This is a genomic window from Phenylobacterium sp. (genome assembly GCF_019636135.1).
Lineage (GTDB): Bacteria > Pseudomonadota > Alphaproteobacteria > Caulobacterales > Caulobacteraceae > Phenylobacterium.
This window is the reverse complement of sequence record NZ_JAHBYD010000018.1, coordinates 1-55,058: the sequence shown is the minus strand read 5'-3', so window position 1 is coordinate 55,058 and position 55,058 is coordinate 1. Positions and strand designations below refer to the sequence as shown.

Sequence of the window (55,058 nt, the reverse complement as noted above, 5' to 3'; positions counted from 1 at the left end):
GCCCGTGGAGGATCATCTCCGCGGCGAAGTCGGCCGCCGCGGCCGTGTCGATCGGCCGGCGCATGAGCATCCGGTCGCAGACCTCGCGGGCGACGCCGATGGCGGCGGCGGCCATGTAATCGCTGTCCGAGACCGGCCCGCGGCCTTCGATGATCGCGTGCTCGATGGCGTCCTTCACCTCGGCGAACACGGCCGCCATCTCGGGGGTCTCGCCATGCACATGGGGCTGCATCTCGCCGGCCGGGCGGCGCGCCAGCCAGCTCACATGCTCGTCGGCCATGAACTCGAAGTAGGCGAGGATCGCCTCGCGCACGAACGGCTCGATCGGGCCGCCCTTGCCGCGCAGGTTCTTCAGGATCGGGGCGAAGCGGCGCGCGCCGTCGTCGGCGAGGGCGGCGAACACCTCCTCCTTCGAGCGGTAGTAGTTGTAGAAGGTCCCGGCCGCGAGGCCCGTGCGGCGGATGATGTCGCGCACGGTCGCCGCCTCGTAGCCCAGCTCGCCGAACACCTCGCGCGCGGCGTCCAGGATGGCCTGGCGGTTCTGGACCTTCGTCTGTTCCCGCTTGCCCGCCGGAAGATAAGCCACCTGCGACATGAACTCTCGACCCGCCCCCAAACCTGACGGGCGTCATATTAGGATGCGCCGTACGAGGCCGCCAGCGGCTTTACGCATGCGTCACCCTGAAAAGCCCAGGGCCATCGCATATGGATGCGGGCGGCCGAAAGGCCGTCAGTCAAAACCGCAGAGATCGCGGAGATACGCGGAGGATTCCCGTGGATCCGCGAGCTTCTCTGCGCATCTCCGCGGTTCATGAATCGGGCGGACAAGCCGCCCACAAGCCATATGCGATTGCCCTGCTGAAAAGCCGGGCGCGGAGCGTCAGACCGTGCGTTGCGCCCGGTCCTTCTCGTTGCTGGCCTTGATGGAGTTGCGGGCCGCTTCCCATTCGGCGTCGCCCCACTCGGAGAGGCGGGCGAAGCCGCCGCCGCCGCGCAGATGGCCGCCGCCGTCGATGGCGATGGTCTGGCCGTTCACATAGGCCGAGCCGGGGTCCAGCAGGTAGACGGCCAGGTTCGCGAGCTCCCGCATCTCGCCGTTGCGGCCCAGCGGGATCGTCGGGTCGGCCGTCTTCCGCTCGCCGCTGGTCGCCTCGGTCGAGCCGGGGTTCAGCCGCGCCCACGCGCCTTCGGTCGGGAAGGGGCCGGGGGCGATGGCGTTGAAGCGGATGCCGCGGTTGCCCCACTCGACGGCCAGCGACTGGGTCATGACGTTCAGGCCGGCCTTCGACATGGCGCTGGGCACCGTGAACGGCCCGCCGTGCCAGACCCAGGTGGTCAGGATCGAGACCACCGAGGCGTGCCTGCCCTCGGCCAGCCAGCGCTTGCCGGCGTCGAGCGTCACGTTGAACGAGCCGCGGAAGACGATGTTGGCGATGGCGTCGAAGCCGCGGGGCGACAGGTCCTCGGTGCGGCTGATGAAGTTGCCGGCCGCATTGTTGACCAAGCCCGTCGGCGCGCCGCCGGCCCAGACCTCGTCCATGGCGTCGTGGATCGCCTCGGGCACGCGGATGTCGGTGGCCATGCCGGCGCAGCGGCCGCCCGAGGCGGCGGCGTGGGCCTCGTTGATCTCGTCGGCGGTGGCGGCCACCACCTCGCCGCGGCGGCCCCAGATCACCACGTCGGCGCCCAGCAGGACGCAGGCCTCGGCCATCACCTTGCCCAGGCCCGTGCCGCCGCCCGTGATCAGGATCCGCTGGCCCTTCATCAGGCCGGGCTTGAACATCAGGTCGTCGAGGGTGAATTCGGTCATGGGGGCCTCCCGCATCTGTCGCTGCCTGCGAACAGGCCGCCCTGACGTCGGGTCGGTCAAGCGCATCGCGCACGAACCTCCCCTGCGGAGCCAGGGGAATCGCATATCGATGCGGGCGGCCGAAAGGCCGTCGGTCAAACCGCAGAGATCGCCCTGCCCGCGGAGCGGGGGAGGTTCGCTGGCGGCCTGCAACCAAACGGCGGGACGCAAGCGCAAAGGTTGTGGCATGGTGCTGCGTGGGGGGCCGCTCCGAGGGATTCGAATGGCGGCCACAAGGCGCGATCGGACTCAGCCCGCCGGGCTCGCGGTGGAGCTGGGCAAGGCGCTTCTGGATATCGCGGGCGCGGACGGCCTCTTCGCCGCCGACGCCGGCGGCCGCCTGACGTACTGCAACCCGGCCGCCGCGCGGTTCCTGCAGACGTTCCGCACCTCGACCATCGGCAAGCCGCTGCGGCCCGTCCTCGCGCGGCTGGGCGGAGAGGCGATGGAGCTGCGGTTCCTGACCGCCATCCGCGACCTGGCGCCGGTGGAGTTCGTGACGCCCCGCCCGGGCGCCGACGACGAATGGGTCGAGGTGCGCGGCCTGCCGGTCGAGGGCGGCATCGCCTTCTTCCTGCGCGACGTCACCGACCGCGAACGCGGCGAGCGCACCCTGCGGCGCAACGAGCGACGCCTGCGCGCGATGACCGAGAGCCTGCGCCTCGCCCACCAGGCCGCCCGAGCCGCCACCTGGGAGTGGCGCGCCGGCGGCGCGCTGCGCTGGCTGGACCCGGCCGCCGCCCGCGCGCTCGTCGGCCTTTCGGCGTCGTCGCGCGACGAGGAGGCGATCGCCGACTGGCGCACCTTCGTGTTCGATGACGACAAGCCCGCGGTGGCCGAGGCGCTCGGCAAGCTGCGCGAGGCCGACGAGGCCACCTTCGAGTACCGCGTGTCGGCGGCCGACGGCGGCCATCGCTGGCTCCGCTCCAGCGCCGCGGTCGTCGAGCGCCGCCCGGACGGCGCCGCCGTCCGCGTGAGCGGCGTCACCGTCGACGTCACCGCCAACAAGCTCTACGAGGCGCGGCTCGAACGCGAGGTCGCCGAGCGCGCCCGCGCCGAGCGCCGCCAGCAGCTCCTGATCCACGAGCTGAACCACCGGGTGAAGAACATGCTGGCCACCGTCCAGTCGGTGGCGCGGCAGAGCCTGGGCCGGGCGAAGGACGGCGGGCCGCTGGCCGACTTCGAGGACCGGCTGATGGCGCTGGCCTGGACGCACGACATCCTGACCCGCGAGCGCTGGGCGGGCGCCTCGCTGCGCGCGGTCCTCCAGCGCACCATGGCGCCGCACGCCGGCGGCGAGCGCGTGACCCTCGCGGGTCCGGACCTGCGCATCTCGCCGAAGATGGCCCTGGCCCTGGCGATGGGCGGCCACGAGCTGGCGACCAACGCGGTGAAGTACGGGGCGCTCTCCAACGAGAAGGGCCGCGTCTCGGTCCGCTGGCGGCTGGATCCCGAGACCGATCCGGCGCGCCTGATCGTCGACTGGCAGGAACTGGGCGGCCCGCGGGTGGAGCCGCCGAAGGCGCGCGGCTTCGGCTCGCGCCTGCTGGAGCGCGGCCTGGCCCACGAACTCGGCGGGGAGGTGAAGATCGCCTTCGAGCGGCCGGGCGTCCGCTGCCGCATCAGCGCGCCGTTCCAGCCCGAGCCCGGTCCCGCGCCCGACGACGCCCTCGACGATCCGGTGTTCGGCCCCCACACCGGACCGGAGAACCTCAGTCCCCGGCCGGCCTGAAGTCGGGATCCACCCGCTTGATGAATTCCTGCGCGGCGGCCGGCGCGCGCACCTTCCCCTCGTGGATCACGAAGGCGTAGACGTCGCGCGGCCCCTCGGGCGGACCGGTGCGGTCCACCGGCGTGAAGTCGCCCGGCACATGGCCTTCGGCGTAGGTCCTGAAGCGTCCGGCCCAGAGGTCGAGGTCCCTGGCCTCGTAGCCGGTGGGGATCCCGTCGTCGGCCGAAAGCAGGCGCAGGTAGACGAAGTCGGCGGTGATATCCGGGATGAACGGGTATTTCTCATTGTCGGAGTTGCAGATCGCGATGCCGCGGTCGCGGCACAGGCCGATGAACTTCGGGTCGTTGAAGGTGGCGTTCCTCACCTCGAACACGTGCTTGGCGGGCAGGTCGCCCACCTTGTCCGGCATCAGGTCCATGAAGCCCGCGAAGTCGTCGTAGTCGAACCTCTTGGTGGGCATGAACTGCCACAGGATCGGCCCCAGCCGGTCGCCGAGCTCGGTCAGGCCCTGGTTCAGGAAGACGCCCACGCTCTGCCTGCCGTCGGCGAGAACCTTGCGGTTGGTGCAGAAGCGGCTGGCCTTCACCGCGAACCTGAACCCCTCGGGCGTCGCCGCGCGCCACTTGGCCCAGCTCTCGGGCTTGAAGGACGAGTAGTAGGTGCCGTTGATCTCGATCGCGGTGAGGCGGCGGCTGGCGTACTCCAGCTCCTTCGCCTGGGGCCACTTCGGCGGGTAGAACACGCCGCGCCAGGGCTCGAACGTCCAGCCCCCGATCCCACACCGGACCCTGCCCGCCTGAGCCATCGCCGTCCTCCGAGGTCGCCGCGGACTCGTAGCCGCTCGTCGCCAGGTTCTCAAGATGTTCCGACGCTCGCGGACCACCGTTCACCATTAATCCGCATGTAACCGCCCTCGTTCAGGCTTGGAGGCTCAGGTGGGGCCGGAATGACCTCGTAACCGGCGCGAAGGCGCGACGACGATGTGGCGGCAAGTCGAGGTTTCGGTCGGATCGCAGACCCACCGTGGCCGGTTCCGGCTGGACGGCCGCCGGCTGATCCTGGAATGGCGCGGCGGGCGCAGCTTCGCCTGGTGCGGCCACGTGCGGCCCGAGGTGGTCGCCGCGAGCTGCCTGCGCCGGCTGGCGACCAACCCGCTCGCGGCCTAGGCGGCGGCGACGCAGCTTTCGAAGCCGGCGCGCAGGGCGTCCTCGTTCAGGTTGCGGCCGATGAAGACCAGGCGGGAGTAGCGCGGGTCGCCGTCCTTCCACTCGCCCTGGAAGTCGCCCTCCAGGATCATGTGGACGGCCTGGAACACCAGGCGGCGGGCCTCGCCCCTGATGTCGAGGATGCCCTTGGCGCGCAGGATGTCCTGCCCTTGCGTCTGCAGCACGTTGTTGAGCCAGGCGGTGACGCGGTTGGCGTCGATCGGCTTGTCCGACCTCAGCGAGACCGAGCGGATGCCGCTCTCCGCGACATGGTCGTGGATATGAGCGTGGCCGTGCCCATGGTCATGATCGTGGTCATGGCCATGATGATCGTGATGATGGTGGTCGTCGTGCTCGTGGTGGTCGCAGGTCTCGTCGTGGACGTGGCCCGCCTCGCCGTGCGCCGGGTTCAGGAAGTCGGGCTGCAGCTCGGTGACGCGCGCCAGGTCGAAGGCGTGGCGGCCCAGGATCGCGTCCAGCGGCACGTTCGAGCGCTCGGCGCGGCGGATCGGCGCCATCGGGTTCAGCGTGCGGATCGCCTTCTCCACCTCGGCCAGCTCGGCCGGGGTGACGAGGTCGGTCTTGTTGAGGATGATCTGGTCGGCGAAGGCGATCTGCTCGGCGGCCTCTCTGGAGTCCTTCAGGCGCAGCGGCAGGTGCTTGGCGTCGACCACCGTCGTCACGCTGTCGAGCTCGGTCCTGGCGCGGACGTCGTCGTCCACGAAGAAGGTCTGGGCCACCGGGGCGGGGTCCGCGAGGCCCGTGGTCTCGACGATGATCCCGTCGAACTTCCGCCCCCCTTTTCCCATCTGGCGCTTCATCAGCCCCGAGAGGACGCGGATCAGGTCGCCGCGCACCGTGCAGCAGACGCAGCCGTTGTTCATCTCGAAGACCTCTTCGTCGGCGCCGACGATCAGGTCGTTGTCGATGCCGATCTCGCCGAACTCGTTGACGATCACGGCGTAGGTCTTGCCGTGGCTCTCGGTCAGGATCCGGTTCAGCAGGGTCGTCTTGCCCGCGCCGAGATAGCCGGTGAGGACGGTGACGGGGGTCTTGGCGGCGGTCGCGGCTTCGCTCATGGCGGTCATGTAGTCGCCGCGGCGGCGGCGGCCAAGCCCATGCGTCAGCCCGTCATGCCGTGGGCCACGCGGGGCGGGACGCCGTCGCGCCGGATCCGCACCAGCGGATTGGGCGTGGGCTCGCCCACCTTGCCGAGCGTGTTGCGGTCGCGGTGGCGGAACGGCTCGGCCCGGCCGCGCACGGCCAGCATGGTGTCGGAGACGTAGCTCCAGCGGCCGTCGTCGTGGAAGGTGACCTCCAGCTCGAAGGACTCGGTGCGGAACGCCCACTCCAGGAAGTCGGTCGAGCCGATGCCATAGCTGGGCGAGCCCCGCTCGGCGCGCACGCGCAGGACCTTGTCGCCCGGCTTCGCGTGGCCGCCGGCCAGCGCCACCTGGCCGCGCGGGATCGCCAGGGTCTGCATGATCAGCCCGGTCTTCGGCTCCCATAACCAGTAGCCCACCTGGTCGTGGAAGGTGGTGTCCTCCTCGTCGGTGGCGATGTGGACGTGGTAGCGCAGGCCGTAGAACAGTTGCGGGCCGTTGGGCTGCGGGTCGATCGGCTGCATCTCGATGCGCTCGAGGTAGACGCGCCGCTCGGGCCCCTCGGCCTTGGGGTTCACGTCGACGCCCTTGTGGCCTTCCCAGACGCCCGCGAGGCGGGTCAGCGGGCCGAGGTTCGCCAGGGTGTCGGGATCGACGTCCTCAGGCTCGGTGAAGATGTCGTCCGGAAAGTCCGTCTGTCCTGGCGTCACCGTCTGCGTCCCCTCTGCCCAGCGTCACGCCGGACCATATAATCGAGCCGCCTGCGGGTGGCGAGCGGCCCCGGCGGGCGAGGACGCGACGTCCGGGACGCCCACGCCTTGACGCCCGTCATGTGTTATAAGATAACGCTTCACCCTTGAGCGCGCCAGGATCGCCCGTGAGTTCGACGACCGCACCGGAACGGCCGGACCCGCCCGAAGCGCTGGACGCGTTCCGGGCGGACCGGGTCTACCTCGGCGCCGACCACCTGCGGAACGAGCGCCGCACCTGGATCGTCGCCGCCATCTGCACGGCGACGCTGGCGGCGCTGGTCGTCGGCGGGGCCGCGACGCGGTCCATGGCCCTGATGGCGAGCGGCCTGCACATGGGCGCCCACGTCGTGGCCCTGCTGGTCGCGGCGGCCGCCTATGCGCTGGCGCGGCGCCACGCGGGCAACCCGGCCTTCAGCTTCGGCACCGGCAAGCTGGGCTACCTCGCGGGCTTCGCGAACGGGGTGGTGCTGGCGGTGACCGCGGTGCTGATGGGCGTCGAGAGCGCGAGCCGCCTGTTGGCCCCTCAGGCGGTGGACTACCACGACGCCCTGCCGATCGCCGCCGCAGGCCTAGCCGTGAACCTGGTCTGCATCTGGCTGCTCAGGCCCACCGGGGCGCAGGCGTCGCGCGGCGACCGACAGGGCGACCTCAACCTCTCGGCCGCCCACCTGCACCTGACGGCCGACGCCGCGGTTTCGGTCCTGGCGCTGCTGGCCGTGCTGGCCGGGCGCTGGCTGCACTGGGCGTTCGCCGACCCGCTGGCGGGCCTCCTGGCCGCGGTCCTCGTGGCGCAGTTCGCCGGGACGCTGATGCGCCGCGCCGGCGCGTCCCTGCTGGACATCAATCCCTCGCCCGAACTGACGGCGGAGGTGCGCCGCCGGCTCTCCGACGAGGGCGAGCGGGTGATCGACCTGCACCTCTGGCGCCTGGGCCCCGGCCATCACGCCGTGATCGCCGTCATCGCGGCGGCGCATCCCAAGCCCGTGGCGACCTACCGCGCCCGCCTGGCCGGACTGGCCGGCGTCAGCCATGTGACCGTGGAGGTGCGAGGGGCGACGGAACCGCACGACCATCACCATGGCCATGGACACGGTTGAGCTGGCGGAAGCGTTCATGCCCGGGTGGAGGCGGCATTTCCGAGGGGGACGTGGCCTAGCCCTCTGCGCCGTCGTGGCCGCCGCCGCCCGCAGCGAGGACTGAGGGCCGAACGCCCGGAACCTTGCGGTTCCGGGCGTCGTACAGCCTGTCTGTTCCGCGAGACGTCCCGGCTCAGGCCGCAACCGCCTGACGACGCCGCAGGACCGCGCCCACCCCGCCGAAGCCGAGGATCATCAGCGCCCAGGCGCCGGGTTCGGGCACGCCCGACTCGAAGTTGGCGCTCACGCCGCCCGAGCCCGTGCCGAAGTCGACGAGCACATGGTCGACCGCGCCGTTGAACGCACCGCCCCAGCCCGAGCCGACGCCGACCTCGACGCTCAGGATGCGCGTGGCGGCGCTCAGGCTGAAGGTCCCGCCCGGCGTGGTGTAGCCCTGGCCGCCGGCCCATTCGGACAGCGAGACGCCGTAGTTCTCCACCGTGAACCCGGGCGAGAAGCTGCGGAGCCAGAAGTTGCCCCCGAGGATGTCGTTCGACACCCAGGTGTCGTTGGGCACCGACGTCCCGACGGCCCCGCCGTTGTAGACGTCCTCCCAGATCAGGTAGCCTGTCTTGCCGCTGGCCTCGTCGAGGAAGCCCAGGCGCAGCGCCGGAGCCAGGTACTCGGGCACGGTGCTGCTGGAGTCGACGAAGTAGTCGAAGCTGAGGGCGCCGCCGTTGATCAGGTCCCCGAGCGTGCCGTTCAGCGCGTGGACGTAGTCCGCCTTGTCGGTGGTGTCGGCCGCAGACCCGGTATTGGTGGTGAACTGCAGCGAGCCGGTTTCGCCGGCGGGCTTGTAGGCGCCGGTGATCTCCACCGCGCCGTTGGCGCGGACGTTGGCCGGAGCCCAGCCCTGGAGGTCGGCCGGCGTGACCACGTCGGCCTGGGCCGCGGTGGCGACCAGGGCGAGCGCCGCCCCGGCGAGAATATGCTTCATCATCTGAGTGTTTCCCCGTTCCCGTAGGTCCGCCGCCCCCTGCGGCGAACGGTCGCGGACGCTAAGAGAGATCAGGGTTAACGCAAGCTTGGCCATGGAAAACGGGCCAAATGAGTTGCGTCGTCAGGTTGCGCCGTTCGCGTCTCGCCAGAATTTCAGCGATTCCGTCAGAAATATCCGCGACGGCGGATTCCGCCCTCCTATGTATCTCGTTCGCCGAACGTCGTGCTCCTCACGGTCGCTCGATGCCGCGCACGACGGTCAGCCTGATCGGCTCGCCGTACATGTCCTGCGAGGTCCAGACGACGCCCGGGCGGCCGTTGGCCGGGAACTCGGTGCAGTACTTGAAGGGCGCCGGGAACGGCCGGGACTGCTTGAGGCAGACCTTGTTCTCGTCCTTCAGCGACCACTTGCCCGACGACCACTTGCCGCGCTTGCCCACGGCCTCCCAGCTTCCGTCGGGCCTGAACCAGATGCGCTGGGCCTTGCCGTCGGCATAGAGCGCCTTGACCGTGTTGCCGAACGCCATGGCGAGGCTCGCCTGGGCGGGCGGGGGCGCCGCGTGTACGGCGGAGGCCGCCAGGACGGCGGGCAGGAGCGGGAACAGGAGGCGACGCATGGGCTCGGACTACGCTCGGTGATCGGGAACGGATGACGGCCCCTACCTGGGCCGCCGCCACCTGAACCCAAGCTGACCCGGTTTGTCAGCCCCGGCGGCCGCACGATTTCGCCGCTACATCCAGTAGGGGCCCACGCCGTAGGCGCCGTAGTACTTGAAGATGGCGTCGCGGGTGGCCTCGTCGGTCCAGCCCGACAGCTCCGTCTCGTCGATCATCGGCGCCGTCTCCAGGTCGGCCTTCTCCATCGGGACGACGTAGGCGCGCCTGTCGGCGTCGTACTTCAGCAGCTTCCACGGCACCGGATGGTACTTCGCGCCGAGGCCGAGCAGGCCGCCGAACGACAGGATCGCGTAGGCGACCTCGCCCGAGACCTTCTCGATGGCCACGTCCTCGATCTTGCCCAGCTTGTCGCCGGCCTTGTTCACGACATCCGTCCCGTTGACGCGGTCGGCGGGGATCAGCGGGTGCGCGGGCTTGCGGGCGGTCATGTTCGAACCTCCTCGATTGGGTCGCAGGCTAAACGGCGAAGTCCCGCCCGGGGTTCAGCGGCTGGCGACGACGGGCTTGGCCCCGATGTTGGTGCGGCCCACGCCGTCCACCTCGTAGAGCGCCTCCAGCGGGCCGGGCTTCAGGGCCGAGAGCGACTTGCGGTCGGTGGCGATCTCGGCGGTCTGCATGACGCCGATGTCGCGGTTCCCGGCCACGATGACGAAGCGGTTGCCCGCCGGGCCGGTGAAGGCGGCGAGGTAGCCGTAGTCGCGGTTGGGCCTGTCGCCCGGCGCCGCGCCCGCGCCGGAGGTGTAGGTGTGGCCGGTCCTGCGGTCGACGAGTTCGTCGTAGGTGGCGCCGATCGAGAAGCGCGAGCGGTCGAACACCGGCCCCTGCAGCGCGCGGAGCGCCGACAGGTAGCCGACGTAGACGATGTCGGAGCTCTTCAGCATGTCGGGCGTCAGGCGCGAGGCGGTGATCACGCGCACGCGGTCGGGCCCGCCCGCCGCCTCGCGCACCAGCGGCATGATCTCGCGCAGCGCCAGCGTGGCGCCGACGGGCGTGTAGTAGGTGTCGAGGTCGATGTAGCGGCCCTGGAGCTCGGGGTTGTCCATCAGCCAGGCGTCGAGATCGGCCGGCGAGTTGATCTCGAAGGCGCGGATCATCCGCTTGGGCTCGCGGCCGTACTCGGTGTCGCCGAAGATGTAGTAGTCGCCCACCACCACCACGACCGGCCGGTCGCGCCCGAGGCCGGCCCAGAGCGGGGCCGCGGCGACCCGCTCCAGCTCGCGGTAGGGCGCGATCGCGCGGGCCACGAACCACCAGGCGCCGAGGTTGAGGGCGACCAGCAGCGCAGCCGCGATCGCGGCGGGGATGAGCCAGCGCGGGCGCGCCTGCGGAACGGCCGGCGCCTCGACGGCCTCGGGGGCCGCGACCACGTCCAGCCGGTACTCCCCCACCGGGATCACCAGGCGGTGCTGCTCGGCCGCGCCGGGGCCGGCGTAGAACTCGTCCAGCTTCTTGCGCAGGCGGTGGACGTAGACGCGCACCGAGGCGTCGCCGGTGAGGTCGAGCCCGCGGCCGAACACGTCCATCGCCACGTCGGCCTCGCGCAGGGTGCGGCCGCCGCGGGCCGGGTCTGCGAGGTAGTCGAACAGGCGCGCGAGGCCCTGGCTGCGGCCCAGCACCCCGGCCGCGCGGACGCGCGCCACCTGCTGCGCCAGCGCTTCGGAGACCCCGTCGCTCATACCGTTCCTTCGACCCGGAGGCCCCTGCTGTAACCCCCTGTAACGGGCCTGGAAACCGTAAAGTACGCGCCCCGCGCGGGGGAGGCGTCCTATCGCCGCGTCATCCGGACGGCGGACCCACCGCCGCGCGAGGGGACAGTGATGAACGGTTTGAGGCGCGCGCTGCTGGCCGGCGCGGCGATGACGGCGATGGCGCCGGGCCTGGCCCACGCGGCCGCGGCGGAAGTGGACGAGCTGGTGGTGACCGGCGCCCGTCTCGAGGAGACGCTGCCGCAGGAACTGTCGCGCTACGGCAGCGACCTGGAGGTGGTGACCCCGGCGGTCCTGCGCGACAACATCTACGTCGACGTGGGCCAGGCGCTGCAGATGCAGACGCCGGGCCTGTTCCTGGCGCCGCGCAACGGGCCGTTCTCGTACGCCGACATCTCGCTGCAGGGCTCGCGCACCGGCGACGTCCTCTGGCTGGTCGACGGCGTGCGGATCAACAACCGGCTCTACACCTCGACCAGCCCCGCCGACACGCTGCCGGCCAGCATGGTCGAGCGCATCGAGGTGCTGAAGGGCGGCCAGAGCCTGTTCTACGGCACCCAGGCGGCCGCCGGCGTGATCAACGTGGTCACCCGGCCCTATGCCGACGCGCTCGGCGGGACGTTCACGATCGGCGGGCACACCAACGACGGCGTCCATGCCGACCTGATGGTCCGCGGCCCGGCCGGGCCGGCGAAGTTCGTGGCCTGGGTCTCGAAGGACGAGGCCGACGGCTACCGCGTCTTCGACGTCTACCAGCCCAGCGCGACGCTCCGGAAGCGCGGCTACGACGTGGTGAGCTTCGGCGGCAAGCTGGGGATCGATCTCTCCGAGCGACTGGCGCTGAACCTCTACTACCAGCACACCGACGCGCACCTGGACTATCCGAACCCGCGGCTCACGCGCCTGTCGTTCAACGACCGGGACGAGGAGATCGGCAGCGTCAGCCTCGACTGGAACGCCAGCGAGCGGGTGCAGCTCTCGGTGAAGGGCTACTATCACGACTGGGACAGCGTCTATTCGACGGTCAACAACGTGCCCGGTAACCCGGCCGCGCCGGGCGTGATCATCGACGACCTGACCTACTGGGGCTACGAGGACTACGGCGTCTCCGTCCTGGCCAAGCTGAACCTGCACCGCGGGTTCGAGTACCAGCTCGGCTACGACTACCAGAACTTCAACGGCCGCGACGACGTGCTGCTGATCGCCCAGCAGACCGAGAAGGTGCAGGCCTTCGTGGCCCAGGTGCGGACCACCGACGACCTGATCGCGAACGCCTACCTCGCCGCCGGCGTGCGCTTCAACAGGACCGACGAGACCGACAAGGCGGTCTGGAACGTGTCGGGTCATTGGGACGTGACGCCCGCGATCTACCTGGAGGGCATGGTCGGCACGTCGTTCATCCTGCCCAGCGCCGAACAGCTCTTCGGGATCGACCCCTGCTGCGCGGTCGGCAATCCGGACCTGAAGCCGGAGCAGAGCCTGAACGGCAACCTCGCCGTCGGCGGCGAGGTCGATCGCTTCACCTGGCGGGTCACCGGCTTCGCGCGGAAGATCGACGACCTGATCGTCGACGACTACGACCAGCCGGGCTTCCCGGACGGGATCTACGTCAACACCGCCGGCAAGGTCCGCTCGCGCGGCGTCGAAGCCCAGGCGACGGCCCGGATCGCCGACGGCTGGAGCACCCGCGGCTCCTTCGCCTACACCCGCACGCGGGCGGCCGGCGCTGGGCGGCAGTTCGACCGCATCCCGAAGGCCCAGGCGAAGGGGTCCATCGTCTACGAACCGGCCGATCGTCCTTTCGGCGCCTCGGCCAGCGTGCTCTGGACCGGCGACGTCCGTCAGCAGGTCACGGGCTTCGGCCGGGTGAACTATGGAAACTACGTCGTGGTGGACCTGGCGGCGCACGTCTACGTCGACCCGGCGACGCGCAGGCATCGGCTCACGGCCCGGCTTGAGAACGCCTTCGACGAGGACTACGCCACGCGGGTGAACTCGGCCGTGATCGACCTTTCGACCCAGCGGTTCCTCTACCGCTTTCGCGGCGTGCCGCGGACGCTGAACCTGAGCTACGCCTATTCCTTCTGAGGCGCCCCCTCGTCCCATGCCCGCGAAGCCGGGCCGCAAGCCCTGGGCGCCCAGGTGGCTGGTGGTGACGCACCGCTACGTGGGCGTGGCGATGGGCCTGCTGATGCTGCTCTGGTTCCTGAGCGGGATCGCGATGCTGTTCGCCCACTGGCCCGAGGTGCGCGACGAGGACCGGGCGGCGGGGCTGCGGCCCATCGCCTGGGGCCAGTGCTGCGCCTTCGGCGACGTGCAGGACGTGCAGCAGGTGATGGCGGCGCGGGTCGAGGACCTGGCCGGCCGCCCCGTGCTGCGCTTCGACGGCCAGGTGCTGGACCTGACCACCGGCCAGCCGGCGCATCACGTCACCTCGGGCGAGGCCGCGGCGGTCGCGACGGCCTATGCGGAGGGCCACGGGATCGCCGGCAGGCCCGGCATGGCGCGCGCGGTCGAGCGCGACCAGTGGACGGTCACCGGCTATTTCAACAAGGCGCGGCCCTTCTACGTCTTCGCCTTCGACGACCCGGCGCGGACCGACGTCTACGTCTCCGCGAAGACCGGGCAGGTGGCGCAGGCGGTCGACCGGGCCGGCAAGATCGGCGCGTGGCTGGGGCCGATCCCGCACTGGCTCTATCCGGAGATCCTGCGCGCGGACACGAAGCTCTGGGCGCAAGTGGTGATCTGGACGTCGGTGATCGGGACCTTCCTGACCGTGACCGGCCTCTACCTCGGCGTCGTGAGCTGGCGGCCCTGGCGCGACGCGCGGCTGACGCCGTTCCGGGGCTGGATGGCGTGGCACCACCTGTCGGGGCTGGCGGCCGGCATCCTCACGCTGACCTGGGTGGCGAGCGGGCTGCTGTCGATGAACCCCTGGGGCCTGCTGGAGAGCGACGGCGACCCGCGGGTCGAGCAGGTGGCGGGCGCGGTCTCGTTCGGCGACCTGCGCGAGGCGCTGCTGGCGGCCCGGGCGGCGGGCGTCGCCGCGCGCCGGATCGAGGCGGCGCCGCTGGGCGGGCAGATCTTCCTGATGGCCGACGGCAAGCGGCTGGACGCCGCCGGCCGGCCGGCGCCGCTGGCGGCCGGCGACCTCGCTGCGGCGGCGAGGCGCCTGGGCGCGGCGCGCTCGGCGGAGCTGCTCACGACCGAGGACCAGTACTACCGCGGCCACCACGAGCCGGTGCGCCTGCCGGTCTATCGCGTGATCCTGACCGACGGCCTGCGCGTCTATCTCGACCCGGCCTCGGGGCGGGTGCGGGGCGCCCTGGACGGGACGGCGGTCAGCTATCGCTGGTGGTTCGAGGGCATGCACCGCCTCGACTTCATCGACGGCTTCGACCGCGGCGCGGGCTGGGCGGCGGCGATGGTCCTGCTGCTGCTGGCCGCGGCCCTCGGCGTCGCGACCGGCGTCTGGCTGGGCTTCCGGCGCGCCCGGGACGACCTCGCCCGGGTCGGACGAAAAGCCCCGAAGCTCGGCTGAGCCGCGGGGCTTCCCACTCTCCCGGACCTGGAGACGGGTCAGTCCTTCTTGCCGGCCGCCTTTTCGATGGCGTCGCCCTTGGCGTCGGCGGCCTCGCGAGTCGCGTCGGCCTGGTCCTTCATGGCGTCGACCGTGGCGTCCGGGGCGCCGGCTTCCTTGGCGGCGTCGGCCTGGGTCTCCAGTTGGGTGGCGGCCACGTTCGCGTCGGCCTTCACGGCGTCAGCCTGGGCCTCGGCGTTCTTGTCGGCCTTGCTCTCGCAGGCGGCCAGGCTCAGGGCGCCCAGGGCGGCGACCGCGACAATCATCATGCGCATGTGGGTTCTCTCCTTCGCAGTGGAGGTAGAGCGCACGAACGCGTGATCGGTTCACCGGGCGGGCGGAAAAACCCTCACCACGCCGGCCGCGGCCCGGGCTTCAGCTTCATCGCGGGCCGCTCGACCAGGAACCAGCTCGCCACCGCGAAGGGCACGACGCTCAGGACGGCCGTGACGAGGTTCAGCCGCCCCTCGACAGCGAGCCATTGCTGGATCGGGAAGGCGTAGATGTAGATCCCGTAGCTGAGGTCGGCGGGCAGCTTGCCGGGCCGCGCCAGGCCGAGGACCGCGGTCGGCAGGGCCAGCGGCCCGATCAGCGGGAAGGCCACGACCGAGACCCCGCCCAGCCACAGCGGCGGCCGCCAGCGGACGAACTGGAACGCCGCGCCGGCGAAGAACAGGAGCCCGTTGCGGGCGCCGAGGTAGGCGATGCGGGTGAGCTGCTCTCCGGCCCAGCCGGGCGTCGCGAGCGTCATCGCGAGCCAGACGACGCCACAGCCCGCGGCCAGGGCGTAGACCAGCGCGGGGCGGGCGCGGATCAGCATCAGGACGACGTAGAATGTGAACTCGAGCCTGAGCGTCCAGAGCACCCCGTTGACCACGCCCGCCAGCGGCGCGGCCGCGAACACGCCGGGCAGCTCGTAGGTGGCGGGATAAAGCAGCGCGTTGCGGACCACGTACATCGCCGCGGCGGGCCAGTACTCGGCGGCGGGCGCCGTCGTGACGAAGGCCAGCAGGACGACGGTGACCACCAGCGAGGCGATCAGCCCGGGCTCGATCCGCAGGATGCGCTTCACGAGATAGCTCTTCGGGTCGCGCAGGTAGCTCGCGGTGACGAGGTAGCCCGAGATCACGAAGAAGATCGACACGCCCAGCGCGCCCAGGTCCTCGACGCCCCGGATGCGCAGCGGCTCGGCCCCCGACAGCGGAAAGGTGTGGCTCACGACGACGAGCATCGCCGCCGCCAGCCGCATCAGGTCGAAGTTCATGCCCGCTGGGTAGCACCTTCCCTGCCTCGATGGGGAGGGCGATCACATACGGATTCGGGCGGCCGAAAGGCCGTCGGTCAAACCGCAGAGATCGCGGAGATACGCAGAGGATTCCGGTGGATCCGCGAGCTCTCTGCGTGTCTCTGCGGTTCATGAATCGGGCGGACAAGCTCGCCCACAAACCATATGCGATCGCCCTGCGCTGATGGGGAGGGACAGACCGCGAAGCGGTCAGGGTGGAGCAGTGTGGTGCGAAGTCCGAGAAGTTGGGGTCGGCCCAGGCTTCCCAACCTGCCCGGCCGGCGCCGTGCAGGCGCCGCATTGCGCGACGCCGCAGCCGTATGTCGCGCCGGTCAGCCCCGGTTCATCTCCGGGCGCACATAGGAGCGGCGTGTCCGGCGGCGACGTGACGTTCGAAGCCATGCCGTTCACATCGACCGTCGTCGGCATGGACCCTCGGAGACTGGCTGATTTGTGGGAGACCCTGACGCTGCCCGGACACCGGCGTAAATCGAACCTTGGTGTCGGCCGGGGTCGAAGGGTATTCCGTACCGCGCCGACGAACGCGACGTTGACCTTGGGAGCTTTCATGTACCGCGCCGCCGCTCTTGCTGCTCTTCTCTCGCTTTCCGCCGCGCCCGCGCTGGCGGCCGACGGGGCGCAGCTCTTCAACATGCAGTGCAAGATGTGCCACGGCGGGTCGGTGATGGGGCCGACGCTGAACGGCGTGGCCGGCGGAGACATCGCGTCCAAGCCGGGGTTCGCCTACTCGCCGGGCCTGAAGGCCAAGGGCGGGACCTGGACCGACGCCAACCTCGACGCCTTCCTGAAGGCGCCGGCGCAGTTCGCGCCGGGGACCAAGATGCTGATCGGGGTGCCCGCGGAGGAGAACCGCGCGGCGATCATCGACTACCTCAAGGCCCTGAAATAGCCCTACCCTGGGCGGCATGGACGCCTTTCCCGCCTTCTTCCCGCTGAGCGGCCGGTCGGTCGCGATCGCGGGCGAGGGGGAGGCCGCGGACGCCAAGGCGCGCCTGTTCGAGGGCTCGCCCGCCAGCGTCGTGCGCCTGAGCCCCGCCGAGGCGCTGGACAGCCGCGCCTACGCCGGGATGACGCTGGCCTTCGTCGCCGGCGCCGACGACGCCTGGGCCCGCCAGGCCGCCGAGGCGGCCCGCGCCGCGGGCGTGCCGGTGAACGTGGTCGACCGCCCGGCGCTGTGCGACTTCACCACCCCCGCCGTGATCGACCGCGGCGAGGTGGTGGCGGCCATCGGGACCGGCGGCGCCTCGCCCATGCTGGCGACCATGCTGCGCCACGACGTCGAGGCGCGGCTGCCCGAAGGCACGGGGCGCGTGGCCGCCCTCTTCCGCCTGATGCAGGACGAGATCCGCGGCGCGCTGCCCGAGGCGCACGCCCGGCGGCGCTTCCTGCGCGGCGCGCTCTCCGGCCCTGCCGCGGAGGCCGCGATGGCCGGCGACATGGAGGGCGCCAAGGAGCGGCTGCGCGCCGCCCTCTTCGACAGCCCGCAGATCTCGGGCGTCGTGCAGTACATCGACGCGCGCGGCCCCGCCGACCTGCTCACGCTGCGCGCCGCCCGCGCGCTCGCCGCCGCCGACGTGCTGGTCTGCGACGACGCCGCCCACACCGACGTCCTGGCGCTCGCTCGCCGCGACGCCGAGCGCCTGGCGCCGCAGAGCCCCGCGCAACTCGCCGACCTCGCCGCCGAAGGCCTCACCGTCGCGCGCCTCATCACCGGGTCGGCATGGCGCACGGAACAGGCGGCGCTGACCGCCGCCGGCGTCACGACCCAGGTCCTGCCCATCGCCTCCTGACCCCGAACGTCATCCCGCGGCTTGTCCGCGGGACCCATGAACGCCGCGGTTCGGTGGGCCCGCAGCGGTGACGCCGCAGGTCAGCTTGCTTCTCACGCGTGCATGGGTCCCGCGGACAAGCCGCGGGATGACGTTCGAGAGGGTGGTGGCTTGGTGGCGCCTGCGCGCGCGCTCTAGGGTGGCGGTTCAACCTGGGGATTCCGCATGCGCCTTTTGCTCGCCGCCGCTTCCGTGTTCGTGCTGGCTACCACGGCTCAGGCCCAGGCGGTCGATCCGAAGATCGCCGCGCGGGTGGAGAAGGTGCTCAAGGGCACGCCGCTGATCGACGGGCACAACGACGTGCCCTGGGGCCTGCGCCAGCGGTTCGGCGTCCACCCCGAGAAGCTCGATTTCGAGCACGACACCAGCGGCCTCGTGGAGCCCGGCGGACCCGGCATGATGACCGACATCCCGCGCCTGAAGGCCGGCCGCGTCGGGGGCCAGTTCTGGAGCGTCTACATTCCGTCCACCTTCGACGGGCCGGTCGCCGTGCAGATGACCCTGGAGCAGATCGACATCGTGAAGGGCCTGGCCGCGCGCTATCCGGCGACCTTCGAGATGGCCTACACCGCCGACGACGTGGTGCGCATCCACAAGGCCGGGAAGATCGCCTCGCTGGTCGGCATCGAGGGCGGCCACCAGATCGGCGACAGCCTGCCCGCCCTGCGCCAGCTCTACGCCGCCGGCGCCCGCTACATGACCCTGACCCATGCGCTCAACACCCGCTGGGCCGACAGCGCGACGGCCAACCCGCAGCACGACGGCCTGACGCCCTTCGGCGAGGCGGTGGTGCGGGAGATGAACCGCACCGGCATGCTGGTCGACCTCAGCCACGTCTCCGAGGGGACGATGAAGGACGCGCTGCGCGTCACCCAGGCGCCGGTGATCTTCTCCCACTCCGGCGCGGACGGCGTCGCCGACCACGCGCGCAACGTCTCGGACGAGGTGCTGGCGCTGGTGAAGGCCAACCGCGGCGTGGTGATGGTCAACTTCCTGCCGAACTACGTGAACCGCGCCCGCATGGAGTGGGCGGCCGACCGCTCGGCCGAACAGGCGCGCTACAACGCTCCGCCCTTCGGCGGCCTCTACATCGGCCAGCCCGAGAAGGCCGCCGCGGCCCTGGCGGCCTGGGACAAGGCGCACCCGAAGCCGCCGGTGACGCTGGCCATGGTCGCCGACCACGTGGACTACATCGCCAGGGTCTGCGGCGTGGACTGCGTGGGCATCGGCTCCGACTTCGACGGCATCGGCGACACGCCCGACGGCCTGGACGGCGTCGACAAGTTCCCCGCCCTGCTGGCCGAGCTCGCGCGGCGCGGCTGGTCGGACGAGGACCTGGGCAAGGTGGCGGGCGGCAACGTCCTGCGCGCGCTCCGCGAAGCCGAGGCGGTGGCGAAGAAGCTGCAGGCCACGACCCCGCCCAGCTACGCCACTCTCGCGGACACGGACGGCAGGAAGTAGGCCCTAAAGCTCGATCTCGACCGCCACCTGGATGCGGTCGCCCTGGCCGATGTTCTCGGCGTGGCGGACCTCGGCCTTGAGCGGCAGGATGAAGGCGCCGGTGCGCCGGTCGGGGAAGATCGAGGTGCGCCAGGTGGTCTCGCCGATGGTGGCCGTCACGCGCAGCGACCCCCAGCCCCGCGCCTTCGGCCCGCGCAGGCCGCGGATGCCCTCGGAGTACGCCGCCGGCAGGCTCACGAAGTGCCAGACGGTCTTGGCGCCGGCGTAGAGCCAGACCTCCGCCTCGGCCTCGTAGCGCACGGCCTCAGGCGCTCAGCGGCTTGCCCTTGGTCTCGGGCAGCATGAACAGGCACACCACGACCGAGAGCGCCGTGAAGGCGAAGGGATACCAGAGGCCGGCGTAGAGATGGCCCGTGCCGGCCACGATGGCGAAGGCGGTGAAGGGCACGAAGCCGCCCACCCAGCCGGTGCCGATATGGTAGGGCAGGCTCATGGCCGTGTAGCGCACCCGCGTCGGGAACAGCTCGACCAGGCAGGCCGCGATCGGGCCGTAGAGCGCCGTCGCCGCGATGGTGAAGACCAGCAGCACGCCGAACGCGCCCCACAGGTTCATCCGCTTCGGGTCGGCCTTCTCGGGATAGCCGCCCTGGGCCAGCGCGGTCTTCAGGCGGTTCTCGACCGAGGCCTTCACCGCCTTTGCGACGTCGGGCGGGAGGCCCACGGCGCTGGTCGACGGGATGGTCTGGTCGCCGATGCGCACCAGGGCCGCGCGGCCGGGAACGCCCGGCTCGGTGGTGTAGGAGGCGCCGGCGTTGGCCAGGGTCGACTTGGCGATGTCGCACGCGCTCAGGAACTTCGCCTTGCCCACGGGGTCGAACTGCAGCGCGCAGTCGGCGGGGTCGGCGATCACCACCACCGGCGTCCTCGCCTGCGCCTCGGCCAGCGCCGGGTTCAGCGTCTGGGTCAGCATGTGGAAGCCGGGGAAGTAGGCGACGAGCATCAGCGTCATGCCGAACAGCATCACCGGCTTGCGGCCGACCCGGTCGGAAAGCCAGCCGAAGAAGACGTAGAGGGGCGCCGAGGCCGCCACCGCCGACATCATCAGGAGGTTGATGGTCTCGGGCGGCGCCTTCATGAACCGCTCCATGAAGGTCTGCACGTAGAAGAAGGCCGTGTACCAGACCGCCCCCTGGGCGAACATGATCGCCACCAGCGCGATCAGGACGAGGCGCAGGTTGGGCCACCGGCCGAAGGCTTCCTTGAAGGGCGCCTTGGTCTCGTTACCCTCGGCCTTGAGCTTGGCGAACTCGGGGCTCTCCGAGAGTTTCAGCCGCATCCAGATCGAGATCGCCAGCAGCAGGCCCGAGACCAGGAACGGGACGCGCCAGCCCCAGGCGTCGAACGCCTCGGTCCCGACCGCCAGCCGCGTCGCCAGGATCACCAGCAGCGCCGCGAAGAGGCCGAACGCCGCCGAGGTCTGGATCCAGGAGGTGGCCGCGCCGCGCCCGTTCGCCGGCGCGTGCTCGGCGACGTAGATCGCCGCCCCGCCGTACTCCCCGCCCAGCGCGAAGCCCTGGATGATGCGCATCAGGATCAGCAGCGCCGGGCCGACGATGCCCGCCTGGGTGTAGCTGGGCAGCAGGCCGATCGCGACGGTGGCGCCGCCCATCAGCAGCACCGTGGCCAGGAACGCGCCCTTGCGCCCCGCCCGGTCGCCGATGCGCCCGAACACCAGCGCCCCCAGCGGCCGGAACAGGAAGCCCGCGCCGAACAGCGCCAGCGCCGCGGCGAGGCCCGCCGTCTCGGGCAGGCCCGTGAAGAAGGTCTTGGAGATGACGCCCGTCAGGCTGCCGAAGACGAAGAAGTCGTACCACTCGAACGTGGTGCCGGCCGAACTCGCCGCGACCACCGTGCGCAGCGACGACCTCGGCAGGACCTCAGGCTCACCCTGAGCGGCGATCTCCGCCATGCGTTGCTTCTCCCCGGACTCGTCGGGTGATCTAGCATCGGTTTGGCGGCGGGAGCCAATCCCGAAGCATCATCAACCGCCTTCACGCCTGTCATCCCGGTCTTCGCCTGGGCGGCGAAACCGGGATGACAGGCGGTAGCACCCTGGGCGGCGCACTATCTCGCCCCGACGTACGCCTTCACGAGGTCGAAGAGGTAGTCGCGGCCGTCGTAGAGGGACGTCACGCGGATGCGTTCGTTCAGGCCGTGGACGCCGTTGCCGTCGGGGTCGCCGAAGAGGCCGGGGACGCCGTAGACGGGGGTCTGCACGGGGCCGAAGTAGCGGCCGTCGGTGGCGCCCGACGACATCGACGGGATCAGCGGCGCGCCGGGGAAGTGCCTGGCGGCCAGCTTCCTCATCGGATCGACCACCCTGGGGTCCAGCGGCGGGCTGGTGGCGATGGGCCGGACGGGCGGGATGACCTCCACCTTCACGCCGGGGTCGGCGATGATGCGGTCCAGCGTGGCCTTCGTGCCTTCGACGGTTTCGCCCGGGATGATGCGGCAATTGATCACCGCGGTGGCCCGCTGCGGCAGGGCGTTGTTGGCATGGCCGGCGTCGAGGCGCGTGGTGACGCAGTTGGTGTGCAGGATCGAGTTCACGTTCACGTCGGTGGCGGCCACGCGGGCGGCCTCGGCGTCGGCGGGGTCGGCCAGCAGCTTCCTGAGCGCCTCGCCGACGGCGTCGCCCTGCTGCGCGCGGAGCCCGAGGCCGACGCGGGTGGTGTCGGTGAACACGGTCGGGAAGACGTGGGCGCGCACCTTCAGCAGCGCCTCGGCCAGTTGGTAGATCGCGTTGTCGGGCCGCGGCCGCGAGGAGTGGCCGCCCGGGTTGGTGACGGTGACCAGGTAGTTCTGCGCCGCCTTCTCGCCCACCTGGATCGACAGCAGCTCGCGCACGCCGTCGGCCGAGAGCCGGCCGCCGCCGCCTTCGTTCAGCACGAAGTCGGACCTGATGAGGTCGGCCTTGTTCCTGACCAGCCAGTCGGCGCCGTTGAACGCCTCGGCGGTCTCCTCGCCGCAGGTGAGCGCCATCTTCAGCGTCTTCTTCGGCGGCGCCTTCGCCTGCTTCAGGCGGATCAGGGTGTCGACCCAGATGGCGTCGAGGCCCTTCATGTCGGCCGTGCCGCGGCCGTAGAAGTAGCCGCCTTCCTCGATCAGGGTGAAGGGATCGCGCGTCCAGTCCTCGCGCCGCGCCTCCACCACGTCGAGGTGGCCCAGCAGCAGGACCGCGCCGGCCTTGGGGTCCGAGCCCGGCAGGACGGCTACGAGCCCGCCTTCCTTCGGGTGGTCCGGTTCTGTCAGGTAGTGAAGGTCGCCGTCGGGGAAGCCCGCGGCCTTGAGGCGGGCGCCCATCTTCGCGGCGGCCTCGGTGCAACTGCCGGCGCTGAGCGAGGTGTCGGTCTCGACCAGCTCCTTGTAGATCTCGCGGAACGCCTGCTGGTCCGGGCGCAGCGCCTGCGCATGGGTGGCGCCCGCTCCCATCAGGACCAGGCCCGCGAAACCCGCCGCAACCGCACGCATGTCCGACACCCTCCAGACCGGAAGGCGCCAGTCAAGCACGCGGCGCGGCGGGCGCCCAGCGTGGGGTGCTAGGCGGCGTGGACCCTGCGGCGGCGGCTGCGCAGCATGGCGCCGGAGCCGAAGAAGCCTCCGATCATCAGCGCCCAGGCGCCCGGCTCGGGCACGGCGTCGGCCTGGAACGAGCCGGTCATGTGCGCCCGGAACGAGTTCAGCGCCGAATTGGCGTTGGCCCGGCCGAGCGGGGCCGTGATCGTCGCCAGCTTGAACGTGAACTCGTCCGAGCCCGGCGTGAACGCCGCGACGTCGTAGTAGGCCGAGTTGAAGGTCGCGCTGCCGCCGTTGGCGACGGTCACGTCCAGGCCGCCCACGCCGCCGAAGCCCTGGATCCAGGCGTTGGTGAACGTGCCGCTGAACAGGACCGAGACGTCCTTGACCAGGTTGAACCCGTTGATCGTGGTCGTGGGCCCGGCATAGACGAACTGGAACTGCCCGTTGATGCCCGTCTGGGTGTAGGTGTTCCCGTCGAACAGCGCCGCCGTGTGCGTGACCGTGCCGGTCAGCGTGAAGTTCGCGGCCAGGTCCGTGAAGCCCGAGAGCGAGGGCTCGTCCAGGAACGAGAACAGCACCGGCGCGGCGCCGGCGCTCGTCGCGGTGGCCGTGGCAGTCGTGTAGATCGTGGCCGAGTCGGCGTTTGCGCCGCTGCCGCGCACGAGGCGAAGGTTCCTCGCCGTGCTCGATCCGGTGTCGTAGGCCGCGAACATCACCGTCGCGGCCTGTGCGGTCGTCGCGCTGAGCGCCAGCGCCGCCGCGGCGCCGAGCAGCGCCTTGTTGAGAATAGCCATAACCCCAGCCGTCCCTTCTTGAGACAAAAGCCAAAACGATCGGATGGCTTCGGCAACCTCCCCGGCTGGGTGACCCCAGTAGGCGCCGGCTCCATCCGATTGAACGCTAAGTCGGCGTTTGCACTGCAACAATCCGGGCAGACGGTCAGGCGGCGCCCCTAACTTTCGATAGGGTGTCGCCCGGCCGGACGATCCGCGATACTGCCGCGGTCGGGCCTTTTCCCCCCGCCGGCGCCGACGACTTGGGAGGCAGGATTTCCTTGAACGGGGGCTATCTGTTCTCGGTGCGCAGCGCCCGGGTGGTGGCGCTGGGGCGGGCGATCCTCGCCGTCTTCATGCTGTTCTCGTTCCTGCTCGGCCCCTACAAGGAGCACCCGGGGGTCGACGTGCTGATCGCCGGCAACCTCGCCTGGTCGCTCGCGCTTCTGGCCGCGACCCAGAGCCGCCGGCTGGTCTACGCCCTGATGCGGGTCGCCGCGCCCCTCGCCGGGGCCGACTTCGCGATCTACACGGTGCTGCTGTACGCCACGAGCGGCGCCAACAGCCCCTACTTCAGCCCCTTCATCGTGCTGACCCTGGCCGCCACCATCCAGTGGGGCTCGCGCGGGGCGATGGCGCTGGGCCTGCTCACCCTGGTCGCCTTCCTGCCCGCCGGCTGGCAGGTGGGGTTCGGCGCCGACCGCGACGCCCAGGCCGCGCAGAGCTTCATCCTGCGGGTCGGCTACACCGGCATCATCACCGTGTCGCTCGCCGCCTTCGGCCGGCACATCGAGCGGGTGGTGCAGGAGCTGTCGCGCCTCTCCGATCCCCTCGCCGAGGAGCCGTCCGACGGGGCGCCGCCGGTGCGCGAATGCCTGCGCCACGCCATGAGCGTGTTCCGCGCCGAGCGCGGCATGCTGCTCTGGGAGGAGGAGGACGAGCCCTACGCGACCCTGCTCACCTTCGCCGACAAGCGCTTCCTCGAGCACCGCCTGCCGCCCGGCGGCGGCGACGACGACTGGATCCACCCCGACGTGGCGGAGTCGGTGTTCCTGTTCGACCCGCAGAGCCGCACGACCCTGGCCCGCCGCGGCCGGCGCACGGCGCGCGGCCCCGCCGCGCCGCTGGCGGCGGAGCTGGCCACGGCGCTGCCGTTCGACCGGGTGCTGGTCATCCCTGCCGGCTCGCGCGGGATCAGCGCCTGGGTGCTGGTGCTGGACCACCGCGAGCCCGCCACCGAGGACCTGGAGGTCGGCGCCATGGTGAGCGCGCAGGTCTCGGTCGCCCTGGAACGCTGGGAATCGCAGCGGGCGCGGCGGGCGTCGCTGGCGGCGGAGGACCGCATCCGCCTCGCCCGCGACCTGCACGACGGGGTGCTGCAGTTCCTGGCCGGCGCGGGCCTGCAGCTCGACAGCCTGGCGGGTGACGCGCGGCTGGCCGACGGGCTCCGTCCCCGCATCCAGCAGATGCGCCAGTCGTTCTCGGACGAGGCGCTGGAGCTGCGGAGCTTCATCACCACGCTTCGCCCCGCCCGGGGGGTCGCCGGACCCAGGCAGCCCCTGGCCGACGAACTCGGCCAGCTCGCCGAGCGGCTGGGACGGCATTGGACGATCGAGGTGCAGGCCGACGTCACGCCCATCGACCTGCGCGTGTCGCAGGAGGTCGGCTACGACCTGTCGCGCATCGTGCGCGAGGCCGTGGCCAACGCGGTCCGGCACGGAGCCGCCGGGAAGGTGACCGTCACCGCGCGCGGCGCGGACGACCGGCTGAACCTGGTGATCACCGACAACGGCCGCGGCTTCGCCTTCCAGGGAGAGGTCGGGGCGGGCGATGCCGACGCGACGGGCGCCACGCCACGGACGCTGACCGAACGGGTGCGCGCCCTCGGCGGGCGGCTGGAACTGAAGTCGAGCGCGAAAGGAGCGAGCGTGATCATCGACGTCCCGCTGGCGACGGCCTGATGCCGAGCGTCGTCGTCGCCGACGATCATCCGCTGATGCTCGAGGCCATCTCGGGCCTGCTGGGCGGCGCGGACTTCGAGGTCGTGGCCAGGGGCCAGGACGGTGCGCAGGCCTGCGCGGCGATCGTCGAGCGCAGGCCGGACCTCGCGCTGCTGGACGTCAACATGCCGGGCATGACCGGCATCGAGATCCTCCGGCAGGCCCGCGCCGAGGGCTGGCCGACGCGCATCCTGCTGCTGACCGCGGGCCTCGACCCCGAGCCGATCATGGAGGCGCTGCGCCTGCGGGTGGACGGCCTGGTGCTGAAGGGCGCCGGCGGCGAGATCATCCTGCGCGCCGCGCGGAGCGTGCTGGACGGCGTCCAGTGGATCGACCGCGCGGCGATGGACCAGGTGGCGGGCCTGATCGGCCAGGCCGCCACGGCGCCGACGCCGCTCACCCCGCGCGAGACCGACGTGGTGCGGCGGGTGGCCCAGGGCCGGCGCAACAAGGAGATCGCCCGCGACCTCGGCATCTCCGAGGGCACGGTGAAGATGCATCTGCACAACCTCTACGAGAAACTCGGCGTCTCCTCCCGCACCGAGCTCGCCATGCTCGCCCGCGACCGCGGCATCGGCTAGCCGCCGCGCGGCAGTAGCGCCCCCTCCACCCTTCGGGTCCCCCTCCCCCATGAATGGGGGAGGTACTTGGAGCGATCGACCTCGCGTACCTCCCCTGCGAAGCGGGGGAGGGGGACCACGAAGTGGTGGAGGGGGCGCTGCGGCGGCCCGGGCCTCACCGTCGCTCCAGCGCGTGCGATTCCCTCAGGCCGCCGCGGTCTCCACCGCCTCGCCGCCGGCGCGGCGGGCGGCGGCGTGGGCGATCTCGGCCAGCAGCGTGGCCGGCGCGATGGGCTTGCCGACGACGCCGTCCATGCCCGCGTCGATGTAGGCCTGCCGCTGGTGGGCGAGGACGTTGGCGGTGAGGGCCACGATCGGCGTCCCGGCCGCCGCGCCGCCGAGGGCGCGGATGCGGCGCGCGGCCTCGACGCCGTCGATACCGGGCATCTGGATGTCCATCAGGACCACGTCGAAGCCGCCGCGGGCCGCCGCCTCGACCCCCGCGTAGCCGTCGGCGGCGGTCTCGACCGCGGCGCCCAGGTTCTCCAGCAGCTTGGTGGCGATGAGGCGGTTGGTGGCGTTGTCCTCCACCACCAGCACGCGGACACCGGCCAGCACGCCGGCGGTGGTCTCGACCGCCTCGGGCTGGGCCTCGGCGGCCTCGGCGCGGACCTCGAACCAGAACGTCGAGCCCTGGCCTTCCGCGGAGGTGAAGCCCACCTGCCCCTGCATCATCTCGGCCAGGCGGCGCGTGATCGCCAGGCCCAGGCCCGAGCCGCCGAACCTGCGGGTGGTGGACGCGTCGGCCTGGTTGAAGCGCTCGAACAGGCGGTGCTGCGCGCCGGCCGCGATGCCGATGCCCGTATCCTCGACCTCGAAGCGCAGCACGCCCGCGTCGGCGCGGCGGCAGCGGACCACGACGCGGCCCGCCTCGGTGAACTTCACCGCGTTGCCGACGAGGTTGAACAGCGCCTGGCGCAGCCGCACCGGGTCGGACCGCACCCAGCCCAGCTTCGGGTCGGCGTCGACCACGATCGAGAGCCCCTTGGCCCGCGCCTGCGGTTCCAGCAGCCGCACGACGCCGGCCACCAGGCCCGTCGGGTCCACCGGCTCGCACGCCAGCTCCAGGCGGCCGGCCTCGATCTTGGAGAAGTCGATGACGTCGTTCAGCAGCTCCGAGAGCATCTGGCCGCACGACAGCGCCTCGCGCAGCAGCGCGCGGCCCTCGTCCGACAGCCGCTCGCCCTTCAGCAGGTGCAGCACGCCCATCACGCCGTTCATGGGCGTGCGGATCTCGTGGCTCATGTTGGCGAGGAAGGCGGCCTTGGCCTCGCCGGCGGCTTCGGCCGCGGCCTGGGCCTCCTTCAGCGCCAGCTCCTGGCGCTTCAGCGCATCGCAGTCCTGCACCAGGCCCACGGCCTTCAGCCAGCGGCCGTTCTTGCCCACCAGCAGGTAGTGGAAGACGCGGACCCAGCGCTCGGTCCCGTCGGGCCGCACGATGCGGGCCTCGAAGCTCTCGCCTGAGTTCTTGTCGCCCCGGTGCAGGGCCCGGAACGAGGCGCGCACGTGCGGCAGGTCGTCGGCGTGGAAGCCGGGATAGCGGAGCTCCGTCGCCTCGCGGTAGCTCGAGTTCTTCTGGCCGGTGATGCGCTCGAACTCGGGCGAGCACCAGAAGGTCTGCCGGATGTGGTCGATCTCGTAGACGCCGGCCTCGGCCGCCTCCAGCGCCAGGTTCAGGCGCGCGACGTTGAGCGCCACCTCGCGCCGGGCGCGACGCGCCTGCTGCTCCCCGCGCCGGGCCGCATCGCGGGCCTCGGCGAGCTGGGTGATGTCTTCCGAGATGCCCTTCAGGACGAAGGCGCCGGCCTCGGTGGGCTCGGTGCGCACCGTGACCCGCATGGTCAGCCAGCGGTCGCGGGCCCAGATGCGGTGCTCGACCTTGACCGCTTCGCCCGTCTCGACGGCCTGGGCCAGCGTCTTGCTGAGCGGCTCGCGGTCCTTCGGATGCACGAACTCGTAGAAGCGCTCGGCGGTCCACTCGACGTCGGGATCGAAGCCCACCAGCCCCAGGATCTCGTCCGACCACCAGATGAGGCCCGTGCGCGGGTCGAATTCCCAGATGCCGAGGCCGGCCGAGGCGCCCAGGAGCTTGCGGGTGCGCCGCGCCTCCTCGCTCTCCTCGCGGTAGGCGCGCTCGGCGGAGATGTCGCGCATGTTGCCGATGTGGCAGCCGTTCTCCATCACCTGGCGGCGGGCCGCGACCCAGACCCAGGCGCCGTCGACGGCGCGCAGGCGCACCTCGGCCTCGCTGACGTCGCCGGGCCTGGCCGCCTCGGCGCGGGCGCGGATGCCCGCGACCTCGTCGGGATGGCAGAAGTCGAGCACCGAGCGGCCGACCAGCTCGGCCTCGCCCAGGCCCGTGAACTGGGACCAGGCCTTGTTGACCTGCAGCAGCACGCCCTCGGGCGAGCACACCTGCATGAGGTCGCGGCTGTTGTCGAACAGCCAGCGCGCCATCTCGGCCTTGTCGGCGGCGCCTTCAGCGCTCTTCCGCATCGCCTCCCCCTGAGCCGGGTCCCAGTTCCCGGGAATTGTCCTCGGCGGGGCGCAGCCTTAGGGCGGATATGTAAATTTAGGGTTGCATGGCGTTGATTCTACTCGTTTCCGGTCGCAGCCACGGTCCGTAGAGGGTCGCTCAGGCGCCCGCGACGACGCCGGCGTCGTGCAGCCGGGCGATCTCGCCGCCGGAGAGGCCCAGCACCTCGCTCAGCACCTCGTCGGTGTGCTGGCCCAGCTTCGGGGCCGGCGTGACGGGCCGGCGCGCGTCCTGCGGGATCGTCCCCATGGCGCCGGGGGCGTCGTAGGTCAGGCCGCTCGGGTGCCTCACCGCCTCGAACAGCGGATTGTCCTTGTAGAGCCGGGCGTCGCCGAGCGCCGCGTCCAGGGTCTGGTAGCTGCCCCAGGTGACGCCGCCCGCGTCGAACGCGGGCGCCAGCTCGGCCGCGGTCCTGGCCGCGAAAGCACGCTCGAACAGCGGATAGAGCCGGTCGCGGTGGGTGAAGCGCAGGCCCTCGTCCCTGGCGAACGACACGCCCAGCTCGGCCTCGACCGCGGCGGCCTCGGCGGCGATGCCCAGCACGTCCAGCGCCTTGGACCACTGCTTCGGCGTGATGCAGAGCAGCATCAGCTTCTCTCCGTCCCTGGTCATGAAGTCGCGGCCGAAGGCGCCGAAGACGTCGTTGCCCATCCGCGGCCGCTGCCGGCCGGTCAGCAGGGTCTCGGCGGTGAAGCCGAGGTTCGCCATCGTCGCCGCGCCGATGTCGCTGAGCGGCGCGCGGATCTCGCGCCCGCCCTGGCCGCGCATCCGCGCCAGCAGCGCCGAGACCAGGCCGAAGGCGCAGTAGGCGCCGGTCAGCAGGTCCCAGGCGGCCAGCACATGGTTCACCGGGCGTTCGTCGCCCTGCGGCCCGGTCATCAGCGGCAGGCCCAGCGCCGAGTTGATCGTGTAGTCCATGCCCTGCGAGCCGTCGGCCCAGCCCATGACGCGCACGCAGATCAGGTCGTCGCGGAGTTTCTTAAGCGTCTCGTACGAAAGGAACCCCTCGACCGGGAAGTTGGTGACGAAGAGCCCGCCGTCGTCGCCGGGCGCGGCGGCCAGACGTTGCGCCAGCTCGCGCCCCTCGGGGCGGCCGAGGTCGATGGCGACCGACTTCTTGGCCTTGTTCAGCCCCTCCCAGTAGAGGCTCGACCCGTTCTCCGCGAGCGGCCAGCGGCGGAAGTCCGGCCCGCCGCCGACGGTGTCGATCCGGATCACCTCGGCCCCCATCTGCGCGAGGTAGAGCCCGCACGTCGGGCCCGCCACGAAGGCCGAAGCCTCGACGACCCGCAGGCCTTTCAGGAGGTCGTACATTCCAAACTCCGCTCATCCCGCGCAGGGCGGGATCCAGGCTGTTCCTGCCCGCTCTCTAGCGACCCATCGCCCTGCGGAAGGCAACCCGCTCTAGGCTTTTGTTTTTCGCGCGTTTATTCCGAAAACCGGTTCCCACTTTTCGGAACGCGCTCTAGCCGCCCCAGCCGCGGTTGCCCATGCTGCGGCTGGACATGCGGCCGCCGAAGCCGCCGCGGCTGATCACCGACGAGCGGCTCATCACCTTTTCGGGCGGGCGGATCACGTCGGGGGCGTCGAAGGTGCGGCTGCCGATGCGGGTGCGGCCGGTCGAGTAGTCGGTCCAGACCCGGCCGCCGCCGTAGGAGTAGTACCCGCCGTCGCGCCAGTCGCGGTACAGGCCGCGCCCGCCCCAGCCGCCGTCCAGCATCCGGCCGACGATGAAGCCGGTGACCAGCGGGCCCCAGAACCCGCCGTGCCCGCCGGCCTGCTGGCGCGGGACGCACTGGCCCTGGCCGTAGACGTCCTCGCAGGACGCCTGGTCGGTCCACTTCGAGGCCTTCTCGTCGTCCTTGAGGGCCTGCTTCTCGGCGGCCTCGCAGGCGTCGTCCGGCACCTCGTCCTTGTCCTTGCACTCCTGCAGGGACTGGTAGGCGTAGGCGTCGACCGGCTTGTCGTGGTCGATGCGGATGTTGGCGGCGGGATTGTCGCCGCAGGCCACGAGCGAGACGCCGCCCATCGCCATCAGCGACGTCAGCGCCAGTTTGCGGGTGCGCTTCACGACCGTCAGGCCGTCATGCAGGCGGCGTTGAGGATGCCGACGACGATCGAGATGAACATCAGGTAGAGCGCGGTCGAGAGCTCGCCGCGCTCGATGCGGGCCGAGACGTCGGGCAGCGCGATGCGGCGCACGATCCAGAAGGTGGCGACCTGGATCACGCCGGCCAGGATCGCCCAGGCCACGAACTCGGGCAGGGTGTGGGTGTTGGCGAGCGCCGAGGCCAGCGGGATCACATAGCCGATGAGCGCGCCGCCCAGCGCCACGGCCGCCGCGACGTTGCCGCCACGGATCAGCGCGCCTTCGTCGTGCGGCGTGATCCAGCGGTAGAGCGCCTTGAAGATCAGGGTGAAGCCGCCGGCGGCCAGGAAGGCCAGCGCGAACGACAGCGCGCCGGCGCCGAAGGTGGCGGGATCGAAACCGATCATCTCTTTCCTTTCGAACGGGTGCGGACGCGCCGCACCCTAGGCTTCAAATTCTCCGACGTTCAGAGGGATTCCGACCATGACCTCGTGGGTGAGGTCGCCGCCCTCGGGCTCCATCTCGATGGCCAGGAGCAGCTCGCGCCCCTCCGCGGGGAGGTCCCGCGAGAAGAGCATGCAGGTCTGGTAGATCTTGCGGACGTGGCGGGCGGCGCGGTCGTCGTAGACGCTCTCCCAGAAGCTCACCGGGTCCTGCCGCTCGTCGGCGTCGCCGAACCAGAAGCGGCGGTACTCGGGCAGGCCCTCGGCGCTGAAGGTGCGCGCCCGCACGCGGTCGCCCCAGCGCCGGCGCGCGCCGGCGTCGGGCGGATAGTCCGAGGACCACGGGCCGAACAGGGTGAAGTCGTCCGCCTGCCGCCCCTCGGCGTCGGGGCTGACCATCTGCAGCATCAGGTCGTCCTCGGTGTAGAACCGGTGGACGTAGCCGTCGGCGCCCAGGTTGATGCGCCCCTGCGCCACGATGTTCAGCGTGTCGGCGTCGAGGCGGAAGACGGTGTCGGAGCCCAGCCGGCGCCAGGCCAGCGGGTCCAGCCGCACCATGCGCCCGATCGTGACGTTGCGGACGACCGGGATGACCTGGTCATCCCCGCCCTCGTCGCGGCGCCCGCCGAACAATCCCCGGAAGATCACGTCACCTGCCCTTTCCGGAGGCGGATCATACGCCCATCTTGCAGGCTGTCAAATGTACGCGTATGCATACGTGAACGCATGAAACGGCGGAACACGGACAAGGCGGCGGGCCTGAGCCCCGCGGAACGGACCCGGCTCTGGCGCGAGGAACGCCAGCGGCTCGGGCTCGTGAAGCTGGAGCTCTGGGTTCCCCCCGGCGCCAGGGCCGACGTCCAGGCCGCCGCCAGAGCGATCGTCACAGCGTCGAGCCGCGGACCGGCGCTGCTGGCCAACCCAGGCCCTCCGCAGGGATCATTCCAAATGGACCATGTCATCGACACCGACTGGTCGGTGAAGAGCCTGTCGAGCGCGCTGTCCGAGACCCGCCTGCTGCGCGAGGGCGAACTGACCGCCCGCGTGCTGGAGGGGACCGAACCCGTCCTCCAGATCACCATGCACGAGTTTGGGGACCTGCCGGTCTTCCTGTCGGTCGGCGCCGAGCAAATCGTCGTGAGCGCGCTGCTCTGGCCGGTGGACGAACAGAAGGACCAGGCCGCGTTCAACGTCTTCCTCCTGAAGGCGCAGAAGCTGGTGCCGCTGTCGAACTTCGGCATCACCACCGTCGCCGGCCGGGATTTCTACGAACTGTTCGGCGAGCTGTCGTGCAAGACCACGCTGCAGACCGTGGTCATCGAGGTGCGTATGCTGGCCGAGAACGCCATCCGCGCGGCGAGCGAGCTGCGCGACAGCTTCGCCTCGGCCGCCTGAGACCGGAGACCCCAGATGTCCATCTTCTCCAAGCTGATCACCCTCTTCCGGGGCGCGTCCTACGAGGCCGGCGCCGCGGTGGTCGACGCCAATGCGCTCAGGATCCTCGACCAGGAGATCCGCGACGCCGACAACGCGCTCGGCCGGGCCCGCGACGACCTGGCGACCCTGGTCGCCAAGCGCCGGATGATCGAGAAGGAGGTCCAGAACCTCAGGGACCAGTCGGCCCGCTACGAGGGCTCGGCCCGCCAGGCGCTCGGCAAGGGCGACGAGGCCCTGGCGCGCGAGGTCGCCACCCGGATCGCGGAACTGGAAACCGACATCGGGACGAAGACGCCCCAGCTCGCCGACATGAAGGTCGCCGAGGAGCGGCTGCACCAGACCATCGCCCAGACGCAGCAGAAGGTGGAGAACCTGCGCCGCGAGATCGACGTGGTGAAGGTGAACGACAGCGTCCAGAGGGCGCAGGCCGCCGTCGCCTCGCGGGGCGGCAGCGCCACCGCGGCGCTGGGCTCGGCCGCCGACAGCCTGAAGCGCATCAAAGAGCGCCAGATGATCCAGGACGAGAAGTTCAAGGCCGCCGCCGAGCTGGAGGACCGGCGCACGGGCGCCGACCTCGACGCCAAGCTGGCCGCGGCGGGCATCCTGCCCGGCCATTCCTCGGCCGACGACATCCTGGCCCGCCTGAAGGCGCCGGCCGGCGAACCGGCCCCGCAACTGGAGGCCCCCCGCCTGCAGATCGAGGCGCAGCCGGTGGCGGTGGAGAAGAAGGACTCCTAGCCCACACCCACGCTCGTCATGGCCCGGCTTGTCCGGGCCACCCATTGGGCTGTGCGTTCGTGGCGTCGCGCGGCGTCGAAGCTGCGGAAGGCTTTCGGCTCACAGCCCAATGGGTCCCCCGGACAAGCCGGGGGATGACGATCGAGGTAAGCGGAGCTCAGCGCCATGAAACGCATCAAGACGGACGAGCGGCCGGGCTGGGACGAGAAGGCCGAGCAGCTCGGGTTCACCTGGCGCCACCTCGACGGGGCGCGGTACTGGGACGAGCGCGCCTACTACCAATTCAGCCTCGCGGAGATCGAGGCGGGGCTGGAGGCGCCGGCGCGCGAGCTGCACGCCATGTGCCTGGACCTCGTGGCCGAGGCGGTGAAGTCCGAGGAGCTGATGGCGAAGCTCGCCATCCCGGAGGCGTCGCGCGACGACGTGGCCGAGAGCTGGGCGCGCCGGGACCCGACCCTCTACGGCCGCTTCGATTTCGCCTATGACGGGACCGGGCCGGCCAAGCTCTACGAGTACAACGCCGACACCCCGACCAGCATCTACGAGTCGGGCGCGTTCCAGTGGATCTGGCTGGAGGACATGATCGCCGCGGGCCGCCTGCCGGCCGACGCCGACCAGTTCAACAGCCTGCACGAGAAGCTGGAGGCCCGGTTCCGCGCGATCTTCCCGGGCGGCGGCTTCGTCCACTTCTCCAGCGACGCCGACTCCGTCGAGGACCGCCAGACGGTGAAGTACCTGGAGGACATCGCCGGCCAGGCGGGCATCGAGCCGAAGTTCGTCCCCGTGGGCGAGATCGGCCTCGCCGCCGACGGCCGCTTCGTCGACCAGGACGGCTACGTCATCCAGGCGCTGTTCAAGCTCTACCCGTGGGAGGAGATGCTGCGGGAGGAGTACGCGGCCAACGTCAAGGCCTCGAAGACGCGGTTCATCGAGCCGGCGTGGAAGGCGGTGCTGTCGAACAAGGGCATGCTGCCGCTGCTGTGGGCCCGCAACGAAGGGCACCCGAACCTGCTGGCGGCGTATTTCGAGGACGACCCGAAGGCGGCGGAGCTGGGCTCGTCCTATGTGCGCAAGCCGCTGTTCAGCCGCGAGGGCGCGAACATCGAGCTGGTGAAGCAGGGACGCAGGGCCCGCGTGCTCGACCTGGGCTACGGCGAGGAAGGCCACGTCCGCCAGGCGCTGCACGAGGCCACGGCCTTCGACGGCGCCTATCCGGTGGTGGGCGCCTGGATCGTCGGCGACGAGCCGGCCGGCATCGGCATCCGCGAGGACCGCAGCCGCGTCACGAAGAACCTGTCACGCTTCATCCCCCACGCCATCGTAGGCTGAGCGGCCACGCCGCACCGGGATGAGCGGTATCGAGGGCGGACCGTGGGACCCGCGCGGTCAGCTCCAGGGCAGGCGTTCGAGCCAGGCGTAGAAGACGTTCTCGCGGCGCTGGCTGGTCTGGATGTCGGTCATCAGGCTGGCGAGGCGGCCCTTGCCGGTGTCGCGCGCGGCGATGATCGACTGGTTGTAGGCGCGGATGTTGGTCGGGCCGGCGGGGGCCGGAGGCGGCGGCGGGGCCTTCGCCTGGACCGCGCCCTTGCCCCTGGCGGCGCCCTTGGCCGGCGCGCCCTTGGCGGCGGCCGTCTGCACCGGGACGGAGCCGGGCGGGCCGACGTCGGAGGCGCGCACGTAGCCGGGCGCGCCGGCCACGTCGATCTCCCACCAGCCGCCGTCGGGCTCGCCCGTCTTCGGCCGGATCTCGCGGCCGACCGGCAGGCTGGTGACCACGCTGGCCGAGGCCACCGGGGCCGAGCGCACCACGGTCGCCTTGATGGCCACCAGCGCGGAGGGGGGCGGAGGCGGCGGCGGCGCGGCGGCCTGCTGCTGGCCCGCGGGCGCGCCGCCGGCCTTGGGCATCGACTTCCTCGTGGTGTCGGCCACGGTGGCGTAGGCCGGGGCCTGGCCGCCCAGGACGTCGGCTTCTGAGGCGCCGTCGGTCATGGCCCGTCCCTGGGTGAAGGTCTTGGCCATGCCGGTGTGCTGGTCGACGACGTCGCCGGTGAGGTCGATATCCTTCTTCAGCGCCGAGACGAGGTCGGTGCGCTCGCGGCGGATGGCCTTGCGGTCCTTGTCGTTGGCGGCGCTGGCCAGGCGGGTGTTGATGTCGCTGAGCTGGCGGGCGCGGCAGTCGACCAGGGATTCGCCGTCGGTGACGATCTGGCGCGAGACGGTGAGCTGGCGCGCCGCGTCCTGGTCGATGTTGAACGAGGCCTTCTTCAGGTCGCCGCCGGCCTCCTGCTCCTTGAGCTTCGCATAGGCGTCGGCCGTCGCCACGATGGCCACCAGCACGGCCAGCGCCGCGTAGGCCTTCACGTTGTCGCCGCCGCCGCCCACGCCGAAGCCGCCGTAGTTGCTGACGCCCGGGATCTGCAGGCCCATGGCGCCCGAGAGCATGTCCTGGCCGAACATGGCGACCTGCTGCGACGCCTGCGGCTGCCCGCCCGGCTGCTGCGCCTGCTGGGCCGCGGCGCTCTGCATGGCCATGCCGCCGACGGCGCCCATCAGGCCGCTCATGCCGCCCATGGCGCTGCCGAAGCCGCCGCCGCCGCGGCCGCCCACCGGGATGCCGCCGCTCATCACGCCCTTGGCGAGCACCATGGCGCCCTGCTTGACCCCCTCGCCCACGGCGTTGGCCATCTTGGAGCGCTTCAGGTCCTTGTAGTCCTTGTCGAGCTTGACCAGCCCGGCCCGCTCGGTCCCGCAGGCGTTCAGGACGCTGTCGTTCCTGCCCTGCGCCAGCACCGGCTGGACGCTCATGCTCAAGAGCGCCACGGCGCTCACCGAAAGGCGGAGTCCCCGCCCGCGCAGCATCTGCAACATAGCCCCATCCTCCTGGAGCCCGGCCGGCCCCGCCTGGCGGAACACGACATGGGCCCGACACTCCCACACTCCCCGGCCCGTCCGCGCAGCGGACCGGAAGACCTTACCGCGCGCCCAGCCGATCCAGCTCGCCCTGCGCGCCCTCATCGCCGGCGGCGGCCGCCTTGCGATACCATTCGACCGCCTTGGCGCGGCTCGCCGCCACGCCCTGCCCGCCTTCGTACATGATCCCCAGGTTCCGCATCGCCGCGGCGCTGCCCCGGTCGGCGGCCTGCTGGAACAGCTTCACCGCCTCGGCCGGATTGGCCCGCACGCCCGCGCCGCGCGCGGTCAGGCTGCCCAGGCCCAGATAGCCGCGGGCGTCGCCGGCGTTGGCCGCCTGGCGGTAGTAGTCGGCGGCGCGGCCATAGTCCTGCGGCAGGCCCGCGCCATTCTCGAACATCACGGCCAGGCTGGACATGCCCTCGCTGTTCCCGGCCTCGGCGGCGCGCTGGTACCAGGTGGCGGCCTGGACGTCGTCCTTCCGCACCGCCTCGCCGTCCTCGTAGGCATAGCCCAGCCGCACCATGGCGTCGGTGTCGCCGGCCACGGCGGCGCGCTGGTAGAGGGTGAAGGCGCGGCGGCCGTCCTTCGGCACGCCCACGCCGCGTTCGTAGAGGTCGCCGAGCTGGGCGATCGAGGGGCCGTCGCCGGCGTCCACCGCCTTCTGCAGCCAGCCGGCCGCCTGGCGGGGGTCCTGCGCCGCGCCGCGGCCGCGCAGGTAGGCCTCGGCCAGCATGCCCATGGCGGTGGCCGAGCCGCGGTCGGCGGCGCGCTGCAGGGTCTGGAAGCCCGCGGCCTCGCTCCTGGCCGTGCCGAAGCCGTTGAGCTGGCAGAGCGCCCAGTTGACCATGCCGCCCGAATGGCCGGCGTCGGCGGAGCTCTTGAACCACCGGGCCGCGGCATTGACGTCCTTGGGCGCGCCCTTGCCGGTCAGCGACATGACGCCGAGGTTGTACATCGCCGCGCCGTTGCCCTGGCCCGCGGCGGTGGACCAGTCGCGGAAGGCGGCCTTGTAGTCGCCGCGGGCGAAGGCGTCGCGGGCGCTCCCGACCAGCTCCTGGCCGGGCGCGGCGGACCGCGAGGCCACCTGGAACGATCCGGAGGGCAGCTTCTCCAGCGCGCGGATGCGGTTCGACGCCAGCTTGCGGAACGAGCCCGAGATCTCGCCCCGGTCCTGGGCGTCCATGTAGGCCTTGAAGTCGGCCGGGTCGTCGGAGTCCTTGATCGAGGTCCAGAAGACCTGGTCCTTCTCCCACTTGATCTTGGTGAGGTCGGCGGCCGGCGCGGCCGAGGCGGTCTTCACCGGGCCGTTGGGGTCGAAGCTCCAGTGGACGTTGGGCCAGATGCCCTGCAGGTCGGGCGTCTGCTCACCCTCGGTCATCCGCTCGACCTCGGCCTGCACGTAGCTGGGCAGCTCGCCGACGGTGATGCCGGGGCGCGTCATGCCCTGGGTGAGCGCGATGGCGAAGGGGCTGTTGGCGGCGCCGTTCGCGCCGTCCTGGGCCACCTGGCCGGGGCCGGCGGCCATCAGGGTGACGACGGCGGCGCTGGTGGGACCGGCCTCGCGCGCCAGGCCGCGGGTGTTGCCGCCCAGGCTGCGGGTGGCGGTCGGGTTGTTGCGGCAGGCGTCGAGGATGATCAGGCGCACGGCCTTCGCGCCCATCAGCGACTGACCCAGCATGGCCGATTCCACGGAGCTGGCGGTCAGCGTCGACTTGTTGGTCGAGACGGCGTCCTTGGGCAGCAGGTAGTTCACGCCGTCGATCATGGCGCCGTGGCCGGCGTAATAGACGACCGCGGCCTCCGAGCCCTTGGCGTCCTCCTCGAAGGCGCCCAGGCCCTCGATGAGCTGGATGCGGCTGGGATCGTTCAGGACCTTCACCGTGAAGCCCAGCTTCTGCAGCGTCGCCTGCACCAGCTTGGCGTCCTTGGCGGGGTTCGCCAGGCTCGGGACCTTGTCGTACTTCGAGACGCTGACGATCAGCGCCACGCGCTGGGCCGCCCAGGCCGCAGGCACGACGACGACGTTCAACGCCACGGCGACGACCACCGCCTGCCAGCGGCGCGCCGACCGAGGCCGTTCCGCGGTGGCCCTACGCATGAACTTCACCCTCCAGCCGCACAGCGGGCAGGAAACCCTGGCCAGCGACTCAACATCACCGCGCGGCGGCGATCAAGTGAAGCCCGGACCGCCGCCGGCCGGCGCCCAGTCCGGTATTCGTTGCGGAAGGGCCGGCGGACGCGCGAAAAGCGCGCCGCCGGCGGATTTCCCCGCGGCCGGCGGCCGGCTATTTCGGCTGCGGATAGACGATCCGCGAGCGCAGGTTGTCGATCACCGCGCGGGCGTCGAAGGCGCGCACGTTGTCGGCGGGCTTCGGGCCCCGGCCCATGACGATCTCGGCCGAGGCCTCGAACCTGTCGATGGTGCGCACGTCGACCCGGTCGGCCCAGAAGGGGTCGCCCCAGAAGGGGTCCCAGCCGCGCCAGCCGAAGCCGCGGCCGTAGTAGCGCCACGACGGGCGCCAGAAGCCGTAAGACCCGTACCAGGGGCGGTAGAACGGGTCGGGCTCGACGTAGGTGCGGGTGTGCTTGTCGACGTCGCGGTCGATGATCTCGAACCAGTCGTAGCCGTTCTGGGTGGTGAGCTCGGCGGCCCGGAACAGCAGGTAGCCCTCGACCGTCTCGCGGCTCGTCAGCGAGTTGCCGGCGAAGTTCACGCGGAAGCGGTTCGGCTCCAGCCTCACCTCGGAGAAGCCCCCCGAGGCGGCGCTGCCGCGGATATTGGGTTGGTAGGGGGTCGGCGTAGCGCACGCGGCCAGGCTGAGCGCGAGGGCCGCGGCGGCTAAGACAGTGGATTTCCTGAACATTTGCAGATCTCGAAACTCAGACGTCCCCATCCGGGAGGTAAGAAGCCCAACTCTTGGCCGCAATTGTGGTTGCGGTATTGCATTCAGGCGCCGCCGGTGACCGCGAGCACATAGATCAGGCGGCCCAGCGATCCGAACAGCAGGACGGCGACGGCCAGCGCCTGGATCATGAAGCCCAGCTCGCGCTTCTTGGGGTCGGCGACGTAGCCCAACTGGTAGACGATCCGCCCGACGATCCAGACCAGGCCGACGGCGGCGGCGACCAGGTCGCTCCAGTAGATGGCGAAGAGCCAGAGCGGCACGAGGAACAGCGGCAGCCATTCCAGGGTGTTGTAGTGCGCCCGGATCGTGCGCTCGAGCACCGGGTCGCCGGTCATCGCGGGCGCGGCGATGCCGCTCTTGCCGCGGGCGCGGCCCACCTGCAGGCCCATCCAGAAATAGACCAGAAGCGCCAGGAGCGTGACGATGGCGACATAGCTGTGCGGCGGCATGTGAAGGGTCCCTCGCGCGCCGGCGCTCTCGGGCGGCGCCGTCACGGCCGAGCTTGGCATGCCGCGGGCCTGTCGGGAACCGCTCGGCGCGCGAGGCTTTGTCTTCAGCGACCACCGAGCGTCGGGAGAGCGCTATGGACGTCGACTCCGCCGCCATCCAGGCCATCGACTACGACGAAGGCCAGGCCAAGCTGTTCGTCCGCTTCACCAGCGGCGAGCGCTACATGTACGTGGGCGTCCCCGGCGAGGTCTGCCGCTCCTTCGTGGAGGCCGCCTCGAAGGGCCGGTTCTTCCACGCCGAGATCCGCGACCGGTACCCCTACAACCGGATCGAGGGGTGAAGTCGAAACCTCCCCCATTCATGCAGGGCTATCGCAGATGGCTTGTGGGCGGCTTGTCCGCCCGATTCATGAACCGCAGAGATCGCGGAGATACGCAGAGAGCTCGTGGATCCACGGGAATCCTCTGCGTATCTCCGCGATCTCTGCGGTTTGATTGACGGCCATTCGGCCACCCGCATCCATATGCGATTGCCCTCCCCCGCGCAGCGGGGGAGGTTCGTCAGCCGCGCTTGTCGCGCTTGGCGGCGACCCGCAGGCGCAGCGCGTTGAGCTTGATGAAGCCCGCCGCGTCGCGGTGGTCGTAGGCGACCTTGCCTTCCTCGAAGGTGACCAGTTCCTGGTCGTACAGCGAGTACGGCGAGGTGCGGCCGATCACGGTGACGTTGCCCTTGTAGAGCTTCACCCGCACCTGGCCCGTCACGTTCCTCTGGCTGTAGTCGATCGCCGCCTGCAGCATCTCGCGCTCGGGGGCGAACCAGAAGCCGTTGTAGATGAGCGACGCGTACTTCGGCATCAGCTCGTCCTTCAGGTGCATGGCCCCGCGGTCCAGCGTGATCGACTCCATGCCGCGGTGGGCGTGGAGCAGGATCGTGCCGCCCGGGGTCTCGTAGACGCCGCGCGACTTCATGCCGACGTAGCGGTTCTCCACCAGGTCGAGGCGGCCCACGCCGTTGTCGTGGCCGAGCTGGTTCAGCTTCGTCAGCAGGGCCGCCGGCGACAGCTTCTGGCCGTCGATGGCCACGGGGTCGCCGTTCTCGAAGTCCATCGTGAAGACGGTGGGCGTGTCGGGCGCGGCCTCGGGGCTGATCGTGCGCATGTGGACGAACTCGGGGGCCTCGACCGCCGGGTCCTCCAGCACCTTGCCTTCGGAGGAGGAGTGCAGCAGGTTGGCGTCGACGCTGAAGGGCGCCTCGCCGCGCTTGTCCTTGGTGATCGGGATCTGGTGCTTCTCGGCGAAGTCCAGCAGCGCCTCGCGGCTCTTGAAGTCCCACTCGCGCCAGGGCGCCACGACGCGGATGTCGGGCTCCAGCGCATAGTAGGCGATCTCGAAGCGGACCTGGTCGTTGCCCTTGCCCGTGGCGCCGTGGGCGACGGCGTCCGCGCCGATCTTCCGGGCGATCTCGATCTGCTTCTTGGCGATCAGCGGCCGCGCGATGGAGGTGCCCAGAAGGTACTGGCCCTCGTAGACGGTGTTGGCGCGGAACATCGGGAAGACGTAGTCGCGCACGAACTCCTCGCGCACGTCCTCGACGAAGGCGTACTCCTCCTTGACGCCCAGGGTCATGGCCTTGCGGCGCGCCGGCTCGATCTCCTCGCCCTGGCCCAGGTCGGCCGTGAAGGTCGCGACTTCCGCGCCCAGCTCGGTCTGGAGCCACTTCACGATGGTGGAGCTGTCGAGCCCGCCGGAATAGGCGAGGACGACCTTCTTGGGCTTGTCGGCCATTGGGGTGGGGAGCCTTCAGTCAGGAGTTCGGAATTCGCGCGCCTTAAAGGGCACGAGGGCCGCAGGTTCAAGCGCTAACCGCGCCCTCGTCCTCGAGGGTCCGCAGGCTGCCGCGCAGCCATGTCAGGCATACGATGGCGAACAGGCCGGCGAGCGTTGCGCGCACGAGGAACAGGATCACGGCGCCCTGGGCGTCCAGGCCGCCCGCCGCCGAGGCCGCCGACAGGCCGAGCCCGATGAGCAGCGGCGCGCCGAACATGACGCCCAGCGCCAGATTGCGGGCGAGGCGGACGCCGCCCCACATCGGCATCTTCACGCCCGCCGGAACGCGCCTCAACGCCCCGCGGCTTGTGGAGGCGATCAGCGCCATGGCCAGGACCCACAGGCCGTCGGCGATGTAGTGCAGGGCGATCAGCATCTAGACGGTGACCTGGGTCCCCATCTCGACCACGCGGCCGGGCGGGATCTTGTAGAAGTCGGTGGGGTTGGCGGCGTTCCTCATCAGGAAGATGAACAGCTTGTCCTGCCAGAGCGGCATGCCCGACTGCGCCGACGGCACCACGCTGCGCCGCCCCAGGAAGAAGCTGGTGGCCATGATGTCGAACTTCAGGCCCAGCTTGCGGCAGAGGCCCAGCGCCTTGGGGATGTTGGGGCTCTCCATGAAGCCGTAGGCGATGGTCAGCTTCTTGAAGTCGTCGTTGAGCGGCTCGATCCGGACCCGCTTCTCCTCGGCCACCCGCGGCGTCTCGGCCGTGTGGATCGTCAGGATGATGTTCTTCTCGTGCAGCACCTTGTTGTGCTTGAGGTTGTGCATCAGCGCGACGGGCGCGATGTCGGGGTCGCTGGTCAGGAAGATGGCGGTGCCGGGCGCGCGGTAGGGGCTGCGGGCCTTCAGGATGTCGGCCAGCTCGGCCAGGGGCACGGAGTCGCGCCGGCTCTTGTCGTAGAGGATCTGCGCGCCGCGGGTCCAGGTCCACATGATCACCACCAGCGCGCCGCCCAGCGCCAGCGGCAGCCAGGCGCCGTGGAAGAACTTGAGCAGGTTGGAGGTGATGAACACCAGGTCCAGCACGCCGAACGCGGTCGAGGCGGCGACCGCCTGCCAGACCGGCCGCTTCCAGAGGTGGCGGACGATGAAGAAGAACAGCAGCGTGTCGACGAACATCGCGCCGGTGACGGCGATGCCGTAGGCCGAGGCCAGGTTGGAGCTGGTGCGGAAGACGAACAGCAGCAGGAGCACGCCCACCAGCAGGAAGGTGTTCACCTGCGGCACATAGATCTGCCCGGCCTGGGTCTCGGAGGTGCGGCGGATGTCGATCCGCGGGAACAGGCCCAGCGACACCGCCTGCTGGGTCATCGAGAAGGCGCCGGTGATCACCGCCTGGCTGGCGATCACGGTCGCGACCGTCGCCAGGACCAGCACCGGCCAGTAGGCGATCTGCGGGATCATCTGGAAGAACGGATTGTGCCGCGCCTCGGGCCGCGAGAGCACCAGCGCCCCCTGGCCCAGGTAGTTGACGAGCAGGCACGGCAGCACGAAGCCCAGCCACGCGACGCGGATCGGCTTCTTCCCGAAGTGGCCCATGTCGGCGTAGAGCGCCTCGGCGCCGGTGACCGCCAGGAACACGCTGCCCAGGATGACGAAGCCCAGGAAGCCGTTGTCGAGCAGGAACATCACGCCGTAGTGCGGCGACAGCGCCCGGAAGACCGAGAGGTCGTCGGCCAGGTGGTAGAAGCCCAGGCCGGCCAGCGTCAGGAACCAGATCGCGGTGATCGGCCCGAAGAACCTGGCGACCAGCGCGGTGCCACGCGACTGCACGAGGAACAGCGCGATCAGGATGCCGGCCGAGATGGGCAGCACCAGGCCGCTGGCCCCGTGGGGCACGCCCGGCGCGTCGCGCAGGCCCTCGACGGCCGAGAGCACCGACACCGCCGGCGTGATGATCCCGTCGCCGTAGAACAGCGCCGCGCCGAACACCGCCAGGAAGAACACGAACGTCGAGCGCCGCGGCATCACCCGCTGGGCCAGCGCCATGAGCGCGAGCGTGCCGCCCTCGCCCTTGTTGTCGGCCCGCATGAGGAAGATCACGTACTTGACCGTGACGATCAGGATCAGCGCCCAGGTGATCAGCGAGACCACGCCGAGGACGGCCATCTCGCCGCCGCCGCCGCCGCGCGAATGGCCCAGGGCCTCGCGCATGGCGTAGAGCGGGCTGGTGCCGATATCGCCGAACACCACGCCGATCGAGCCCAGGGCGAGCGCCCAGAACCCCTCGGTATGCGCGGCGTGTCCGTTGGCCTGACCGTCGGGGGTCGAGCCGTTCGGGGATTGCGACGGGTCTTCGGACCTTGCGTCGACGGCCTGCTCAGCCATCCGGTATCTCCGGGGAAGCCCCAGCCAAGGTCCCCAAGGCGGCCCTATGCCGTCGCGGCGGGCGCGAATACACCCAATCCCGACGCCGTTCAATCGCATGGCGCCGGTTCGGGGAACAGCCGCAACCTGCGCCCCCGAACGGTTCATCGGACGCCCGGGTTTCGGGCTGGTCGGCAAGGGGGGCTGCACATGGATCGCAAACTGGCGCTGGTGACGGGCGCATCGGCCGGCATCGGCGCCGCCTTCGCCCGCGCCCTGGCCCGGCGCGGCTACGACCTGGCGCTGACGGCGCGGCGGGCCGACCGGCTGGAGGCGCTCGCCGGAGAGGTCCGGTCCCGCCACGGCGTCGAGGCGCTGACGATCGCGGCCGATCTCGCCGAGCCCGACGCGCCCGGGCGGATCCTCGAGCGGCTGGCCGGCCAGGGCCGGTCGGTCGACGTGCTGGTCAACAACGCCGGCTATGGCCTGGCCGGGACCTACGCCGAGACGGCCTGGGCCGACCAGCAGGCCTTCCTGCAGGTGATGGTGACCGCGCCCTGCGAACTGGCGCACCGTGTCGCGGGCGGGATGCGCGAGCGGCGGTTCGGGCGGATCGTCAACGTCGCCTCGCTGGCGGGGCTGCTGCCGGCGGCGGCGGGGCACACGCTCTACGCGGCGTCGAAGGCGTTCCTGGTGCGCTTCTCGCAGAGCCTGCACCTGGAGCTGCGCCCGGCCGGCGTGCATGTGACGGCGCTCTGCCCAGGCTTCACCTACAGCGAATTCCACGACGTGAACGGCACGCGCGAGCGCGCGGACGCGTCGCTGCCGCGGTGGATCTGGCAGGACGCCGAGACGGTGGTCGAGACCGGCTGGCGGGCCGCGGAGGCCAACCGCCCGGTGTGCGTCCCGGGCGCGGTCAACAAGGCCATCGCCGGCCTCGCCCGCGCGATCCCCGAGGACTGGGCCCTGGCCCTGATGGCCAGCCAGAGCGGCCGCGTGCGCAAGACGTGAGCCCTACAACCATCTGTGTGGTTCAGTGCCCGTAGGGGTTGGCGACGCTGGGGCGGATGAAGCCGGTGGTGCTCTCGGCGAGGCCGGCGAGGATGAACTGGACGGCCAGCGCGCAGAGGATGAGGCCCAGCACGCGCACCACGATGGTGAGGCCGATGCGGCCGAGCAGGCGGGTCAGGATGGGCGTCGCCAGGAACGAGAGCAGGGTGGCGAGGCCGACCGCCGCGATCGCGCCGACGCCCACGGCGGCGCCCTGTATGCCGAACTGCCGCGCCTGGCTGGCGTAGATCACCACCGTCGAGATCGCGCCGGGGCCGATCAGCAGCGGCATGGCGAACGGCACGATCATCCGCTCGAAGCGCTTGCGCACGAAGGCGCGGCCGGCGCCGGCGGTGTTGTCGGCGGCCTCGCCGAAGCTGGCGGTGAAGTCGTCGCGGGCCATCTCCAGGCCCAGCAGCAGCAGGATGATCCCGCCTGCGATCCGGAACGCCGCCAGCGAGATGCCGAAGAACTCCAGCAGGCTCAGGCCTGAGAAGTAGAAGAAGGTCAGGAAGGCGAAGACGAACAGCGAGATGTAGAGCGCGATCCAGGCGCGGTCGCGCGATTTCACGCCCTCCGTCGCCGCGGCGAACAGCGGCACGTTGCCGATCGGGTCGATCAGCGCGAACAGGGCGACGAAGAAGTTGACCGCGAACTCGGCCTGGCTCATGCAGGGCTCTTAGCCCACATCGCCATCCGCGGACCACCCCCGCGCCGTTCACGGAGCCTATCGCCATGGCCGCCGCCGCCCTCGCACAAGCGCCCACCAGAGCCGACCCGCGCCTGATCGTCCCGCTGGACCTGCCGTCGGTGGCCGAGGCGCGGGCGATGGTCGAGGCGCTGGGCGACGCGGTCGGCTTCTACAAGGTCGGGCTGGAGCTGTTCGCGGGCGGCGAGGGCATGACGCTCGCGCGCGAGCTCAAGGGCGCCGGCAAGCAGGTGTTCCTGGACTGGAAGCTGCACGACATCGGCACGACCGTGCAGCGGGCGGCCGCCGTGCTGGCGGGCTCGGGCTGCGACTTCCTGACGGTGCATGGCGAGCCGCAGGTGATGGCCTCGGCGGTGCGCGGGCGCGGCGCGTCGGGCCTGAAGATCCTGGCGGTGACGGTGCTGACCAGCCTGACCGACGCGGACCTGGTCGAGACCGGCTACCACGAGACCGCCCGCGCGCTGGTCGAGCGGCGCATCCACCAGGCCATCGCCGCCGGCTGCGACGGCGTGATCGCGAGCCCGCACGAGGCGGCCCTGGCCCGGGCGCTCGGCGGGAAGGACTTCCTGGTGGTGACGCCGGGCGTCCGCCCCGACTGGTCCGCCAGGAACGACCAGGCCCGCGCGGCCACGCCGCTCGACGCCCTGCGGGCGGGCGCCAGCCACATCGTCTGCGGCCGCCCGATCACCGGCGCCAACGATCCCGCCGCCGCGGCGCGCCGCGTGGCGGCGGAGATGGGCGGCGTGCCGCTGTAGGCCCATGCGTCGCCGTCGCGGCGCCTGCGCTCCGGCGCGTGCTTTCCTTGCGTTGGCGTCGGGCCGGGCGTAGGGGACGCTTCCCCCGAAAAGGGCGATACGTCAGGAGAGTTGCGATGGGCTACCGGGTCGCCGTGGTCGGCGCCACGGGCAACGTGGGCCGCGAGATGCTGAACATCCTCGAGGAGGTGAACTTCCCCGTGGAGAAGGTCCACGCGATCGCCTCGCGCAACTCGATCGGCCTCGAGGTCTCGTTCGGCGAGAAGATCGTCAAGTGCGAGGACATCGAGCAGTTCGACTTCTCCACCGTCGACCTCGTGCTGATGAGCGTGTCGGGCGGCTTCTCCAGGGAATGGTCCCCGAAGATCGGCGCCGCCGGCCCGATCGTGATCGACAACTCCTCGGCCTGGCGGATGGACCCCGACGTGCCGCTGATCGTGCCGGAAGTGAACCCGGACGACGTCGAGTGGGCGCACAAGAAGAACATCATCGCCAACCCGAACTGCTCCACCGCCCAGCTCGTCGTGGCGCTGAAGCCGCTGCACGACCGCGCGAAGATCAAGCGCGTGGTGGTGGCGACCTACCAGTCGGTGTCCGGCGCCGGCAAGGAGGGCATGGACGAGCTCTGGGACCAGACGAAGGGCGTCTTCGTGCTGGGCGGCACGCCGCCGAAGAAGTTCCCCAAGCCGATCGCCTTCAACGTCATCCCCTTCATCGGGTCGTTCCGCGACGACGGCTACACCGACGAAGAGGCCAAGATGTGGGACGAGACCCACAAGATGATCGACCCGGCGATCAAGCTGACGGTCACCTGCGTGCGCGTGCCGGTGATGGTGGGCCACTCCGAGGCGGTGAACATCGAGTTCGAGACCCCCATCGACGAGGACGAGGCCCGCGACCTGCTGCGCGAGAGCCCCGGCCTGATCGTGATCGATAAGCGCGAGCCCACCGGCTACATCACGCCGAAGGAAGCCCAGGGCGAGTTCCCGGTCTACGTCAGCCGCATCCGCAAGGACCCGACCGTCGAGAACGGCCTGTCGCTGTGGGTGGTCGCCGACAACCTGCGCAAGGGCGCGGCGCTGAACGCGGTGCAGATCGCCGAACTCCTCCACGCCCGTGGCCTGATCAAGTCGAAGGCGCTGGCCTAGATGTCGTCCTCGTCGGAGCCCGGCGAAGCCCGCCTGGCTCTGACGGCGGGCATCACCTGCTACCTCATCTGGGGCTTCGTGCCCCTGGCCTTCCAGGCCATCAACGCCCTGGGCGCGAGCTCGTGGGAGATCGTCGCGCACCGCATCGTCTGGGGCGCGCCGACCGCGCTGATCCTCGCCCTGGTCGCCAGGCAGGGGCGACAGATCCTGGCGGTGCTGCGCAATCCCCGGACCCTGGCGTGGCTGACGCTCTCGACCGTGCTGATCGCGTCGAACTGGGGCGTCTACATCTGGTCGGTCACCTCGGGCCGGGTGCTGGAGGGCAGCTTCGGCTACTACGTCACCCCGCTGGTCAACATGGCCTCGGGCGCGCTGATCTTCCGCGAGCGGATCGACCGGACCGGCGTCGCCGCCATGGCGCTGGCGGCCGTGGGCGTGCTGTTCCAGGGGCTGGCGCTGGGCCATCTGCCGCTGATCTCGCTGACGCTGGCGCTGTCGTTCGGCGGCTACGGCATCGTGAGGAAGCAGGTCCAGGCCGACGCCCAGACCGGCCTCTTCATCGAGTGCCTGATGCTGCTGGTCCCGGCGCTCGTCTTCATCGGCTGGCTGGAGAGCCGCGGCGCCGGCCACTTCGTCAGCTCCCCCGCCTCGACCATCTGGCTGATCGCGGCGGGCCCGATCACCGCCCTGCCGCTGGCGCTGTTCTCCTGGTGCGCGCGGCGGCTGCCGCTCTCGACCATGGCCTTCCTGCAGTTCATCGGCCCGACGATCGGCTTCGCCATCGGCGTGTCGCAGGGCGAGCCCTTCACGGCGCTGCACGCCACCTCGTTCGGCTTCATCTGGGCCGGCGCCGCGGTGTTCCTCGTGGGCGCCTGGCGCAGGTCCCGCGCGATCCGCGCCGCCGTGGCCGAAACCGCGCCCGCCGGGTAGTCCCACAAAAACGCATAGCGGGTCTGTGAAAACGCTGATCTATGCATCGTTCAGATGATGCTATCTAAACAGTGTCCAGACGGACAGCCCCGCTCCCCCGGGGCTTCAACCCGAAACTCAAGGTGTGTGTCATGACCTTCTTCTCGACCTTCGAACGCCAAGCCGACCGCATCGCCCCGCTGGCGATCCTCGTCCTCGGCATGCTGACCGCCTTCGCCACGGCCGGCCTGGGCGCCTGAGCGACCCCGCTCAACCGCGACGGATCAGGGCCCCTCGGGGCCCTTTTTCGTTTCCGCCTCTCCCCCGAGCGCCGAAGGCGCGAAGAGAGGGAGAGGGCAGGGAGAGGGCGGCTCCGGCAGCGGGGCTGCCCCGGAGGTCGCCCGAGGCCCTTCGAACAACCGCATGCGTGGGGTACATGCCGCGCCGCCCTCTCCCTGCCCTCTCCCTCTCCGTTCCGCTGCGCTTCACGGGGGGAGAGGAGTCCGCGCCTAGAGCGCCGCGTACGCCAGTTCGATCAGGCGCTTGGGGCGCGCGTCGCCCATCAGGGCCGTGCCCTGCCTGTTCATCACGTAGCCGCAGCCGAGCTTCCGCGTCGGGTCGGCGAAGGCGCAGGCGCCGCCCCAGCCGGAGTGGCCGAACGCGCCCGGCGTCGGCCCCCAGGGGTGGCAGGGCTCGTTGCGCATGAAGCCCGCGCCCCAGCTCATCTCGTAGGGCAGCACCAGGTCCTGGCCGCGGATGCGCTCGCGGCTCGCCTCGGCGATGAGCGCGGGCGACAGGATCTCGTCGCCCTCCAGCCAGCCGTCGTTGGCGAGCGCGCCCATGAGCCGGGCCAGCGCCTCGGCCGTGGCGTAGCCGTTGGTGGAGGGCACCTCCATGCGGCGGTAGTCCGCCGCCGCCTTGCCCGCCGCCGAGGACCAGGGCGCCAGGAAGGCGGCGCGGGTGGCGTCGTTGATCTCGCCGAAGTCGGGCATGGCGGTCGGGCGCACGAGGTCGGCGACGCGGCCGTCCACGCCGTCGGGGAGGCCGACCCAGAGGTCGAGGCCGAACGGCGCGCCGATATCCTCCCGGAACGCCGCGCCGATGGTGCGCCCGTCGACGCGCCGGAAGATCTCGCCGACGAGATAGCCCACGGTCACCGGGTGGTAGCCGCTCGCGGTCCCCGGCGGCCACATGGGCGCCATGGCCGCGAGGCGGGCGCAGATCGCGTCCCAGTCGGCCCAGAGCGCCGGGTCGATGGGCTCGGGGAAGCCCGGCAGGCCGGCCTGGTGGCTGATCGCCTGCTCGACGGTGACGGCGGCCTTCCCGGCCTGTCCGAACTCGGGCCAGACGTCGGCGACGGGCTGGGCGTAGTCGAGCTTCGCGGCGTCCACCAGGCGCGCGATCATCAGCGCGGCCACCGCCTTGGTCGTGGAGAAGACGGGCGCCAGGGTCTCCTCGTCCCAGGCCTGCTCGCGGCGGCGGTCGGCGAAGCCGCCCATGAGGTCGAGGACCACCTCGCCCGCCTCGACCAGGGTGAAGCGCGCGCCCAGCTCCTCGCCCGCGTCGAAGCTTGCTGCGAACGCGTCCTTCACCGCCGCAAAGCGGGCGGGGGCGAAGCCGCCGATCGCGGTCATCCGGCTAACGCGAAGCCTCCTGCTCGAACCCGCGGCTGCCGTCGTCTTCCGCCGCCTCGGCTTCGACGGACGTGACCTCCGCGCCGGGCGGCCCCTGGCGACAGGCCTCCACGAGGCGCTGGATAGCATCCGGATCGCCGATGACCAGCACCTCCACGCGACCGTCGCGCAGGTTGCGACACCAGCCGTGGAGCCCAAGCGCGTGCGCCTGTTGCTCGACCCACCAGCGGAAGCCGACCCGCTGGACGTGGCCCGACACGAGGATGCGTCTCGCCGGAAGCGCCATAGTCAGAGCCGCTCCACCCGCACCGGCGCCGCCGGGTTCACGATGCGCTCGGCCAGCGCCACGATGGGCAGCTCGGTGGACTTCCAGGCTTCGGCGGCGGCCACCGTCTCGGCGGCGGCGCGGGCGGCGCGCTCGGCCGCGTCGCGGGGGTCGCGCCCCTCGACCAGCCCGGCGCCGAAGCTGGCGGTGACGAGGTCGCCGGTGCCGTTGGGGGCGGTGGCGATGCGGCGATGGCCGAACAGCACCGCCTCCTCCTTGTCGACGTAGAGCAGGCCGATCTCGCCGTCGCCGGCCGGGGCCGAGGTGACGAGCGCGGGCTTGCCCAGGCTGCGGACCGCATCGCGCGCGTCGGCCGCCGTGTCGATCTGCCTGTCGGCCAGGAAGGCCAGTTCCCAGAGGTTGGGCGTCAGCCAGTCGGCGAGCGGGACCAGCCGGTCCTGCACCGCCTGCGCCACCTCGTACTTCACGTAGAGGCCGCGGGGCGCGTCGCCCAGCACCGGGTCGACCAGCACCAGCGGCCGCGCGCCCCACGCCTCGCTCCGCCCGGTCGTGCGCACCCGCTCGATGACGCCGGCGGCGATCTCCACCTGCTCGGGATCGGAGAAGTGGCCGGTGATGATCAGGTCGACCATGCCGAACAGCGCGTCGGCCTCGATGTCGCCCAGCATGCGCCGGAACACGTCGGGCGAGGTGACCTCGCCCTTGCCGCCGCGGGCGGGGGTGCGACCGAACATGACCGTCGGCGCCAGCACGGGATCGATCTTGTGCGCCGCCAGTATGTACTGCTGCGCGGCCCCGCCGATGCGCGAGGCGGCCACGAACGACGAGAGGATCAGGGCGAGCGGCACGGCTTCGCCGTTATCCCAGAACCCGCCGGCGAACCAGCGCCATTCTACTGCAGATGGTGAATGGGTCGATAACTCTAGTCTGGGTGGCGCCTGCGCCGATGCGCGCGGGGGTTGTGTGTCGGCCAAGAGAAAGGGCGGCCCGGCGGGCCGCCCTTCCCTGACACAGCCCTGGCGACGGGCTTGTCTAGTAGCGGTAGTGCTCGGGCTTGAACGGCCCCTGCGGCGGGACGCCGATGTAGTCGGCCTGTTCCCTGGAAAGCGTGGTGAGCTTGGCGCCCAGCTTGTCGAGGTGGAGCATGGCCACCTTCTCGTCGAGGTGCTTGGGCAGGGTGTAGACCCTGGTCTCGTACCTGGCGCCGTTCTGCCAGAGCTCGATCTGGGCCAGCGTCTGGTTGGTGAACGACGCCGACATCACGAACGACGGGTGGCCGGTCGCGTTGCCCAGGTTCACCAGGCGGCCTTCCGACAGCACGATGATCTTCTTGCCGTCGGGGAACTCCACGTGGTGGACCTGCGGCTTGATCTCGTCCCACTTGAAGTTGCGCAGGCCGGCGATCTGGATCTCGCTGTCGAAGTGGCCGATGTTGCAGACGATGGCGTTGTTCTTCATCCGCCGCATGTGGTCGACGGTCAGCACGTCCTTGTTGCCCGTGGCCGTGCAGAAGATGTCGCCCTTGTCGGCGGCGTCTTCCATGGTGACGACCTCGTAGCCCTCCATCGCCGCCTGCAGGGCGCAGATCGGGTCGACCTCGGTGACCATGACGCGGGCGCCGCCGTTGCGGAGCGACGCGGCCGAGCCCTTGCCCACGTCGCCGTAGCCCAGGACCACCGCGACCTTGCCGGCCAGCATCACGTCGGTGCCCCGGCGGATCGCGTCCACCAGGCTCTCGCGGCAGCCGTACAGGTTGTCGAACTTCGACTTGGTGACGCTGTCGTTGACGTTGATGGCGGTGAACGGCAGCTCGCCGCGCTCGTGCATCTGGTAGAGGCGATGCACGCCCGTGGTGGTCTCCTCCGACACGCCCTTACAGGCGTCGCGGATGGCCGTGTAGAAGCCCGGCTTCTCCTTGAGGTAGCGCTTCATCACCGCGAAGAGCGCCTCTTCCTCCTCGTTCTGCGGGTTCGCGAGGACCGACGGGTCCTTCTCGGCCTTGGGGCCGAGGACGCAGAGCAGGGTCGCGTCGCCGCCGTCGTCGAGGATCAGGTTCGGATAGCCGCCGTCATGCCACTCGAAGATGCGGTGGGCGTATTCCCAGTACTCGACCAGCGTCTCGCCCTTGATGGCGAACACGGCCGTGCCCTTGGCGGCGATGGCCGCGGCGGCGTGGTCCTGGGTCGAGAAGATGTTGCACGAGGCCCAGCGGACCTCGGCGCCCAGCGCCTGCAGGGTCTCGATCAGCACCGCCGTCTGGATGGTCATGTGCAGGGAGCCGGCGATGCGGGCGCCCTTCAGCGGCTGGGCATTGCCGAACTCGGCGCGCACGGCCATCAGGCCGGGCATCTCGGTCTCGGCGATCTCGATCTCCTTGCGGCCCCAGTCGGCCAGCGAGAGGTCCTTCACGACGTAGTCGGTCATCTTCAGTCCTGGTGAGGGGAGATTGCGTTGACGGCCCCTATAGCGGGACACGGCCGGCGCATCAACTCGCATATAAGGAAACCTTTATGCGATATGGGCCGCGGGCCGGCCGCCTGCCGACAGGTTCCGGCCGGGCGTCGCGCCACGGCTTGTCGGCGGACGGCTAGCCCCGCCGTCCTCGGGCCTCTATCTGGGGACGGTCAGCAGGAGCGCGCGTGGCCGAACCGATCATCGACATCCAGGGACTGGCCAAGACCTACGCCGGGGGCTTCCAGGCGCTGAAGGGCGTGGACCTGACGATCAACCGCGGCGAGATCTTCGCGCTGCTGGGCCCGAACGGGGCCGGCAAGACCACGCTGATCGGCATCGTCTGCGGGCTGGTGCGGCCGAGCGGCGGCAGGGTCGTCGCCGACGGCCACGACATCCGGACGGACTTCCGCGCCGCCCGCGCCAAGATCGGCCTCGTGCCGCAGGAGATCTCGACCGACGCCTTCGAGACCGTCTGGGACACCGTGAAGTTCAGCCGCGGCCTCTTCGGCAAGGCGCCCGACCCGGCGCACCTTGAGAAGGTGCTGAAGGATCTCAGCCTCTGGGACAAGCGGTCCGAGAAGATCATGGCGCTCTCGGGCGGCATGAAGCGGCGCGTGATGATCGCCAAGGCGCTCAGCCACGAACCCACGATCCTGTTCCTGGACGAGCCCACCGCCGGCGTCGACGTCGAGCTGCGCCGCGACATGTGGGAGATGGTCCGGGCCCTGCGCGAAAACGGCGTCACCATCATCCTGACCACCCACTACATCGAGGAGGCCGAGGAGATGGCCGACCGGATCGGCGTGATCTCCCACGGCGAGCTGATCCTGGTCGAGGAGAAGGCGCAGCTCATGCGCAAGCTCGGCAGGAAGCAGCTCACGCTGCAACTCCAGGAGCCGCTGGCGGCCGCGCCGCGGATCGACGGCTTCCCGCTGGAGCTGGCCGGCGACGGCGCCCAGCTCATCTACACCTTCGACGCCCAGGCCGAGTCCACCGGCATCGCCGAGCTGCTGCGCCGCCTCGGCGAGCGCGGCATCGACTTCAAGGACCTGCGTACTGAAGAGAGCAGCCTCGAGGACATCTTCGTCAGCCTGGTCCGCGGAGGCCGCGCATGAACCTGCACGCGGTCAGGGCCATCTACCTGTTCGAGATGCACCGATGGCTGCGGACCATCGTCCAGAGCGTGGCCGCCCCCGTCATCACCACCTCGCTCTACTTCATCGTCTTCGGCGCCGCGATCGGCAGCCGGATGCCCAGCATCGGCGGCGTGAGCTACGGCGCCTACATCGTGCCGGGCCTCTTGATGCTGTCGATCCTGACCGAGAGCATCTCCAACGGCTCGTTCGGCATCTACATGCCGAAGTTCGCCGGCACGATCTACGAGGTGCTGAGCGCACCCGTCTCGGCGGGCGAGGTGGTGCTGGGCTACGTCGGCGCGGCGGCGACGAAGTCGGTGGTGCTGGGGCTGGTGATCCTGGCGACCGCGCGCATCTTCGTACCCTACGAGATCGGCCACCCCCTCGTGATGCTGGCCTTCCTCGTGCTGACCTCGGTGACCTTCAGCCTGTTCGGCTTCCTGACCGGCATCTGGGCCGACGGCTGGGAGAAGCTCTCGATCATCCCGACCCTGGTGGTCACCCCGCTCACCTTCCTGGGCGGCAGCTTCTACTCGATCGACATGCTGCCCGGCGTCTGGAAGCAGATCGCGCTCATCAACCCCGTCGTCTACCTGGTCAGCGGCTTCCGCTGGAGCTTCTACGGCGTCTCCGACGTGGGCGTCGGCCTGAGCCTGGCGGCGACGTTCGGCTTCCTGGCGGCATGCTTGGCCGCGGTGACCTGGATCTTCCGCACCGGCTGGCGGCTGAAGACGTAGCGGCGCAGCGCGGCGCGGCGCGGTTGCCGATTCAAGGCTCGCGGAAGAAGCCCTGGAGGTGAGCGGAAGCTGTTGAATGCCCTCAGGGGGAATCGAGAGCGGACCCTAGAAGCTGTTAGGGACTGAGGCTGGTCGGCGAGAGGCGGCAAAGCCCTCTCCCCCTTGCGGGGAGAGGGTTTGGGAGTGGGGGTGTCGGCGCAGCGCTCCAAGGCGAGCACCCCCACCCTGACCCCTCCCCGCAAGGGGGAGGGGAAGCTGTGGGAGATGTTTATCCAGAGTTTCAATCTCTTATTCCGGCTCGTGAGTGCCGTCTGAAAGACCTCAGTTCCCAACAGTCTCTAGC

The 55,058-nt window shown here is 70.8% G+C and carries 52 protein-coding genes (1 of these 52 running past the window's edge); 20 read left to right on the top strand and 32 right to left on the bottom strand.

Annotated elements, in window-relative coordinates:
• Both KF737_RS13765 and KF737_RS13760 read right to left on the bottom strand, forming a co-directional pair.
• On the bottom strand, positions 1–595 hold the 5' portion of the coding sequence (locus tag KF737_RS13765) for a TetR/AcrR family transcriptional regulator (protein WP_296455656.1). Its footprint begins 32 nt before the window's first position; only the first 595 of its 627 coding nucleotides appear in the window; the start codon lies at positions 593–595; the stop codon falls past the left edge of the window.
• Positions 596–880: 285 nt separating this feature from the next.
• Positions 881–1,810 carry an SDR family oxidoreductase gene (locus tag KF737_RS13760; protein WP_296455654.1) on the bottom strand — a complete coding sequence of 310 codons (930 nt, stop codon included), beginning with the start codon at positions 1,808–1,810 and terminating at the stop codon, positions 881–883.
• 262 nt (positions 1,811–2,072) lie between these two features.
• Here KF737_RS13760 and KF737_RS13755 point away from each other — a divergent pair, with 262 nt between their 5' ends.
• Positions 2,073–3,581 (top strand): HWE histidine kinase domain-containing protein, encoded by a 1,509-nt coding sequence (locus KF737_RS13755; RefSeq protein ID WP_296455651.1) that lies wholly within the window; start codon positions 2,073–2,075, stop codon positions 3,579–3,581.
• Here KF737_RS13755 and KF737_RS13750 read toward each other — a convergent pair.
• Positions 3,562–4,323, bottom strand: a complete 762-nt coding sequence (locus KF737_RS13750) for a DUF72 domain-containing protein (RefSeq protein ID WP_367273232.1) — start codon at positions 4,321–4,323, stop codon at positions 3,562–3,564. The genes KF737_RS13755 and KF737_RS13750 overlap by 20 nt on opposite strands.
• Positions 4,324–4,561: 238 nt before the next feature.
• Between KF737_RS13750 and KF737_RS13745 the strand changes: the two genes are divergently transcribed.
• Positions 4,562–4,747 (top strand): hypothetical protein, encoded by a 186-nt coding sequence (locus KF737_RS13745; protein WP_296455645.1) that lies wholly within the window; start codon positions 4,562–4,564, stop codon positions 4,745–4,747.
• Here the strand turns inward: KF737_RS13745 and KF737_RS13740 are convergent.
• Positions 4,744–5,865 (bottom strand): GTP-binding protein, encoded by a 1,122-nt coding sequence (locus tag KF737_RS13740; protein WP_296455641.1) that lies wholly within the window; start codon positions 5,863–5,865, stop codon positions 4,744–4,746. The genes KF737_RS13745 and KF737_RS13740 overlap by 4 nt on opposite strands.
• 44 nt (positions 5,866–5,909) lie before the next feature.
• The gene (locus KF737_RS13735) at positions 5,910–6,599 is read right to left on the bottom strand and encodes a heme-binding beta-barrel domain-containing protein (protein ID WP_296455638.1); all 690 of its coding nucleotides are present in this window, start codon (positions 6,597–6,599) and stop codon (positions 5,910–5,912) included.
• Positions 6,600–6,766: 167 nt separating this feature from the next.
• Between KF737_RS13735 and dmeF the strand changes: the two genes are divergently transcribed.
• Positions 6,767–7,738 carry a CDF family Co(II)/Ni(II) efflux transporter DmeF gene (gene dmeF, locus KF737_RS13730; RefSeq protein WP_296455635.1) on the top strand — a complete coding sequence of 324 codons (972 nt, stop codon included), beginning with the start codon at positions 6,767–6,769 and terminating at the stop codon, positions 7,736–7,738.
• 172 nt (positions 7,739–7,910) lie between these two features.
• Here the strand turns inward: dmeF and KF737_RS13725 are convergent, their stop codons facing one another.
• The 4 genes from KF737_RS13725 to KF737_RS13710 all read right to left on the bottom strand — a co-directional run bounded on the left by KF737_RS13725 (position 7,911) and on the right by KF737_RS13710 (position 11,070).
• The gene (locus tag KF737_RS13725) at positions 7,911–8,717 is read right to left on the bottom strand and encodes a PEPxxWA-CTERM sorting domain-containing protein (protein ID WP_296455632.1); all 807 of its coding nucleotides are present in this window, start codon (positions 8,715–8,717) and stop codon (positions 7,911–7,913) included.
• 229 nt (positions 8,718–8,946) lie between these two features.
• A complete protein-coding gene (locus KF737_RS13720; RefSeq protein WP_296455629.1) occupies positions 8,947–9,333 on the bottom strand; it encodes a hypothetical protein in 387 nt (128 codons plus the stop codon).
• 114 nt (positions 9,334–9,447) lie between these two features.
• Positions 9,448–9,822, bottom strand: a complete 375-nt coding sequence (locus KF737_RS13715) for a PRC-barrel domain-containing protein (protein ID WP_296455627.1) — start codon at positions 9,820–9,822, stop codon at positions 9,448–9,450.
• Between the two features lie 54 nt (positions 9,823–9,876).
• Complete coding sequence (locus tag KF737_RS13710) at positions 9,877–11,070, bottom strand: helix-turn-helix domain-containing protein (protein WP_296455624.1); 1,194 nt, start codon at positions 11,068–11,070, stop codon at positions 9,877–9,879.
• A gap of 141 nt (positions 11,071–11,211) precedes the next feature.
• On the opposite strand from KF737_RS13710, the gene KF737_RS13705 reads away from it, so the two are divergent.
• Positions 11,212–13,188: a TonB-dependent receptor gene (locus tag KF737_RS13705; protein WP_296455622.1), complete on the top strand. Its 1,977-nt coding sequence runs from the start codon at positions 11,212–11,214 to the stop codon at positions 13,186–13,188.
• Between the two features lie 16 nt (positions 13,189–13,204).
• A complete protein-coding gene (locus KF737_RS13700) occupies positions 13,205–14,641 on the top strand; it encodes a PepSY domain-containing protein (protein WP_296455618.1) in 1,437 nt (478 codons plus the stop codon).
• Positions 14,642–14,679: 38 nt separating this feature from the next.
• Here the strand turns inward: KF737_RS13700 and KF737_RS13695 are convergent, their stop codons facing one another.
• Both KF737_RS13695 and KF737_RS13690 read right to left on the bottom strand, forming a co-directional pair.
• Entirely contained in the window at positions 14,680–14,955 is a 276-nt protein-coding gene (locus KF737_RS13695; RefSeq protein WP_296455611.1) for a hypothetical protein, read from the bottom strand.
• Between the two features lie 74 nt (positions 14,956–15,029).
• Complete coding sequence (locus tag KF737_RS13690) at positions 15,030–15,944, bottom strand: acyltransferase (protein ID WP_296455608.1); 915 nt, start codon at positions 15,942–15,944, stop codon at positions 15,030–15,032.
• A gap of 589 nt (positions 15,945–16,533) precedes the next feature.
• Here KF737_RS13690 and KF737_RS13685 point away from each other — a divergent pair.
• From KF737_RS13685 to KF737_RS13675, 3 genes are all read left to right on the top strand, one after another.
• Positions 16,534–16,875: a c-type cytochrome gene (locus tag KF737_RS13685; RefSeq protein ID WP_296455605.1), complete on the top strand. Its 342-nt coding sequence runs from the start codon at positions 16,534–16,536 to the stop codon at positions 16,873–16,875.
• Between the two features lie 16 nt (positions 16,876–16,891).
• Positions 16,892–17,776, top strand: a complete 885-nt coding sequence (locus tag KF737_RS13680) for a bifunctional precorrin-2 dehydrogenase/sirohydrochlorin ferrochelatase (protein ID WP_296455603.1) — start codon at positions 16,892–16,894, stop codon at positions 17,774–17,776.
• 204 nt (positions 17,777–17,980) lie between these two features.
• Entirely contained in the window at positions 17,981–19,276 is a 1,296-nt protein-coding gene (locus KF737_RS13675; protein ID WP_296455600.1) for a dipeptidase, read from the top strand.
• Positions 19,277–19,279: 3 nt separating this feature from the next.
• Here KF737_RS13675 and KF737_RS13670 read toward each other — a convergent pair whose 3' ends face one another.
• The 4 genes from KF737_RS13670 to KF737_RS13655 all read right to left on the bottom strand — a co-directional run bounded on the left by KF737_RS13670 (position 19,280) and on the right by KF737_RS13655 (position 23,649).
• Positions 19,280–19,576 carry a DUF1905 domain-containing protein gene (locus KF737_RS13670; protein WP_296455597.1) on the bottom strand — a complete coding sequence of 99 codons (297 nt, stop codon included), beginning with the start codon at positions 19,574–19,576 and terminating at the stop codon, positions 19,280–19,282.
• Positions 19,577–19,580: 4 nt separating this feature from the next.
• On the bottom strand, positions 19,581–21,245 hold the full coding sequence (locus tag KF737_RS13665) for an MFS transporter (RefSeq protein ID WP_296455594.1): 1,665 nt from the start codon (positions 21,243–21,245) through the stop codon (positions 19,581–19,583).
• 155 nt (positions 21,246–21,400) lie between these two features.
• On the bottom strand, positions 21,401–22,807 hold the full coding sequence (locus KF737_RS13660; RefSeq protein WP_296455591.1) for a M20/M25/M40 family metallo-hydrolase: 1,407 nt from the start codon (positions 22,805–22,807) through the stop codon (positions 21,401–21,403).
• A gap of 68 nt (positions 22,808–22,875) precedes the next feature.
• Positions 22,876–23,649, bottom strand: a complete 774-nt coding sequence (locus tag KF737_RS13655; RefSeq protein WP_296455588.1) for a PEP-CTERM sorting domain-containing protein — start codon at positions 23,647–23,649, stop codon at positions 22,876–22,878.
• A gap of 260 nt (positions 23,650–23,909) precedes the next feature.
• Between KF737_RS13655 and KF737_RS13650 the strand changes: the two genes are divergently transcribed.
• Both KF737_RS13650 and KF737_RS13645 read left to right on the top strand, forming a co-directional pair.
• Positions 23,910–25,589: a histidine kinase gene (locus tag KF737_RS13650; protein WP_296455586.1), complete on the top strand. Its 1,680-nt coding sequence runs from the start codon at positions 23,910–23,912 to the stop codon at positions 25,587–25,589.
• Positions 25,589–26,209, top strand: coding sequence for a response regulator transcription factor (locus KF737_RS13645; RefSeq protein ID WP_296455583.1), 621 nt, complete (start codon positions 25,589–25,591; stop codon positions 26,207–26,209). Before KF737_RS13650 ends, KF737_RS13645 begins: the two co-directional genes overlap by 1 nt.
• Positions 26,210–26,392: 183 nt before the next feature.
• Here KF737_RS13645 and KF737_RS13640 read toward each other — a convergent pair whose 3' ends face one another.
• The 5 genes from KF737_RS13640 to KF737_RS13620 all read right to left on the bottom strand — a co-directional run bounded on the left by KF737_RS13640 (position 26,393) and on the right by KF737_RS13620 (position 31,964).
• Entirely contained in the window at positions 26,393–28,744 is a 2,352-nt protein-coding gene (locus KF737_RS13640; protein ID WP_296455581.1) for a PAS domain-containing protein, read from the bottom strand.
• Positions 28,745–28,883: 139 nt separating this feature from the next.
• Positions 28,884–30,098 (bottom strand): CoA transferase, encoded by a 1,215-nt coding sequence (locus tag KF737_RS13635; RefSeq protein WP_296455578.1) that lies wholly within the window; start codon positions 30,096–30,098, stop codon positions 28,884–28,886.
• Positions 30,099–30,249: 151 nt separating this feature from the next.
• Positions 30,250–30,855, bottom strand: a complete 606-nt coding sequence (locus KF737_RS13630; RefSeq protein ID WP_296455575.1) for a DUF1190 domain-containing protein — start codon at positions 30,853–30,855, stop codon at positions 30,250–30,252.
• 5 nt (positions 30,856–30,860) lie between these two features.
• Entirely contained in the window at positions 30,861–31,280 is a 420-nt protein-coding gene (locus KF737_RS13625) for a DUF350 domain-containing protein (protein WP_296455573.1), read from the bottom strand.
• Positions 31,281–31,316: 36 nt separating this feature from the next.
• Entirely contained in the window at positions 31,317–31,964 is a 648-nt protein-coding gene (locus tag KF737_RS13620; RefSeq protein ID WP_367273231.1) for a DUF2491 family protein, read from the bottom strand.
• A 78-nt stretch (positions 31,965–32,042) separates the two neighbouring features.
• Between KF737_RS13620 and KF737_RS13615 the strand changes: the two genes are divergently transcribed.
• The 3 genes from KF737_RS13615 to KF737_RS13605 all read left to right on the top strand — a co-directional run bounded on the left by KF737_RS13615 (position 32,043) and on the right by KF737_RS13605 (position 34,820).
• Positions 32,043–32,711, top strand: coding sequence for a DUF2170 family protein (locus tag KF737_RS13615; RefSeq protein ID WP_296455571.1), 669 nt, complete (start codon positions 32,043–32,045; stop codon positions 32,709–32,711).
• A gap of 15 nt (positions 32,712–32,726) precedes the next feature.
• The gene (locus KF737_RS13610) at positions 32,727–33,491 is read left to right on the top strand and encodes a PspA/IM30 family protein (RefSeq protein ID WP_296455568.1); all 765 of its coding nucleotides are present in this window, start codon (positions 32,727–32,729) and stop codon (positions 33,489–33,491) included.
• A 165-nt stretch (positions 33,492–33,656) separates the two neighbouring features.
• Positions 33,657–34,820 (top strand): glutathionylspermidine synthase family protein, encoded by a 1,164-nt coding sequence (locus KF737_RS13605; RefSeq protein WP_296455564.1) that lies wholly within the window; start codon positions 33,657–33,659, stop codon positions 34,818–34,820.
• A gap of 57 nt (positions 34,821–34,877) precedes the next feature.
• Here KF737_RS13605 and KF737_RS13600 read toward each other — a convergent pair whose 3' ends face one another.
• The 4 genes from KF737_RS13600 to KF737_RS13585 all read right to left on the bottom strand — a co-directional run bounded on the left by KF737_RS13600 (position 34,878) and on the right by KF737_RS13585 (position 39,759).
• The gene (locus KF737_RS13600; RefSeq protein WP_296455561.1) at positions 34,878–36,359 is read right to left on the bottom strand and encodes an SH3 domain-containing protein; all 1,482 of its coding nucleotides are present in this window, start codon (positions 36,357–36,359) and stop codon (positions 34,878–34,880) included.
• Positions 36,360–36,462: 103 nt separating this feature from the next.
• Positions 36,463–38,502, bottom strand: a complete 2,040-nt coding sequence (locus KF737_RS13595; protein ID WP_296455553.1) for a caspase family protein — start codon at positions 38,500–38,502, stop codon at positions 36,463–36,465.
• A gap of 187 nt (positions 38,503–38,689) precedes the next feature.
• Positions 38,690–39,268 carry a hypothetical protein gene (locus KF737_RS13590; RefSeq protein WP_296455550.1) on the bottom strand — a complete coding sequence of 193 codons (579 nt, stop codon included), beginning with the start codon at positions 39,266–39,268 and terminating at the stop codon, positions 38,690–38,692.
• 83 nt (positions 39,269–39,351) lie between these two features.
• The gene (locus tag KF737_RS13585; protein WP_296455547.1) at positions 39,352–39,759 is read right to left on the bottom strand and encodes an MAPEG family protein; all 408 of its coding nucleotides are present in this window, start codon (positions 39,757–39,759) and stop codon (positions 39,352–39,354) included.
• 134 nt (positions 39,760–39,893) lie between these two features.
• Between KF737_RS13585 and KF737_RS13580 the strand changes: the two genes are divergently transcribed.
• On the top strand, positions 39,894–40,100 hold the full coding sequence (locus tag KF737_RS13580) for a KTSC domain-containing protein (RefSeq protein WP_296455545.1): 207 nt from the start codon (positions 39,894–39,896) through the stop codon (positions 40,098–40,100).
• A 220-nt stretch (positions 40,101–40,320) separates the two neighbouring features.
• Here the strand turns inward: KF737_RS13580 and KF737_RS13575 are convergent, their stop codons facing one another.
• The 3 genes from KF737_RS13575 to KF737_RS13565 all read right to left on the bottom strand — a co-directional run bounded on the left by KF737_RS13575 (position 40,321) and on the right by KF737_RS13565 (position 43,918).
• Positions 40,321–41,544, bottom strand: a complete 1,224-nt coding sequence (locus KF737_RS13575) for an argininosuccinate synthase (RefSeq protein ID WP_296455543.1) — start codon at positions 41,542–41,544, stop codon at positions 40,321–40,323.
• Positions 41,545–41,611: 67 nt separating this feature from the next.
• Positions 41,612–41,962: a hypothetical protein gene (locus tag KF737_RS13570; RefSeq protein ID WP_296455540.1), complete on the bottom strand. Its 351-nt coding sequence runs from the start codon at positions 41,960–41,962 to the stop codon at positions 41,612–41,614.
• Complete coding sequence (locus KF737_RS13565) at positions 41,963–43,918, bottom strand: potassium transporter Kup (protein ID WP_296455537.1); 1,956 nt, start codon at positions 43,916–43,918, stop codon at positions 41,963–41,965.
• Between the two features lie 189 nt (positions 43,919–44,107).
• Here KF737_RS13565 and KF737_RS13560 point away from each other — a divergent pair, with 189 nt between their 5' ends.
• Positions 44,108–44,908, top strand: coding sequence for an SDR family oxidoreductase (locus tag KF737_RS13560; RefSeq protein WP_296455534.1), 801 nt, complete (start codon positions 44,108–44,110; stop codon positions 44,906–44,908).
• A 22-nt stretch (positions 44,909–44,930) separates the two neighbouring features.
• On the opposite strand, the gene KF737_RS13555 is transcribed toward KF737_RS13560, so the two are convergent.
• A complete protein-coding gene (locus KF737_RS13555; protein WP_296455531.1) occupies positions 44,931–45,617 on the bottom strand; it encodes a MarC family protein in 687 nt (228 codons plus the stop codon).
• 65 nt (positions 45,618–45,682) lie between these two features.
• Between KF737_RS13555 and pyrF the strand changes: the two genes are divergently transcribed.
• The 3 genes from pyrF (at position 45,683) to rarD (ending at position 48,489) form a co-directional block, all read left to right on the top strand.
• Positions 45,683–46,411, top strand: coding sequence for an orotidine-5'-phosphate decarboxylase (gene pyrF, locus KF737_RS13550; RefSeq protein ID WP_296455528.1), 729 nt, complete (start codon positions 45,683–45,685; stop codon positions 46,409–46,411).
• 116 nt (positions 46,412–46,527) lie between these two features.
• Positions 46,528–47,559, top strand: a complete 1,032-nt coding sequence (locus tag KF737_RS13545) for an aspartate-semialdehyde dehydrogenase (protein ID WP_296455525.1) — start codon at positions 46,528–46,530, stop codon at positions 47,557–47,559.
• Positions 47,560–48,489, top strand: coding sequence for an EamA family transporter RarD (gene rarD, locus KF737_RS13540; RefSeq protein WP_296455522.1), 930 nt, complete (start codon positions 47,560–47,562; stop codon positions 48,487–48,489).
• A gap of 488 nt (positions 48,490–48,977) precedes the next feature.
• On the opposite strand, the gene KF737_RS13535 is transcribed toward rarD, so the two are convergent.
• The 4 genes from KF737_RS13535 to ahcY all read right to left on the bottom strand — a co-directional run bounded on the left by KF737_RS13535 (position 48,978) and on the right by ahcY (position 52,812).
• The gene (locus KF737_RS13535) at positions 48,978–50,102 is read right to left on the bottom strand and encodes a serine hydrolase domain-containing protein (protein ID WP_296455519.1); all 1,125 of its coding nucleotides are present in this window, start codon (positions 50,100–50,102) and stop codon (positions 48,978–48,980) included.
• A 4-nt stretch (positions 50,103–50,106) separates the two neighbouring features.
• The gene (locus tag KF737_RS13530) at positions 50,107–50,361 is read right to left on the bottom strand and encodes an acylphosphatase (protein WP_296455515.1); all 255 of its coding nucleotides are present in this window, start codon (positions 50,359–50,361) and stop codon (positions 50,107–50,109) included.
• 29 nt (positions 50,362–50,390) lie between these two features.
• Entirely contained in the window at positions 50,391–51,236 is an 846-nt protein-coding gene (locus KF737_RS13525; RefSeq protein WP_296455512.1) for a PfkB family carbohydrate kinase, read from the bottom strand.
• Positions 51,237–51,420: 184 nt separating this feature from the next.
• Positions 51,421–52,812 carry an adenosylhomocysteinase gene (gene ahcY / locus KF737_RS13520; protein ID WP_296455508.1) on the bottom strand — a complete coding sequence of 464 codons (1,392 nt, stop codon included), beginning with the start codon at positions 52,810–52,812 and terminating at the stop codon, positions 51,421–51,423.
• Between the two features lie 215 nt (positions 52,813–53,027).
• Here ahcY and KF737_RS13515 point away from each other — a divergent pair, with 215 nt between their 5' ends.
• Positions 53,028–53,957: an ABC transporter ATP-binding protein gene (locus KF737_RS13515; protein ID WP_296455505.1), complete on the top strand. Its 930-nt coding sequence runs from the start codon at positions 53,028–53,030 to the stop codon at positions 53,955–53,957.
• Positions 53,954–54,715, top strand: a complete 762-nt coding sequence (locus tag KF737_RS13510) for an ABC transporter permease (RefSeq protein ID WP_296455503.1) — start codon at positions 53,954–53,956, stop codon at positions 54,713–54,715. Before KF737_RS13515 ends, KF737_RS13510 begins: the two co-directional genes overlap by 4 nt.
• Positions 54,716–55,058 lie beyond the last annotated feature (343 nt).

What these genes read in the sequence shown, in the direction of transcription:
- KF737_RS13760 (WP_296455654.1), bottom strand. Translation starts at nt 1,810, where the DNA reads ATGACCGAATTCACCCTCGACGACCTGATGTTCAAGCCCGGCCTGATG.
- KF737_RS13755 (WP_296455651.1), top strand. Translation starts at nt 2,073, where the DNA reads ATGGCGGCCACAAGGCGCGATCGGACTCAGCCCGCCGGGCTCGCGGTG.
- KF737_RS13745 (WP_296455645.1), top strand. Translation starts at nt 4,562, where the DNA reads ATGTGGCGGCAAGTCGAGGTTTCGGTCGGATCGCAGACCCACCGTGGC.
- KF737_RS13740 (WP_296455641.1), bottom strand. Translation starts at nt 5,865, where the DNA reads ATGAGCGAAGCCGCGACCGCCGCCAAGACCCCCGTCACCGTCCTCACC.
- KF737_RS13725 (WP_296455632.1), bottom strand. Translation starts at nt 8,717, where the DNA reads ATGATGAAGCATATTCTCGCCGGGGCGGCGCTCGCCCTGGTCGCCACC.
- KF737_RS13720 (WP_296455629.1), bottom strand. Translation starts at nt 9,333, where the DNA reads ATGCGTCGCCTCCTGTTCCCGCTCCTGCCCGCCGTCCTGGCGGCCTCC.
- KF737_RS13715 (WP_296455627.1), bottom strand. Translation starts at nt 9,822, where the DNA reads ATGACCGCCCGCAAGCCCGCGCACCCGCTGATCCCCGCCGACCGCGTC.
- KF737_RS13710 (WP_296455624.1), bottom strand. Translation starts at nt 11,070, where the DNA reads ATGAGCGACGGGGTCTCCGAAGCGCTGGCGCAGCAGGTGGCGCGCGTC.
- KF737_RS13705 (WP_296455622.1), top strand. Translation starts at nt 11,212, where the DNA reads ATGAACGGTTTGAGGCGCGCGCTGCTGGCCGGCGCGGCGATGACGGCG.
- KF737_RS13700 (WP_296455618.1), top strand. Translation starts at nt 13,205, where the DNA reads ATGCCCGCGAAGCCGGGCCGCAAGCCCTGGGCGCCCAGGTGGCTGGTG.
- KF737_RS13695 (WP_296455611.1), bottom strand. Translation starts at nt 14,955, where the DNA reads ATGCGCATGATGATTGTCGCGGTCGCCGCCCTGGGCGCCCTGAGCCTG.
- KF737_RS13690 (WP_296455608.1), bottom strand. Translation starts at nt 15,944, where the DNA reads ATGAACTTCGACCTGATGCGGCTGGCGGCGGCGATGCTCGTCGTCGTG.
- KF737_RS13685 (WP_296455605.1), top strand. Translation starts at nt 16,534, where the DNA reads ATGTACCGCGCCGCCGCTCTTGCTGCTCTTCTCTCGCTTTCCGCCGCG.
- KF737_RS13680 (WP_296455603.1), top strand. Translation starts at nt 16,892, where the DNA reads ATGGACGCCTTTCCCGCCTTCTTCCCGCTGAGCGGCCGGTCGGTCGCG.
- KF737_RS13675 (WP_296455600.1), top strand. Translation starts at nt 17,981, where the DNA reads ATGCGCCTTTTGCTCGCCGCCGCTTCCGTGTTCGTGCTGGCTACCACG.
- KF737_RS13665 (WP_296455594.1), bottom strand. Translation starts at nt 21,245, where the DNA reads ATGGCGGAGATCGCCGCTCAGGGTGAGCCTGAGGTCCTGCCGAGGTCG.
- KF737_RS13660 (WP_296455591.1), bottom strand. Translation starts at nt 22,807, where the DNA reads ATGCGTGCGGTTGCGGCGGGTTTCGCGGGCCTGGTCCTGATGGGAGCG.
- KF737_RS13655 (WP_296455588.1), bottom strand. Translation starts at nt 23,649, where the DNA reads ATGGCTATTCTCAACAAGGCGCTGCTCGGCGCCGCGGCGGCGCTGGCG.
- KF737_RS13645 (WP_296455583.1), top strand. Translation starts at nt 25,589, where the DNA reads ATGCCGAGCGTCGTCGTCGCCGACGATCATCCGCTGATGCTCGAGGCC.
- KF737_RS13640 (WP_296455581.1), bottom strand. Translation starts at nt 28,744, where the DNA reads ATGCGGAAGAGCGCTGAAGGCGCCGCCGACAAGGCCGAGATGGCGCGC.
- KF737_RS13635 (WP_296455578.1), bottom strand. Translation starts at nt 30,098, where the DNA reads ATGTACGACCTCCTGAAAGGCCTGCGGGTCGTCGAGGCTTCGGCCTTC.
- KF737_RS13625 (WP_296455573.1), bottom strand. Translation starts at nt 31,280, where the DNA reads ATGATCGGTTTCGATCCCGCCACCTTCGGCGCCGGCGCGCTGTCGTTC.
- KF737_RS13615 (WP_296455571.1), top strand. Translation starts at nt 32,043, where the DNA reads ATGAAACGGCGGAACACGGACAAGGCGGCGGGCCTGAGCCCCGCGGAA.
- KF737_RS13610 (WP_296455568.1), top strand. Translation starts at nt 32,727, where the DNA reads ATGTCCATCTTCTCCAAGCTGATCACCCTCTTCCGGGGCGCGTCCTAC.
- KF737_RS13605 (WP_296455564.1), top strand. Translation starts at nt 33,657, where the DNA reads ATGAAACGCATCAAGACGGACGAGCGGCCGGGCTGGGACGAGAAGGCC.
- KF737_RS13600 (WP_296455561.1), bottom strand. Translation starts at nt 36,359, where the DNA reads ATGTTGCAGATGCTGCGCGGGCGGGGACTCCGCCTTTCGGTGAGCGCC.
- KF737_RS13595 (WP_296455553.1), bottom strand. Translation starts at nt 38,502, where the DNA reads ATGCGTAGGGCCACCGCGGAACGGCCTCGGTCGGCGCGCCGCTGGCAG.
- KF737_RS13590 (WP_296455550.1), bottom strand. Translation starts at nt 39,268, where the DNA reads ATGTTCAGGAAATCCACTGTCTTAGCCGCCGCGGCCCTCGCGCTCAGC.
- KF737_RS13585 (WP_296455547.1), bottom strand. Translation starts at nt 39,759, where the DNA reads ATGCCGCCGCACAGCTATGTCGCCATCGTCACGCTCCTGGCGCTTCTG.
- KF737_RS13580 (WP_296455545.1), top strand. Translation starts at nt 39,894, where the DNA reads ATGGACGTCGACTCCGCCGCCATCCAGGCCATCGACTACGACGAAGGC.
- KF737_RS13575 (WP_296455543.1), bottom strand. Translation starts at nt 41,544, where the DNA reads ATGGCCGACAAGCCCAAGAAGGTCGTCCTCGCCTATTCCGGCGGGCTC.
- KF737_RS13570 (WP_296455540.1), bottom strand. Translation starts at nt 41,962, where the DNA reads ATGCTGATCGCCCTGCACTACATCGCCGACGGCCTGTGGGTCCTGGCC.
- KF737_RS13565 (WP_296455537.1), bottom strand. Translation starts at nt 43,918, where the DNA reads ATGGCTGAGCAGGCCGTCGACGCAAGGTCCGAAGACCCGTCGCAATCC.
- KF737_RS13560 (WP_296455534.1), top strand. Translation starts at nt 44,108, where the DNA reads ATGGATCGCAAACTGGCGCTGGTGACGGGCGCATCGGCCGGCATCGGC.
- KF737_RS13555 (WP_296455531.1), bottom strand. Translation starts at nt 45,617, where the DNA reads ATGAGCCAGGCCGAGTTCGCGGTCAACTTCTTCGTCGCCCTGTTCGCG.
- pyrF (WP_296455528.1), top strand. Translation starts at nt 45,683, where the DNA reads ATGGCCGCCGCCGCCCTCGCACAAGCGCCCACCAGAGCCGACCCGCGC.
- KF737_RS13545 (WP_296455525.1), top strand. Translation starts at nt 46,528, where the DNA reads ATGGGCTACCGGGTCGCCGTGGTCGGCGCCACGGGCAACGTGGGCCGC.
- rarD (WP_296455522.1), top strand. Translation starts at nt 47,560, where the DNA reads ATGTCGTCCTCGTCGGAGCCCGGCGAAGCCCGCCTGGCTCTGACGGCG.
- KF737_RS13535 (WP_296455519.1), bottom strand. Translation starts at nt 50,102, where the DNA reads ATGACCGCGATCGGCGGCTTCGCCCCCGCCCGCTTTGCGGCGGTGAAG.
- ahcY (WP_296455508.1), bottom strand. Translation starts at nt 52,812, where the DNA reads ATGACCGACTACGTCGTGAAGGACCTCTCGCTGGCCGACTGGGGCCGC.
- KF737_RS13510 (WP_296455503.1), top strand. Translation starts at nt 53,954, where the DNA reads ATGAACCTGCACGCGGTCAGGGCCATCTACCTGTTCGAGATGCACCGA.